Annotated in this window: 1 protein-coding gene; it reads left to right on the forward strand. The window is 67.8% G+C overall.

The features are described from left to right. On the forward strand, window positions 1–41,610 hold a 41,610-nt coding region (locus NF4_RS35355; protein ID WP_063131747.1), incomplete at both ends, for a non-ribosomal peptide synthetase.

Here is a 41,610-nt window from a genome sequence, read left to right on the forward strand (position 1 = left end):
GGTGCCTGCTCCGGGTGCGCAGATTGTCTCGAGTGTGCTGCTGGACTCGCTGCGTGATGTGCTGCCGGTGTACATGATTCCGGCTGTGGTCATGGAACTCGACGCGTTCCCGTTGAACACCTCGGGCAAGCTGGATCGCAAGGCCCTGCCGGCCCCGGTGTTCGAGACGCGGGAGTTCCGGGCTGCCTCGACTCCGATCGAGGAGATCGTGGCGGGTGTGTTCGCCGACGTGCTCGGTGTCGAGCGGATCGGTGCCGATGATGATTTCTTCGCTTTGGGTGGTAACTCGCTGATCGCGACCCAGGTCGCGGCGCGCCTCGGGGCGGCGCTGGATACCACCGTGCCGGTCCGGATGCTGTTCGAGACACCGACTGTGGCGGCGTTGGCTGTGCGGGTGGAACAGGCCGGTGCGAGTGGGCGCGTGGCGTTGACGCCGCGGGAGCGCCCGATCCAGATCCTGCCCACAGGTGAGGTCGTGGAGCAGGTGCCGTTGTCGCTGGCGCAGCAGCGGATGTGGTTCCTCAACCGGTACGACACCGAATCGGCGGTCAACAATATTCCGATCGCGATCCGGATGTCCGGCTATCTCGACATCGCAGCCCTGCAGGTGGCTTTCATCGATGTGATCGACCGGCACGAATCGCTGCGGACCGTGTTCCCGCAGAAGGGCCGGGCACCGGTCCAGGTGATCCTGGACGCGGCTCAGGTGGTACCGGATCTCACTCCGTACCTGATCCGCGAGGACAGGCTCATCGATCATCTGATCGATCTGGTGACGATGGCCTTCGACGTCACCGTCGAGGTACCGCTGCATGCTCGGCTCTTCGAGATCAGCGAGAACGAATACGTACTCGGCATGGTGGTGCACCACATCTCCGCCGACGGTTGGTCGATGGGCCCGCTGGCGCGAGATGTGATGGCCGCCTACGCGGCACGCGTCAGCTGGGAGCCTCCGGCATGGGCGAGCCTTCCGGTGCAGTACGCGGATTACGCGCTGTGGCAGCGTGAGGTGCTGGGTTCGGAGGACGATCCGAATTCGCTCATCTCCGAACAGGTGCGGTACTGGAAGGAGAAACTGGCCGGCCTGCCGGATGAGCTGGTACTTCCGGCCGACCGACCTCGCGCAGCCGTTTCGTCCTTCTCCGGTGGCGTCCATTCATTCGAGATCAGCCCGGAGACCCGCCGCCGGATCGTGGATCTGGGCTGGCGGCACAATGCTTCACCGTTCATGGTCGTGCACAGTGCGCTGGCCGTATTCCTGGCGCGGATCACCGGAGAATCCGATATCGGTGTCGGTACTCCGGTAGCCGGCCGTGGTGATGCGGCACTGGAGAACCTGGTCGGCATGTTCGTCAACACATTGGTGTTGCGAACCCCGGTTCGCGGCGATATGTCCTTCACCGAATTGCTGGCAGAGGTCCGGAATACCGATCTGCAAGCCTTCGCTCATGCGGATGTACCGTTCGAGCGTTTGGTGGAGGTGCTGAATCCGGCACGTTCACAGGCGCGGCACCCGATTTTCCAGGTTGCTCTGTCATTCGAGAATCTGCCGGACCGGCATTTCGAACTGCCCGATTTGCGGGTCGCTCCGGTCGATTTCGAGACCAGTCTGGAAAAGTTCGATCTCTCGTTCAATTTCCGTGGTACGAGCGACACTGCGGACGCCGGTATGATGGGCGCCCTCTCGTATTCCCGCGACCTGTTCGATCACTCCACGATCGAGGTCTTCGCCGATCGGTTCGTGCGGTTGCTGGAAGAGGTCCTGGTCGCGCCGGAGACCGCGGTCGGTGATCTGGAGATCCTGGCGCCGGTCGAGCGTGACCAGGTGCTGGCGGAGTGGAATGCCACCGAGCATGCACTTCCGGAAGGGCTGCTGCTGGACGGGTTCAATGCCGCGGCTGGCGCGCATCCGGAGCGAGTAGCGATTTCGTTCGAGGGGACGAGTCTGTCCTATGGCGAGTTCGCCGGTCGGGTGAACCGGCTGGCGCGGCATCTGATCGCGCAGGGTGTCGGTCCGGAAACTCTGGTGGGTCTGCTTGTTTCGCGGTCGATCGATCTGGTCGTCGGGATGTATGCGGTGGTGGCGGCGGGTGGTGCGTATGTGCCGTTGGATCCGGCGCATCCGGCGGAGCGGATCGGCTACATCCTGGATACCGCGTCGCCGTTGTGTGTGCTGACGACCACCGGTGATGCGGGGGCGGTGCCCGAGGGTGCGGATGTGCCGGTTCTGGCTGTGGACGCCTTGGATGTGTCCGGGTATGCCGATAGCGAAGTGACCGATGCCGATCGGTTGGCGGCGGTTCGGTCGTCGAATACGGCGTATGTGATCTTCACGTCGGGTTCGACGGGGCGTCCGAAGGGTGTGGCGGTTCCGCATTCGGCGATCGGTAATCAGGTCGCGTGGATGCTGTCGCAGTACCCGCTGGATGCCGATGATGTCTACCTGCAGAAGACCGCGACGACGTTCGACGTGTCGCTGTGGGGTTACTTCCTGCCGTTGGCGGCGGGCGCCCACCTCGTTGTCGCAACCCCCGACGGTCATCGCGATCCCGAGTATCTGGCGCGCACGATCGCGGAGCAGCGGGTGACGGTGACCGATTTCGTGCCGTCGATGTTGGGTGTGTTCGCTGCGCATACTCCTGCGGGTTCGATCCCGAGCCTCGAGCATGTGTTCGTGATCGGTGAGGCGCTGCCGCCGGAGACGGTGTCGGCGATGCATGCGATTTCTGATGCGGCTGTGCACAATTTGTATGGTCCGACCGAGGCCGCGGTGTCGATCACGTATTGGCAGGCGACCGGTGCGGAGTCGGGCAGTGTGCCGATTGGTGTGCCGCAGTGGAACAGCCGTGTGTATGTGTTGGATTCGCGGTTGCGGCCGGTCCCGGCCGGGGTCACGGGTGAGCTGTATCTTGCCGGTGATCAGTTGGCTCGTGGTTATGTGACGCGTCCGGATTTGTCGTCGGATCGTTTTGTGGCGAGTCCGTTCGATGCCGGTCAGCGGATGTACCGCACGGGTGACCTGGTGCGGTGGACTCACGTGATCGGTGATTCGCCGACCGAGGGCTGGACCGAGTCGCTGCCGGTGCTGGAGTATCTGGGTCGTACCGATTTCCAGGTGAAGTTCCGTGGTCAGCGGATCGAGCTGGGTGAGATCGAGTCGGCTCTGCTGGCGCAGCCGGTGGTGAGCCAGGCCGTGGTGACGGTCGCGGCCTCGGATCTGGGTGAGCAGTTGGTCGCCTATGTGGTGCCCGCACCCGGGGAGCAGATCGTTTCCGGTGTGTTGCTGGATTCGCTGCGTGATGTGCTGCCGGTGTACATGATTCCGGCTGTTGTCATGGAGCTGGATGCGTTCCCGTTGAACACCTCGGGCAAGCTGGATCGTAAAGCGTTGCCGGCTCCGGTGTTCGAGACGCGGGAGTTCCGTGCTGCCTCGACTCCGATCGAGGAGATCGTCGCGGGCGTGTTCGCCGATGTGCTCGGTGTCGAGCGAATCGGTGCGGACGATGATTTCTTCGCCCTGGGTGGTAACTCGCTGATCGCGACCCAGGTCGCGGCCCGGCTGAGTGCGGCGCTGGATGCGCAGGTGCCGGTGCGGATGCTGTTCGAGGCCTCCACGGTGGCCGCGCTGGCTGCCGCCGCGGAATCCGCCACCGGGCGTGGGGATCTGCCGGTGCTGGCGGCGCGGGAGCGGCCGGAGCGGGTGCCGTTGTCGCTGGCGCAGCAGCGGATGTGGTTCCTGAACCGGTTCGACGATCGGTCCGCGGCCTACAACATCCCGCTGGCGGTGCGGTTGACCGGTGATCTGGACGTGGACGCGTTGCGCGCGGCCGTCTCGGATCTGGTGGCGCGGCACGAAGTGCTGCGGACCGTGTATCCGGAAGTGGACGGTATCGGCTACCAGCAGGTGCTGCCGGCCGGTGCGGTGGATATCGAGCTCGATCCCGAGCCGGTCACCGAGGCGGAACTGCCCGCCCGCATCCTCGAGTTGGCCGGGGTGCTCTTCGACGTCGTCACCGAACTCCCGTTCCGGGTGTCGCTGTTGCGCCTGGACGAGCACAACTACGTGCTCCTCTTGGTCGCACACCACATCAGCGCAGACGGCTTCTCGCCGCGTCCGCTGCTCCGGGATCTCGTCGTCGCCTACAACGACCGCAGCCGCGGTGTGGACCCCGCCTGGGAACCGCTGGCGGTGCAGTACGCCGATTACACGTTGTGGCAGCGCGAGGTGCTGGGCTCGGAGGACGATCCCGAATCGGTGGCCGCCGAACAGATCGCCTACTGGCGCGAGCAGTTGCGGGATATGCCCGACCGACTGGACCTGCCGGCCGACCGGCCGCGGCCGGAGGTCTCTTCCGATTCCGGCGCTGCCCACGATTTCGTGGTCGACGTCGAATTGCGTACCGCTCTGGAGAGCTTGGCCCGGTCGCACGGCACCACACTGTTTATGGTGGTGCATGCCGCGCTCGCCACCTGGGCGAGCCGGTTGTCCAGCAGTTCCGATATCAGTATCGGAACCCCGATCGCCGGCCGCGGTGAGCAGGCGCTCGACGATCTGGTCGGTATGTTCGTCAACACCCTGGTCCTGCGGACCGAGGTGGCCCCGGGTACGCCGTTCACCGAACTACTGGCCGAGGTGCGCCGTACCGACCTCGCCGCCTTCGCGAACGCCGATATCCCGTTCGAGCGGCTCGTCGATATCCTCAATCCGCGCCGTTCGCGGGCGCATCACCCGTTGTTCCAGGTCGTTCTGGCCTTCGAGGCCGCATCGGTGGCGGATACGGCAGCGGTCTCGCTGCCCGGGCTCGACCTCGGTGTCGTCGACTTCCAGACCGGTCAGTCGAAGTTCGATCTCCAGCTGACGGTGGGCACCGAGGGTGCCGCCGACGGCGGCCTGCGGATGCAGTGGGCATACGCCACCGATCTGTTCGATCCGGAGACCGTGGCCGGTTTCTCCGATCGTTTCCTGCGCATACTGCGCGCGATCGTCCGGGAGCCGGCCACGGCGGTCGGCGATATCGATCTGCTCGCCGATACCGAGCGCTTCGATGTGACCCAGCGCTGGGCGCAATCCCGTGCAGATGCCCGTCCCGGTGTGTTCAGCGTCGACGGCGTGGCGCTCGACGACCCCGAGACGGCCACCCTGGCCGGGCTGTTCGAGGCGGCCGCCGGAGAGTATTCGCACCGGACCGCCGCGAAGTACGAGGGTGATCAGCTCACCTACGCCGAGTTGGAGCGCCGGGCGAATGTGCTGGCGCGCCGGTTGATCGACGAGGGCGCCGGACCGGAGGCCCGGGTCGCGGTGTTGCTGCCGCGGTCGCTGGATCTGGTGGTCGCGCTGCTCGCGGTGATCAAGTCCGGTGCCGCGTACGTGCCGGTGGATCCGGATTCCCCCGCCGATCGGATCGCCTACATACTCCAGGACGCGCGTCCCGCGACCGTGGTGCTGGATTCCTCGGTGCGGGTGGACCTGCCCGGCGGTATCTCTCGTGTCGTGGTGGACGGGTACGCCGTGGAGGCCGGCGATATCGAAGACGCCGACGACGGTCCGGTCACCGATGCCGATCGTCTGGCGCCGTTGCGTCCGGACAACACCGCCTACGTCATCTACACCTCCGGGTCCACCGGCCGCCCCAAGGGTGTCGCGGTGGCGCACCGCAGCGTGGTGCGGCTGTTCGCCAATACCGAGCGCGAGTTCGGGTTCGGCCCCGAGGACGTGTGGACCCTCTTCCACTCCTACGCGTTCGACTTCTCGGTCTGGGAGCTGTGGGGCCCGCTGCTCTTCGGCGGCACCCTGGTGGTCGTCGACTACTACACCTCGCGCTCGCCGCAGCAGTTCCTGGAACTGCTGCGCACGGAGCGGGTCACCGTGCTGAACCAGACGCCGTCGGCGTTCTATCAGCTGGCCGAGGCGGACCGCACCGCGGAAGCGGAACGTCCGCTCGCACTGCGGTATGTCGTATTCGGTGGTGAGGCACTGGAACTGCGCCGGCTCTCCGACTGGATCGCCCGGCACGGCGACGGTTCGACCGGACGCACCATCCAGATCGGCGACCGGGAAACCGCCTCGCCGGTGCTGGTGAACATGTACGGCATCACCGAGACCACCGTGCACGTGGCCCACCGCGCGCTGGACGCGGAGACCATCGCCGAGGCCACCGGTAGCGTGATCGGCCGGGCGATCGCCGGGCTGAAGATCTACGTACTGGACAGCCGGCTGCAGCCGGTGCCGGTCGGGGTGACGGGCGAGTTGTACATCGGGGGCGGACAGCTCGCCCACGGTTACCTGGATCGCCCGGATCTGACGGCGGCCCGTTTCGTGGCCAACCCGCTGGCCGAGCCCGGTGCACCTGGGACGCGGCTCTACCGCTCCGGTGACCTGGCGCGCTGGAACCGTTCCGGCGAACTCGAATACCTGGGCCGGGCCGACGACCAGGTCAAGGTGCGCGGCTTCCGGATCGAGCTCGGTGAGATCGAGGCGGCGGTGCTCGCGCAGCCGGATATCGCGCAGGCCGCGGTCATCGTCCGCGAGGACAATCCGGGCGATCACCGGATCGTCGCGTATGTGGTGTCGGAGACCGAGGGCGGGCCCGATACAGAAGCGATCCGCGAAGGTGTCGGTCAGCGGGTGCCCTCCTACATGGTGCCGTCCGCGGTGGTCGTGCTGGACCGGATCCCGTTGACCATCAACGGAAAGCTGGATCGCCGGGCCCTGCCCGCGCCGGTGTTCGAATCGGGTGGTTCCCGCGCGGCGTCGACCCCGATCGAGGAGATCGTGGCCGGGGTCTTCGCGGAGGTCCTCGGTACCGAACGGGTCGGCGCCGACGACGATTTCTTCGCCCTCGGTGGCAACTCGCTGATCGCGACCCAGGTCGCGGCCCGGATCGGGGCCGCACTCGATACCCAGGTCCCGGTGCGGATGCTGTTCGAGGATTCGACAGTGGCCGCACTCGCGGCCCGGGTGGAACAGCAGGCCGGTGCCGGTGGGCGTCCGGTTCTCGCCGCACGTCCCCGGCCCGAACGCCCGCCGCTGTCCCAGGCACAGCAGCGGATATGGTTCCTCAACCGCTTCGAGCCGGAGTCCGCGGTCGACAATATTCCGGTCGTGCTGCGGCTCACCGGCACGATCGATATGGCGGTGCTGCTGCAGGCGGTAGCCGATGTGATCGCCCGGCACGAATCCCTGCGGACCGTGTACCCGGCCCACGAGGGCATCGGCTACCAGCAGGTGCTGCCGCCCGACCGCGCGGTTCCGGAGGTGGAGATCCTCGAAACGCACCGGGCCGCGGTGCCGGGTGCCGAACTCGGTGCCGACCTCCTCGCGTCGATCGCCGAATTCGGTTTCCGCGGCTTCGATCTGACCACCGAACTGCCGGTTCGGCTGCGGGTCTATCGCCTCACCGAGGACGACCACGTGCTGGCCGGTGTGGTGCATCATATCGCCGCCGACGGTTTCTCCATGCGGCCGCTGAGCCGTGACCTGATGATCGCGTACTCGGCGCGTTCGGCCGGCGCGGCCCCGGACTGGGAGCCGATGGCCGTGCAGTACATCGACTACGCGATGTGGCAGCGCGAGGTACTCGGGTCCGATGACGATCCGGCGTCGCTGGTCTCCCAGCAGCTGGACTTCTGGCGGGCCGAACTGGACGAGCTGCCCGACGAACTCCGGTTGTCCAGCCGGCCCCGGCCGGCGGTCGCCAGCGAACGGGCGGCGACACACCGGTTCGTCGTGCCCGGTGCGGTGATCGACGAGTTGAACCGGGTCGCCCAGGCGCAGGGCGTCACCTTGTTCATGCTCGTGCACAGCACGTTCGCCACCTTGCTCGCCCGCCTCAGCGGTACCGACGATATCGCCATCGGTATCCCGGTCGCCGGCCGCGGCGATCGGGTGCTCGACGAGTTGATCGGCATGTTCGTCAATACGCTGGTGTTGCGGACCCGGGTCGATATCGGCGCGCCGTTCACCGAGCTGCTCGCGCATGTGCGCGATCGCGATCTGGCCGCCTTCGCACACGCCGACGTGCCGTTCGAGCGGCTGGTCGAGGCCCTCAATCCGGTCCGTTCCCAATCCCGTCAGCCGCTGTTCCAGGTGATGCTCGCCTTCCAGAACCTGGGCGATACCCGCCTGGAACTGCCGGGTCTGACGATGACCGGGCTGGGTGTCGACATACCGAACACCAAATACGACCTGTCGCTCACCATGAGCGACGCGGTCGCCGGCGGGTCGGGCATGGACGCCGAGATCCTCTACGCCACCGACCTCTTCGACGACGACTTCGTCTCCGAGTTCGGCCGGCGATTCGTGCGGGTGCTGCGCGCGGTGATCGCGGACGCGACGGTGCCGGTCGGGGATATCGAGCTCATGGCTCCGGCCGAACGCGCCCTGGTGCTCGATCGCTGGAACGCGACGGGCTTCCCGGTGGAGACCGCGCTCACCGAGACCCCAGGCAATGCCACCGCCACCCTGGTCTCCCTGTTCGAGGCGCAGGTCGCCCGGACACCGGACGAGGTCGCACTGACCTTCGAGGGGACGAATCTGTCCTATGCCGAGTTCGCGGGCCGGGTGCATCGGCTGGCCCGCCGGCTCGTCGATATGGGTGTCGGGCCCGAAGTGTATGTGGCGCTGGGTATGCAGCGATCCTTCGATCTCGTCGTCGGTATGTACGCCGTCGTCGTGGCCGGTGGCGCCTACATACCGCTGGATCCGGAACAGCCGGTGGAACGGCTCGGGCATATCCTCGACAACGCGCGTCCGGTATGTGTGCTCACCGCCGGTGCGGACCTGGACCCGGTGATCGAGCGGCAGTTGCGCATCGATCGGCTGGACCTGTCCGAGTACTCCGATGCTCCGCTCACCGATGCGGATCGGCTGCGGCCACTGCGCTCGGCCAACACCGCGTACGTGATCTTCACGTCCGGTTCCACCGGCCGCCCCAAGGGCGTCGCGGTGGCGCACAAGGCGATCGTGAACTACCTGGTGGCCGCGCACGCGCGGTACGGGATGAGCGCGTCCGATGTCATGCTGCAGCGCGGCACGGTCACCTTCGACGCGTCGGTCCCCGAATTCTTCCTGCCGTTGCAGGTGGGCGCCCGGCTCGTCATCGCCCGCCCGGACGGACACCGTGACCCCGCCTATCTCGCCGGGATCATCGCCTCCGAACGGGTGACGACGGTGCAGTTCGTACCGTCGATGCTGTCGGTGATCATGGCCGACACCGGCCCCGACGCCTGGTCGAGTGTGCGCCATATCGTCGTCGGCGGCGAGGCGCTGCCCGTCGATCTTCCGCGACGGTTGCGGAAGCTGACCAATGCCCGGCTGGACAACCTGTACGGGCCCACCGAGGCCACGGTCGACGTCATCTATCACGAGGTGACCGAGGCCGATACCGAGTCGGTACCGATCGGCGTCCCGGCTTTCAACACCCAGGCCTACGTGCTGGACGGCCGGTTGCGCCTGGTCCCGCCGGGGGTTCCGGGTGAGCTGTATCTGGCCGGCGCGCAGCTGGCGCGGGGGTACGTGGACCGCCCCGATCTGACCTTCGACCGCTTCGTGGCGAACCCGTTCGGCGCCGGCGTACGGATGTACCGGACGGGCGATCTGGCGCGCTGGAATTCCGACGGTGAATTGGAATACCTGGGCCGCACCGACTTCCAGGTGAAGCTGCGCGGTCTGCGCATCGAGCTCGGTGAGATCGAGTCGGCGCTGCTCGGTGTGGACGAGATCGCCCAGGCAGTGGTGGTCATGCGCGCCGACGAGCACACCGGTGACCAGCTGGTCGCCTATCTGGTACCGGAAACCGGCCGGGCGATCGATCCGGAGGCGGTGCGGTCCGCACTGCGTGCCGAACTTCCGGCCTATATGGTGCCCGCCGCCTTTGTGGTGCTCGACGCGTTCCCGATGAACGCTGCCGGCAAGCTGGACCGCAAATCGCTGCCGGCGCCGGTGTTCGAGGCGCGAGTGTTCCGGGCGCCGGCGACCCCGATCGAGGAGGTCGTGGCGTCGACGTTCGCCGAGGTGCTCGGTCTGGAGCGGGTCGGCGCGGACGACGATTTCTTCGAGCTGGGCGGTAACTCGCTGGTCGCGACCCAGGTCGCCGCCCGGATCGGGGCCGCGCTCGATACCCAGGTCACGGTGCGCGCGCTGTTCGAGGCGCCGACGGTGGCCGCGTTGGCCGTGCGGGTCGAGCAGGCCGGTGAGAAAGCGCGTCCGGCACTGGTGGCCGGGCCGCGACCCGAGCTGGTGCCGTTGTCGTACGCGCAGCAGCGGATGTGGTTCCTGAATCAGTACGACACCTCGTCGGTGGCCTACAACCTGCCGATGGCGATCCGGCTCTCCGGTGAGCTGGACGTGGCAGCGCTGCGCGCGGCCCTGGCCGATGTGCTGCGGCGGCACGAATCGCTGCGCACCTACTTCCCGGAGCGTTCCGGAGTGCCGGTGCAGCTGGTCGTGCCCGCGGACCGGGTCGACCTTCGATTGGAGACGGTCGCGGTCACCCCGGACGAGCTGCCCACCGCGGTGACGGAGTTCGTGGGCGTCGGTTTCGACGTGTCCGTGGCCCCGCCGTTGCGGGCTCGGTTGCTCGAGGTGACGCCGCGGGAATTCGTGCTGGTGGTGGTCGTGCACCACATCTCCGGCGACGGTTTCTCGATGGCTCCGCTGGCCCGGGACGTGATGACCGCGTACGCGGCGCGGGCTCGGGATCTCGAGCCGGGCTGGGATCAGCTCCCGGTCCAGTACGCCGACTACACGCTGTGGCAGCGGCAGGTGCTGGGCGCCGAGGACGATGTGAATTCGCCGCTGGCGCGCCAGATCGCGTTCTGGCAGCGCACCCTCGACGGTGTTCCCGACGAGTTGGCGCTGCCGCTGGACCGGCCGCGTCCGGCGGTCGCGTCGATGCGCGGCGCGACGGTGAGCGGTGAGTTGTCCGCCGAGTTGATACAGGGCCTGGACGGAGTGGCGCGCGGTCGTGGCGCGTCGATGTTCATGGTGCTGCACGCGGCGTTGGCGGCGTTGCTGGCACGGTTGTCGGGTTCGGACGATATTGCGGTGGGTACGCCGATCGCGGGTCGTGGTGAGCGGGCCCTGGACGATCTGGTCGGCATGTTCGTCAACACGCTGGTGTTGCGGACGAGTGTCGGTTCCGGTGAATCGTTCGCCGAGCTGGTGGACCGCGCTCGGCAGGTCGATCTGGACGCGTTCGGCAATGCCGATGTGCCGTTCGAGCGGCTGGTGGATCTGCTGGCCCCGGAACGTTCGCAGGCGCGTAATCCGCTGTTCCAGGTGGCGCTGTCGCTGCAGAACAATGAGCAGCCGGTGCTGGATCTGGCAGGTCTGGAGGTCTCCGGGCTGGAGCTCGTGGAGGACGTGGCCCGGTTCGATCTGCAGTTCACGCTGGCCGAGAACGGCTCCGGCGGGATGACCCTGTTCCTGAACTACGCCACCGAACTGTTCGACGAGGCGACCATCCGGACCGTGATCACCCGGTTCCGGCAGTTGCTGACCGCGGTGGCCGCGGACCCGGATATCGCGCTGGGGTCGATCGAGATCCTCGACGCGGCCGAGCGCGCCGAGATCCTGTCCCGCACGGGTGGTGTGGCGGTGCCGGCGTCGACGTTGCCGGAGTTGCTGGCGGCGGCGGTGGCGGTGGATCCGTCGGCGCCGGCGGTGGTGTTCCGGGATCAGCGTCTTTCCTATGGCGAGATGGACGAGCGGTCGAACCGGTTGGCGCAGGTGCTGATCGAGCGTTGCTTGGGTGCCGAGGATCTGGTGGCGGTGGCGGTGCCGCGGTCGGCGGATTCGGTGCTGGCGGAGTGGGCGGTGACCAAGTCGGGTGCGGCGTTCCTGCCGATCGATCCGACCTATCCGGCCGATCGCATCGCGCATATGTTGACCGATTCCGGTGCGCCCGTGGGTATCACGGTGTCGAGTGTGCGGGCGGATCTGCCGGATTCGGTGGATTGGCTGGTGCTCGACGAGTTGGCGTTGGATACGTATCCGGCCGATCCGATCACCGATGCCGATCGGGTGTGGCCGTTGACTCCGGCGAACACCGCCTATGTCATCTACACCTCGGGTTCGACGGGTCTGCCCAAGGGTGTGGTGGTCAGTCATGCCGGTTTGGCGAACTTCAGTGCCGAACAGGTGGAGCGTTACCGGTTGACCCCGGGTTCGCGGGCGTTGGCTTTCGCGTCGCCGAGCTTCGACGCCTCGATCCTCGAACTGCTGCTGGCGGTGGGTTCGGCCGGTGCCCTCGTGGTGGTGCCGACCGGTACCTACGGTGGTGCCGAACTCGGTGAGCTGATCGCCCGTGAAGGTGTGACGGTCGGGCTGATCACGCCGTCGGTACTTGCTTCGCTGGATCCGGCGGATCTTGCGGGTATGGAAGTGATCATCGCCGGTGGTGAGGCCATTTCGGCGGATCTGGTGGCGAAGTGGTCGACCACGCCCGAGGGTGGGGTGGCGCGTCGCTTCCACAATGCTTATGGTCCGACCGAGGCGACGGTGGCCACGAATATCAGTGGTGTGCTGCACGCCGGTGATCGGGTGACCATCGGTGGTCCGGTGCGGGGTATGCGGACTCTGGTGCTCGACGATCGCCTGAACCCGGTGCCCGAGGGTGTGGCCGGTGAGCTGTATGTCGGTGGTATCCAGCTGGCCCGCGGCTACCACGCGCGGCCCGGTTTGACCGCCGAGCGGTTCGTCGCCGATCCGTACGGTGAGCCGGGTTCGCGGCTTTATCGCACGGGTGACGTGGTGCGGTGGCGTCGTGACGCCGCGGGTGACCCGGTGGTGGAGTATGTGGGTCGTAACGACTTCCAGGTCAAGGTTCGTGGTTTCCGTATCGAGCTGGGTGAGATCGACGCGGCGCTGACCGCCCACGAGACCGTCGACTTCGCCGTCACGACCGGACACAAGAGCACCGCGGGCGTGGTCTCCCTCGTCTCGTACGTGGTGGCCGTACCCGGGCGTTCGATCGACGTGGCCGAGGTGCGCGAGTTCGTCGGGCAGCGGTTGCCGTCGTACATGGTGCCGGCGTCGGTCATGGTGCTCGACGAGGTCCCGCTGACCCCCGCCGGAAAGCTGGATCGCCGGGCATTGCCGGAGCCCGCGTTCGAGGCACGGGAGTTCCGGGCGCCGTCGACGCCGGTCGAGCGGGTCGTGGCGGGTGTGCTCGCCGATGTTCTCGGTATCGAGCGAGTCGGCGCGGATGACGATTTCTTCGCGCTCGGCGGGAACTCGCTGCTCGCTACGCAGGTCGTGGCGCGTCTGGGTGCGGCGCTGAATACGCAGGTGCCCGTCCGGGTGCTGTTCGAGGCATCCGTCGTCGGCACGCTGGCCGCCCGGCTCGAGGAGCAGGTGGGTTCCGGCGGACGTCCGGCGCTGGTACCGCAGCCGCGGCCGACCCGGGTGCTGCCGTCGGGCGAGGTCGTGGACCGGATCCCGCTGTCCCTGGCGCAGCAGCGCATGTGGTTCCTGAACTGGTTCGACGGTGGTGCGGCGGCCTACAACATTCCGCTGGTGATCCGGTTGACCGGGCACCTGGATGTGGACGCCCTTCGACTGGCGGTCACGGATCTGGTGGCGCGGCACGAGGTGCTGCGGACGGTGTACCCGGAGACCGAATCCGGTCCGGCGCAGGTGGTGCTGCCGGTCACGGGGGCGGTACCGGTCCTCGAGATCCGCACGGTCGCCGCGAATGCGGTCGAGACCGTGGTGACCGAGCTGGCGTCGGTGTCGTTCGATGTCGCCCAGCAGGTGCCGGTGCAGGTGACGTTGTTGCGGATCGACGACGCGGCAGACGAATATGTGCTCGCCGCGGTGGTGCACCACATCTCCGGCGACGGTTCCTCGACGGTGCCGTTGATGCGGGATCTGATGACCGCGTATACGGCACGAGCGGCCGGCCGGGCGCCGGACTGGGCGCCGTTGGCGGTCCAGTACGCCGATTTCGCGATCTGGCAACGGAACCTGATGGGCGACGGCGCCGATCCCACGTCGCTGGCCCACGAACAGCTCGAATTCTGGCGGTCGGCGCTGGCGGATCTGCCCGAGCAGCTGGATCTGCCGATGGATCGGCCGCGGCCGGCGACACAGTCGTATGCCGGTGGCCGAGTCGAAGTGCATATCGATGCGCGCCTGCATCAGGCGCTGCAGGACTTCGCGCGGCAGCAGGGCGTGACCCTGTTCATGGTGACGCATACCGCGTTCGCGCTGCTGCTGGCCCGTTTGGCGGGGACCGACGATGTGGCGATCGGTACCCCGGTGGCCGGTCGGGGCGAGGCCGCCCTCGACGATGTGATCGGCATGTTCGTGAACACACTGGTGTTCCGGACCCGGGTCGCGGGCGGGGAATCGTTCACCGATCTGCTGGCGCGCCAGCGGGAGATCGATATCGCGGCGCTCGCGCATGCCGATGTGCCGTTCGAACAGCTGGTGGAGGCGCTGAACCCGGTGCGGTCCACGGCGCGGCACCCGCTGTTCCAGGTGGGCTTCGCGTTCCAGAACCTGGGCCAGGCGAGTCTGGAAATCCCCGGTCTCTCGGTGTCCGGAGTGGACGCCGGTACCGAGGTCTCCCTGTACGACCTGAGCATGATTCTCAGCGACACCTACGACGCGTCGGGTGCCGCGCAGGGCGTGACGGGGTACCTGACCTACGCCACCGCCCTGTTCGACCAGGCGACGGTGGCGGGATTCGTGCAGCGGTACCTGCGGGTGCTGGCCGGGGTCGTCGCCGATCCCGCGGCCCCGGTCGGTGAGCTGGAGCTGCTCGACGCGGCCGAACGCGAGCTGGTACTGCACCGGTGGAACGCCACCGACGGCATGATCGAACCGGGCCTGTTGCTGGACGGGTTCGACCGGGTGGTGTCGGAGTCTCCGGATCGAGTGGCGCTGACCTACGAGGGCACCGCTGTGTCCTACGGCGAGTTCGCCGGCCGCGTGCGCCGGTTGGCGCGGTGGCTGCGCGATGCCGGTGTCGGTACCGAAACCTATGTCGCTCTGGGCATGCGCCGGTCGATCGACCTGATCACCGGTGCGTACGCGGTGGTCGCGGCCGGCGGCGCGTATGTGCCGCTGGATCCGGACCAGCCCGTGGACCGGCTCGAGTACATCGTCGATACGGCGCGCCCGATCTGTGTGCTGACGTCCGGGGAAGATCTCGATCCCGCGATCCCCGGTCAGGTGCGTATCGATCGGCTGGATCTGTCCGGTGTCGCCGGCACCGCGCTCACCGACGCCGAACGACTCCGGCCGCTGCGGCCGGACAACACCGCGTACGCGATCTTCACCTCGGGCTCCACGGGCCGGCCGAAGGGTGTCCCGGTCTCGCACCGGGCGGTGCTCAACTACCTGGCGACCACCCGCGAACGGCACGGTCTCGGTGCCGGCGATGTGCTGCTGAACCGCACCCTGGCGACCTTCGACCCGTCCGTGGTGGAGTTCTTCATGCCGTTGCAGCTCGGCGCCCGCCTGGTCATCGCGCATTCGGAGGGGCATCGCGACGCGGCGTACCTCACCGGATTGATCGCCGACGAAGGCGTCACCATGGCACAGTTCGTGCCGTCGCTGCTGTCGGTGTTCCTGTCCGAATCCGAGCCCGCGGCCTGGGCCGGGTTGCGCAGTATCGTCGTCGGCGGTGAGGCGCTGTCCGGCGACCTCGCGCGGCGGTTGCGGGAACGCACCGGCGCCCGCCTGTTCAACCAGTACGGGCCCACCGAGACCACGGTCGATGTCACCGCCCACGAGGTGACCGGCGTCGAAACCGGAGCCGTGCCGATCGGTGTCCCGGGTCTCAACACCCGGACCTACGTACTCGACGACCGGTTGCGGCCGGTGCCCGCCGGTGTCCAGGGTGAGCTCTACATCAGTGGTGTGCAGCTGGCCCCCGGCTATCTGGCCCGCCCCGATCTGACCACCACGCGTTTCGTCGCGGACCCCTTCCACGCCGGCGAGCGGATGTACCGCACCGGTGACCTGGTGCGGTGGACCGCCGCGGGTGAGTTGGAGTACCTGGGCCGAAGCGACTTCCAGGTGAAACTGCACGGTCAGCGGATCGAGCCCGGCGAGATCGAGGCCGCGCTCACCGAGATGGACGCCGTCGCGAGGGCACTGGTCATCCTGCGGCATACGGGCACCGGTGACCACCTGGTCGCGTATGTGGTGCCGGTGGCCGGGGCGACGATCACCACCGACGAGCTGCGTGCACATCTGCACGGTCGGCTGCCGTCGTACATGGTGCCGTCTGCCTTCGTGGCACTCGAGACGTTCCCGATGAACGCCTCGGGCAAACTGGACCGTAGCGCGTTGCCGGAACCGGTGTTCGAGACCCGGGAATTCCGGGCGGCCTCGACGCCGATCGAGGAGATCCTGGCGGATATCTTCGCCGAGGTCCTCGGCGTCGAGCGGGTCGGCGCGGACGACGATTTCTTCGCCCTCGGCGGCGACAGCATCGTCTCCATCCAGCTGGTGTCACGGGCCAAATCGCGCGGTGTGGTGTTCACCCCGCGGCAGGTGTTCGAGAAGCGCACGGTGGCGGGCCTGGCGTCGGTCGCCGAGTTCGCGGAATCCGTCGACGGCGCGGTGCGGACCCTGGCCGAGTTGCCGGGGGGCGGGGTCGGCCGTATGCCGCTCACCCCGGTGGTGCGGATGATGGTCGAACGCTTCGGCTCGTTCGGGCGTTTCCATCAGCTGACGCCGCTGAGCCTGCCGATCGGCGTCACCCGCGAGACCATCGCCGCGGTGGTGGGCCCGGTGCTCGACCGGCACGATATGTTGCGGTCCCGCCTGTTCGTCGTGGACGGCGAATGGGTCGTGGAGACGGTCGAGCCCGGTTCGGTCGACGTGGACGCGCTCATCGATCACACCGTGTTCGATGCCGCCGCCACCGATGAGCAGGTGCTCGAAACGGCCACCGCCGCGGTCGACGCGGCCCTGGACCGCATGGATCCCGGCCACGGCGTGGTGGTGCGGTTCGTCTGGCTGGAACCGGATACCGCCGACCGGCCGGGATATCTGGTCGTCGTGGCGCATCACCTGGTGGTCGACGGCGTGTCCTGGCGCATTCTGGTCCCGGACTTCGTGCTGTCCGCCGGTGCGCACAGCGCCGGGCTCCTGCCGGAACTGCCGGAGCCGACCACCTCGATGCGGACCTGGGCGCATGCGCTCGAGGCGCACGCGCGCAGTGCCGAGCGGGAGGCCGAACTGGACTACTGGCGGACCGTCGTCGATACCGCCGATCCGCTGCTGACCGATCGCGCGCTGGACCCGGCGGTCGATACCGCCGCGACGGTCGACACGTATTCGGTGCGGGTATCGCCCGAGGTCACCCAGGCGCTGCTCACCACGGTGCCGGCGTTGTTCCACGGTGGGGTGAACGACGGTCTGCTCACCGCGCTCGTACTCGCCACCGCCACGTGGCGGGCGCGGCGGGTGCCCGCGGCGGCGATCGATGATCCGCTGCTGATCCGGCTCGAGGGCCACGGTCGTGAGGAAGAGGTCGTGCCCGGTGCCGATCTGTCCCATACCGTCGGCTGGTTCACCTCCGTCTTCCCGGTGCGGTTCGCGCCGGCCGGTATCGATTTCGAGGACGCGCTCGCCGGCGGCCCGGCGTTGGGAGCGGCGCTCAAGGCGGTGAAGGAACAGCTGCTCGCGGTGCCGGACAAGGGCATCGGCTACGGGTTGCTGCGCCAGCTGAACCCGCGGACCGCAGGCGAACTGCCGGTCGAGCTGCCGGGTCAGGTGAGCTTCAACTACCTGGGCCGGTCCGCCGGTTCGAGCGAGTTGTCCCCGGAAATGCGCGAGTTCGGCTGGCTGCCCGCCGATCTGGTGGTGGACGCGGCATTCGACGCGGATATGCCGGCGCTGGCGCTGCTGGATATCAACGCCGTCGTCGCCGGCGACGAGTTCATCGCGCGGATCGGGTACCCGACCACCCTGCTCGGGGCCGAGGAGGTCCGCGAGTTCGGTGAGTTGTGGACGCGGGCGCTGGAAGCGGTCGCGCGCCACGCGAATTCCGCGGGCGCCGGCGGGCACACCCCGTCCGATTTCGGCATGGTCGCGCTGTCGCAGTCCGATGTCGACGGAATCGAGCGGCGCTTCCCGGTCGCCGATGTGTGGCCGCTGTCCGCACTGCAGGCCGGCATGCTGTTCCACGCCCAGATCGCCGAGACCTCGGTGGATGTGTACACCGGCCAGGTGGTGCTCACGCTGACCGGCCGGGTGGACGCCGCCCGCTTGCGTGCGGCGGCGCAGGCCCTGGTCGATCGGTACGAGAACCTGCGCACCGCCTTCGTCACCGACCACGAGGGCCACCCGGTCCAGGTGGTCCTGAAGGATATGCCGGTCGACTGGACCGAGCACGACCGCAGCAGCGCCGGGACGGCCGCCGACCTCATCGAGGCGGACCGATTGCGGCGCTTCGATCTCGCCGAGCCGCCGCTGCTCCGGTTCACGCTGATCAGGACCGGAGCCGATACCTGGCAGTTCGTGGTGTCGAACCATCACATCCTGCTCGACGGCTGGTCCATGCCGCTGCTCATGCGGGATCTGCTGACGCTGTACGCGGTCCGTGGCGATGCCGCGGCGCTGCCTGCGGTCCACTCGTACCGGACCTTCCTGGCATGGGTCGGCCGCCAGGATCGCGGGATCTCGCTGGAGGCCTGGCGGGCGGCGCTGGCGGGGGTCGAGGAACCGACCCTGCTCGTCCGCCCCGAAGCGGGCGGCTCCGAGATCACCGCGCTGTCGGGTGAGTACGTGTTCGAGCTGGACACCGCGGCCACGGCCCGGATGACCGCGCTGGCCACCGAGGTCGGCGTGACGGCGAACACGGTGCTGCAGCTGGCCTGGGCGGTACTGCTGGGCCGGCTGACCGGTCGCGACGATGTGCTGTTCGGCGCCACCGTCTCCGGTCGCCCGCCGGAACTGCCCGGCGTGGAGACCATGGTCGGGTTGTTCATCAACACGATCCCGGTGCGGGTGCGGTTCGATCAGAACGAGTCCGTACGGACAGCGCTCGCCCGGGTCCAGGCCGAACAGGCCGACCTGCTGGACCACCACTATGTGGGTCTGGCGGATATCCAGGGCGCGGCCGGGATGGCGGCGCTGTTCGACACCCTGCTGGTGTTCGAGTCGTATCCGGTGGATGCCGAGGGTATCCAGGCGCAGGCCACCGATATCGACGGAATGACGGTGGCCGGCCTGGCCGGAATCGACGCCACGCACTATCCGCTGACCCTGGTCGCCGCGCTCGGCAATACGCTGCGGATCCGGGCCGGGTACCGGCAGGACATGTTCGGCGAGGCCGATGTGCGCCGGATCGCGGACCGGTTGGTCCGGATGCTGGACGGGATCGTCGCCGATCCGTCCGTCGCCGTGGGTGATATCGATCTGCTCGACGCGGCCGAACGCGAATTGGTGCTGCACCGCTGGAACGCGACCGAACGCACGGTCGAGTCCCGGTTGCTCCTGGACGAGTTCGCCGGAGCGGTCGCTGCGTATCCGGATCGGATCGCGGTGTCGTTCGAGGGTGCCGAACTGACCTACGCGGAGTTCGCCGGACGGGTCAACCGTCTGGCGCGGCATCTGATCTCCGAGGGCGTGGGGCCGGAATCGCTGGTCGGTCTGGCGCTGCGGCGTTCGGTGGATCTGGTGGTGGCCATGTACGCGGTCGTCACCGCCGGCGGCGCGTATGTACCGGTGGATCCCGAGCATCCGGCGGAGCGGACCGCGTATGTGCTCGAGACCGCGCGACCGGTCTGTGTGCTGACCTCGACGTCCGATGCCGGTGCTGTTCCCGAGGGGACAGGTGTGCCGGTACTGGCCGTGGACATGCTGGACCTGTCGGGCTACGCCGACGCCCCCGTCACGGATGCCGATCGGGTGGCAGCGTTGCGTCCGTCGAATACGGCGTATGTGATTTTCACGTCGGGTTCGACGGGTCGTCCGAAGGGTGTGGCGGTGTCGCATGCGGCGATCGTGAATCGCTTGGTGTGGATGCAGTCGGAGTACGGTCTGCAGTCTTCGGATGTGGTGTTGCAGAAGACGCCGTCGACGTTCGATGTGTCGGTGTGGGAGTTCTTCTGGCCGTTGCAGGTGGGTGCGCGGTTGGTGGTCGCGAAGCCGGATGGTCATCGGGATCCGGAGTATTTGGCGGAGGTCATCGATGCCGAGCGGGTTTCGGTGGCGCATTTCGTGCCGTCGATGCTGACGGTGTTCGTGGCGGCGTTGCCGGGTGTGTCCGCGGAGTCGGGTGCGGCGCGGTGTGGTTCGTTGCGGTTGGTGTTCTCCTCGGGTGAGGCGTTGGCGCCGAAGCCGGCGCATCGGTTGCGGGAGTTGACCGGGACCGCTGTGCACAACCTGTACGGCCCGACCGAGGCCGCGGTCGATGTCACCTTCCATGAGGTGACGGATGCGGATACCACTGCGGTGCCGATCGGTGCTCCGGTGTTCAACACTCGCGTGTATGTGCTGGATGGCCGGTTGCGGCCGGTTCCGGTGGGTGTCGCGGGTGAGTTGTATCTGGCGGGTGTGCAGTTGGCGCGTGGGTATGTGGCGCGGCCGGATCTGTCGGCGGATCGGTTCGTGGCGAATCCGTTCGATGTTGCTGAACGCATGTATCGCACGGGTGACCTGGTGCGGTGGACCGCCGCCGGTGAGTTGGAGTATCTGGGTCGTACCGACTTCCAGGTGAAGCTGCGGGGCCTGCGCATCGAACTCGGCGAAATCGAATCCGCCCTGCTGGCACAACCGCAGGTGGGTCAGGCCGTGGTGACGGTCGCGACATCGCCGCTGGGCGAGCAGCTGGTCGCCTATGTGGTGCCGGCGACGGGCGCACGGATCGAATCCGTGGAATTGCTCGAGGCGGTCCGTGCGGTGCTGCCGGCCTACATGGTGCCGGCGACCGTGCTGGAGCTGGACCAGTTCCCGTTGAACCCGTCCGGCAAGCTGGATCGCAAGGCCTTGCCGCAGCCGCAATTCCAGGCGCGGGAGTTCCGGGCGCCGTCGACCCCGATCGAGGAGATCGTGGCCGGTGTCTACGCCGATGTTCTCGGTGCGGACCGGATCGGCGCCGACGACGACTTCTTCGCCCTGGGCGGCAACTCGCTGATCGCCACCCAGGTCGCGGCCCGCCTCGGGCGGGCCCTGGATGTCGACGTCCCGGTGCGCGCGCTGTTCGAAGCGCCCACCGTGGCCGCCCTGGCCGCGCGCGCGGAACTGCGGTCCGAGGCCGGCGGGCGGGCGGCGCTGGTGCCGCAGTCGCGTCCGACCCAGGTCCTGGAGACGGGCGAGGTCGTGGAGCGGGTGCCGCTGTCGCTGGCGCAGCAGCGGATGTGGTTCCTGAACCGTTTCGATCCGGATTCGTTCGTGGACAACATCCCGGTCGCGGTCCGGCTGTCCGGTGATCTCGACACGGCCGCCCTGGCAGCCGCCGTCGGCGATGTGCTGGTGCGGCACGAATCGCTGCGGACCTTCTATCCGGAGGTCGGCGGGACTCCGTTCCAGCAGGTGCTGCCGGCGGCCGAGGTGCTGCCGGAGCTGACGCCGGTCGAGGTCACGGCGGACGACCTGCCCGCACGGCTCGCGGAGCTGGTGATGGCAGGCTTCGATGTGACCTCGAGCGTGCCGTTCCGGGCCCGGCTCTTCCGGCTCGGCGCGTCCGAACATGTGCTCGGCTTCGTCGTCCACCACATCTCCGGTGACGGTTTCTCGATGGCACCACTGCTCCGTGACGTGGTGACCGCGTATGTGGCGCGTACCGTCGGCGACGAGCCCGGCTGGGCGCCGCTGGAGGTGCAGTACGCCGATTTCGCGCTGTGGCAGCGGCAGGTGCTGGGTTCGGAGGACGACCCCGAATCGGTGATCACCCAGCAGATCTCGTACTGGTCGCGGGAGCTGGCCGGGCTGCCGGACCAGCTGAATCTTCCGGCGGACCGGGCGCGGCCCGCGATCTCCTCGGGCCGGGGCGCCACCCATTCGTTCGAGATCGACGCCGAGACCCATGCCGGGCTGGCCGAACTGGCGCGGGCCGAAGGCGCGACCCTGTTCATGGCGGTGCACGCCGCGTTCGCGGTACTGCTGTCGCGGTTGTCCGGGGAGACCGATATCGCGATCGGCACGCCGATCGCGGGCCGCGGTGAACGTGCCCTCGACGATCTGGTCGGTATGTTCGTCAACACCCTGGTGCTGCGGACGCCGGTCGATTCCGGGGCCGGGTTCACCGAGCTGCTGGGTTCGGTGCGCGGTACCGATATCGCCGCGTTCGGGCACGCCGATCTGCCGTTCGAACGTTTGGTGGAGATCCTCAACCCGGTGCGATCGCAGGCCCGGCATCCGCTCTTCCAGGTGATGCTGGCGATGCAGAACACGCCGGCGGTGCATACGGAGCTGTCCGGGCTGGCGATCGGCGCGGTCGAGATGCCCCTGGAGACCGCGAAATTCGATCTCCAGCTGGATCTCGGCGAGCGGACCGGGACGGCCGGGATCGACGCGGTCTTCACCTACGCGACCGATCTGTTCGACCGCGCGACGGTCGCGCAGTTCGCCCAGCGTTTCGTCCGGTTGCTCAAGGCCGTGGTCAAGACGCCGGAGCGGCCGGTGGGTGATCTCCCGCTCCTGGACGCGCTGGAAGCATCGGCGGTACTGCGCGGCGGGTACGGCCCGGAGCGCGCCGTCGATCCGGACGCGACCCTGGCCGGTCTGTTCGCCGACCGGGTGGTGCGCACTCCGGAAGCGCCCGCGGTGACGTTCGAGGGGACAGGTCTGTCCTACGCCGAGTTCGCCGGCCGGGTGAACCGCCTGGCGCGGCATCTGATCTCGCTGGGTGTCGGGCCGGATGTGCCGGTGGCGCTGGGTATGCGGCGCTCGCTGGATCTGGTCGTGGCGATGTACGCGGTGGTCACCGCCGGTGGTGCGTATGTGCCGCTGGATCCGGAGCAGCCTGCCGAGCGCACGGACTACATCCTGGCCACCGCGGACCCGGTCTGTGTATTGACGAGTTCGGCGGACGGATTCACCACGGCGGACCGTCCGGTGGTGGTCGTGGACGAGATCGACCTTTCGGGGTATGCCGATGTTCTGGTGACCGATGCCGACCGTCGTGCGCCGTTGCGTCCGTCGAATACCGCGTACGTGATCTTCACGTCCGGTTCGACGGGTCGTCCGAAGGGTGTGGCGGTGTCGCATGCGGCGATCGTGAATCGCTTGGTGTGGATGCAGTCGGAGTACGGTTTGACCGCGTCGGATGTGGTGTTGCAGAAGACGCCGTCGACGTTCGATGTGTCGGTGTGGGAGTTCTTCTGGCCGTTGCAGATCGGCGCACGCCTGGTGGTCGCGAAGCCGGATGGGCATCGTGATCCGGAGTATCTGGCGGATCTCATCGATGCCGAGCGGGTTTCGGTGGCGCATTTCGTGCCGTCCATGCTGACCGTGTTCGTGGCGGCGCTGCCTGCTGATGCGGCGCGGTGTGGTTCGTTGCGGTTGGTGTTCTCCTCGGGTGAGGCGTTGGCGCCGAAGCCGGCGCATCGATTGCGTGAACTGACCGGGACCGCTGTGCACAACCTGTACGGCCCGACCGAGGCCGCGGTCGACGTCACCTTCCATGAGGTGACCGACGCGGATACCGCGGTGGTGCCGATCGGCGCTCCGGTGTTCAACACGCGGGTGTACGTGCTCGATGCCAGGCTGCGGCCGGTTCCCGTCGGTGTCGCGGGTGAGCTGTATCTGGCGGGTGCGCAGTTGGCGCGTGGGTATGTGGCGCGGCCGGATCTGTCGGCGGATCGGTTCGTGGCCGATCCGTTCGATGTTGCTGAACGCATGTATCGCACGGGTGACCTGGTGCGGTGGACCGCCGCCGGTGAGCTCGAATACCTGGGTCGTACCGACTTCCAGGTGAAGCTGCGGGGCCTGCGCATCGAACTCGGTGAGATCGAATCCGCGCTGACCGAGATCGACGCGGTCGCGCAGGCCGTGGTGGTGCTCCGTGGTGACGCGCGCACCGGAGACCAGCTCGTCGGCTATGTGGTGCCGGCCGCCGGCGCCGCGATCGAGAGCGACGCGCTGCGCGCCGCCCTGGCGGGCCGGTTGCCGTCGTACATGGTGCCCGCCGCGTTCGTTGTGCTCGACGCCTTCCCGCTGAACGCCAGCGGCAAGCTCGATCGCCGGGCGCTGCCCGAACCGGTCTTCGCGGCACGGGCGTTCCGGGCGCCGTCCACCCCGATCGAGGAGATCGTGGCGGCGACTTTCGCCGACGTGCTGGGTGTGGAGCGGGTCGGCGCGGACGACGACTTCTTCGAGCTGGGTGGTAACTCCCTGATCGGTATGCAGGTCGCGGCCCGGATCGGCGCGGCACTCGGTACCCAGGTGGCGGTCCGCGCGCTGTTCGAGGCGCCGACCGTGGCCGCGCTCGCCCTCCGGGTGGAGGAGTCCGGCGCCCGGTCCCGGCCGGAGCTGACGGCCGGGCCGCGGCCGGAACTGGTGCCGCTGTCCTACGCGCAGCAGCGGATGTGGTTCCTGAACCAGTACGACACCTCCTCGGCGGCCTACAACCTGCCGATGGCGATCCGCCTCACCGGTGATCTCGAGGTGGCGGCCTTGCGCGCGGCGCTCGGTGATGTGGTGGCCCGGCACGAACCGCTGCGGACCCGGTACCCGGAGCAGGGTGGCCGGCCGGTCCAGCAGATCCTGCCGGCCGACCGGGCCGTACCGGCCCTGGAACCGGAGCAGGTGTCCGCGGACGAGGTGGTGGCCGAGGTCGTCGAGTTCGCGGCGACCGGTTTCGATGTGGCCGCCGCCGTGCCGGTGCGGGTCCGTCTCTTCGCCGTCTCGCCCCGGGAATTCGTCCTGGTCGTGGTTCTTCACCACATTGCCGGTGACGGTTTCTCGCTGGCGCCGCTGGCCCGGGACGTGATGACCGCGTACGCGGCGCGTGTCCAGGGCGAGTTGCCGGGCTGGGCGCCGCTGCCGGTCCAGTACGCCGACTACACGCTGTGGCAGCGGCAGGTGCTGGGCGCCGAGGACGACCCGGACGCCCCGATGGCCCGCCAGATCGCGTTCTGGCAGGACACTCTCGCGGATCTGCCCGACGAACTGGTGCTGCCCACCGACCGCCCGCGTCCCGCGGTGGCGTCGCTGCGCGGCGCGCGGGTGCACGGCGAGCTGGACGCCGAGCTGGTGCGGAATCTGAACGCCCTGGCCCGTGCTCGCGGCGCGTCGATGTTCATGGTGCTGCACGCCGGATTGGCGGCGTTGCTGGCGCGGTTGTCCGGTAGCGACGACATCGCGATCGGTACGCCGATCGCGGGTCGTGGTGAGCAGGCGCTCGACGATCTGGTCGGCATGTTCGTCAACACGCTGGTGCTGCGGACCGCGGTCGGATCGGGCGAAACCTTCGCCGACCTGGTGGACCGGGCCCGCCGGACGGACCTCGACGCGTTCGGCAATGCCGATGTGCCGTTCGAGCGGCTGGTGGATCTGCTGGCCCCGGAGCGTTCGCAGGCGCGCAACCCGTTGTTCCAGGTGGCGCTGTCTTTCCAGAACCAGGAGGCACCGGCGCTGGACCTGGCCGGGCTGACCGTCGCCGGGCTGGAGATCGCCGACGATGTGGCGCGCTTCGACCTCCAGTTCTCACTGGGCGAAAACGGCTCGGGCGGTCTGGACCTGGTGGTGAACTACGCCACCGAACTGTTCGACGAAGCCACCGCGTCCACGATGATCTCCCGGTTCCAGCGGTTGCTGACCGCGGTGGCCGCCGACCCGGACGCGGTTCTGGGCGATCTCGAACTGCTCGATCCGAGCGAACGTCGCGAGGTCCTGTCCCGCACGGGTGGTGTGGCGGTGCCGGCGTCGACGTTGCCGGAGTTGCTGGCGGCGGCGGTGGCGGTGGATCCGTCTGCGCCGGCGGTGGTGTTCGATGGTGTGCGGTATTCCTATGGTGAGTTCGATCAGCGGTCGAACCGGTTGGCGCAGGTGCTGATCGAGCGGTGCTTGGGTGCCGAGGATCTGGTGGCGGTTGCGGTGCCGCGGTCGGCGGATTCGGTGCTGGCGGAGTGGGCTGTCACCAAGTCAGGTGCGGCGTTCCTGCCGATCGATCCGACCTATCCGGCCGATCGCATCGCGCATATGTTGACCGATTCCGGTGCGCCCGTGGGTATCACGGTGTCGTCGGTGCGGGCGGATCTGCCGGATTCGGTGGACTGGCTCGTCCTCGACGAATTGGCGCTGGACACCTATCCTTCCGATCCGATCACCGATGCCGACCGGGTGTGGCCGTTGACTCCGGCGAACACCGCCTACGTCATCTACACCTCCGGTTCCACGGGTCTGCCCAAGGGCGTTGTCGTCTCGCATGCCGGCTTGGCGAACTTCAGCGCCGAGCAGGTCGAGCGCTACCGGTTGACCTCGGATTCGCGGGCGCTGGCTTTCGCCTCCCCGTCGTTCGACGCCTCGATCCTCGAACTGCTGCTGGCGGTCGGTTCGGCGGGCGTGCTGGTGGTGGTGCCGACGGGTACCTACGGTGGTGCCGAACTGGGTGAGTTGATCGCCCGCGAGGGTGTGACCGTCGGCCTGATCACGCCGTCGGTGCTCGGCTCACTGGATCCGACGGACCTCGCCGGGATGGAAGTGATCATCGCCGGTGGTGAGGCCATTTCGGCGGATCTGGTGGCGAAGTGGTCGACCACGCCCGAGGGCGGGGTCCAGCGTCGCTTCCACAACGCCTACGGTCCCACCGAAGCAACTATCGCCACGAATATCAGTGATGTGCTGCACGCCGGTGATCGGGTCACCATCGGTGGCCCGGTGCGGGGTATGCGGACTCTGGTGCTCGACGATCGCCTGAACCCGGTGCCCGAGGGTGTGGCCGGTGAGCTGTATGTCGGTGGTATCCAGCTGGCCCGCGGCTACCACGCGCGGCCCGGTTTGACCGCCGAGCGGTTCGTCGCCGATCCGTACGGTGAGCCGGGTTCGCGGCTTTATCGCACGGGTGACGTGGTGCGCTGGCGTCGTGACGCCGCGGGTGATCCCGTGGTGGAGTATGTGGGTCGTAACGACTTCCAGGTCAAGGTTCGTGGTTTCCGTATCGAGCTGGGTGAGATCGACGCGGCGCTGACCGCCCACGAGACCGTCGACTTCGCCGTCACGACCGGACACAAGAACGCCGCCGGTGCGGTATCGCTCGTGTCCTACGTGGTGGCGGCCCCCGGTGCCGCGGTGGATGTCACGGCGCTGACCGGGTACGTCGCCGAGCGGCTGCCCGACTACATGGTGCCGGCGGCCGTCATGGTCATCGACCGGATCCCGCTGACCCCCGCCGGGAAGCTGGACCGCAAGGCGCTGCCCGAACCGGTGTTCCAGGCGCGTACCGCCTTCCGCGGACCGCGTACACCGGTCGAGCAGATCATCGCGGAGGTCTTCGCCGAGGTCCTGGGCGTGGACCGGGTGGGTGTGGACGATTCGTTCTTCGCCCTCGGCGGCGACAGCATCGTGTCCATTCAGCTGGTGTCCCGCGCGAAGGCCCGCGGCGTGGTGTTCAGCCCGCGGCATGTCTTCGAACAGCGGACGGTGGCCGGGCTGGCCGCTGTCGCCGAATCCGCGGACGCCGACAGTGTGACGCGCACACTCGTCGAACTGCCGGGCGGCGGTGTCGGCACCATGCCGCTGACGCCGATCGTGCGGTTCATGGCCGAACGGCCCGGTTCCTTCGGGCGTTTCCACCAGCTCATCACCCTGGACCTCCCGATCGGCATCGACCGGGAAACCATTGCCGCCGTGCTGGGTCCGGTGGTCGACCGGCACGATATGTTGCGGTCGCGGCTGTACACCGCCGACGGCGACTGGATCGTGGAAACGGGCGCACCGGGTAGCGTCGATGTGGACGTGCTGATCGACCACACCGTGTTCGACGGCGCCCTCACCGGTGCCGAAGTGTCCGAGATCGCCACGGCCGCAGTCGATGCCGCACTGGATCGGCTCGACCCCGAGCGCGGTGTGGTGGTCCGGTTCGTCTGGCTGGAACCCGACACCGGCGAGCGGGCCGGCCACCTGGTGGTTATCGTGCACCACCTCGCGGTCGACGGCGTGTCGTGGCGTGTCCTGGTGCCCGATCTCGTGTTGTCCGCGGTCGCGCGCAGCGTCGGCCAGCTCCCCGAACTGCCCGCGCCGGTCACTTCCATGCGGACCTGGGCGCATGCGCTCGAGCAGAACGCGCACAGCGCGGAGCGGCTCGCGGAACTGGAGTACTGGCGGACCGTCGCCGGCACCGCCGACCCGCTGCTCACCGAGCGCCGGATGGATCCCACGGTGGATACCGCCGGAGTCGTCGCGGTACACGCGGTGCAGGTTTCGCCGGAGGTCACCCAGACCCTGCTCACCACTGTTCCGGCGCTGTTCCACGGCGGTGTGAACGACGGTCTGCTCACCGCACTCGTCCTGGCGACCGCCGCCTGGCGGGCGCGGCGCGCGCCCGGCGTCGCGCTGGACGATCCGCTGCTGATCCGGCTCGAGGGTCACGGCCGTGAGGAAGAGATCGTGCCCGGGGCCGATCTGTCCCGCACGGTCGGCTGGTTCACCGCGCTCTTCCCGGTCCGGTTCGAGCCGGCCGGTATCGATATCGAAGCCGCCCTCGCCGGCGAGCCGGAACTGGGCGCCGCGCTCAAGCGCGTCAAGGAGCAATTGCTCGCGGTCCCGGACAAGGGCGTCGGTTACGGCCTGCTGCGGTACATGAACTCCGACACTGCCGCCGAATTCCCGCGGGAGATGCCGGGCCAGGTGAACTTCAACTACCTGGGTCGCGTCGGCGCCGGCGAGATCCCCGAAGAGATGCACGGCTTCGGCTGGCTCCCGGCGGCCGATCTGGCCGTGGACGTCGGTTACGACGCGGATATGCCGGCCATGGCGCTGCTGGACATCAACGCCGTCGTGGTCGGCGATACGCTGACCGCGCGCATCGGCTATCCGTCCACACTGCTGTCGCCGGACGAGGCCCGTGAATTCGGGGACCTGTGGGTGCGGGCACTGGAAGCGGTGGCCCGCCATGCCGAGTCCACGGACGCGGGCGGCCATACACCGTCGGACTTCCCGTTGGTCACGGTGTCGCAGCCGGCTGTCGAGGAGATCGAACAGCGGTTCCCGAGGCAGGTCGCCGATCTGTGGCCGCTGTCCTCGTTGCAGGCCGGGATGCTGTTCCACGCGCAGCTCGCCGCCACCTCGGTGGATGTGTACACCGCGCAGGCGGTGCTCACCCTGACCGGCCGGGTGGACGCCGAACGGCTGCGCGCAGCCGCCCAAGCCCTGGTGGATCGCTATGAGAACCTGCGCACGGTGTTCGTCACCGACCGGGCGGGCAACTCGGTGCAGGTCGTGCTCGACGAGGTGCCGGTCGACTGGACCGAGCACGATCGCAGCGCTACCGGCACGGCCGCCGATCTCGTCGACGCCGACCGGCTGCGGCGCTTCGATCTCGCCGAACCGCGGCTGATCAGGTTCACCCTGATCAAGACCGGAGCCGACAGCTGGCAGTTCGTGGTGTCCAACCACCACATCGTGCTCGACGGCTGGTCCATGCCGCTGCTCATGCAGGATCTGCTGACGCTGTACGCGGTACGCGCCGACAGCACCGTGCTGCCCGCGGCCCGCTCCTACCGGCACTTCCTGGACTGGGTCGGCCGGCAGGATCACCCGGCGTCGCTGGCGGTATGGGCCGAGGCGCTGGCCGGGGTGAGCGAGCCGACCCTGCTCAGCCGCCCGGAAACCGGCGGCGGCGATGCCGCGCACGAGATCGAGGCCCTGTCCGGCGAATACGCCTTCGAGCTGGACGCCGCGGCGACGGCGCGGATCACCGCGCTGGCCGCCGAACTCGGTATCACCGCCAACACGGTGCTGCAGGTGGCGTGGGCGGTACTGCTCGGCCGGATCACCGGTCGAGACGATGTGCTGTTCGGCGCCACCGTCTCCGGTCGCCCCCCGCAGCTGGCCGGGGTGGAGACCATGGTCGGGTTGTTCATCAACACCGTCCCGGTGCGGGTGCGGTTCGATCAGGACGAACCCGCGCGCGAACTGCTCACCCGGACCCAGGGTGAACAGGCCGATCTGCTGGACCACCACTATGTGGGTCTGGCGGATATCCAGGGCGCGGCCGGCCTGGCGACCCTGTTCGACACCCTGCTGGTGTTCGAGTCGTATCCGGTGGACGCCGAGGGTATCCAGGCGCAGGCCACCGATATCGACGGGATGGCGGTGACCGGATTGAGCGCGGTCGACGCCACCCACTATCCGCTGAGCCTGATCGCCGCACTGGGCAGCACACTGCGGATTCGGGCCGGCTATCAGCAGGACATGTTCGACGAAGCCGATGTGCGCCGGATCGCCGACCGGCTGGTGCGGGTGCTCACCGCCATCACCGAGGCCCCCGACCGGCGGATCGGTGAAATCGAACTGCTGGACGGTGGGGAACGCGACCAGGTGCTGCGCGGGTGGAACGACACCGCGCACACCGTCGATACCACCGCCACGCTGGCCTCGATGTTCTACGCGCAAAGCGTTCGTACCCCGGACGCGCCCGCGCTGACCAACGAGTCGGAGACCCTGTCCTACGCCGAATTCACGGCACGGGTGAATCTGCTCGCCCGGTGGCTGATCGCCCGCGGTGTGGGTCCGGAATCGTATGTGGCCCTGGGGATGCGGCGTTCGATCGATCTGGTGATCGGTATGTACGCGGTCACCGTCGCCGGTGGCGCGTACGTACCGCTGGATCCGGATCATCCGGCCGAGCGCATCGAGTACATCCTGGCCACCGCCGACCCGATCTGCGTGCTCACCTCCGGCGACGATCTGCCGACCGATACCGCTCAGGTACGGATCGACAGGCTGGACCTGGGCGCGTACGCGGATACGCCGGTCACCGACGCGGATCGTCGCGCGCCGTTGCGTCCGTCGAATACGGCGTATGTGATTTTCACGTCGGGTTCGACGGGTCGTCCGAAGGGTGTGGCGGTGTCGCATGCGGCGATCGTGAATCGCTTGGTGTGGATGCAGTCGGAGTACGGTCTGCACTCTTCGGATGTGGTGTTGCAGAAGACGCCGTCGACGTTCGATGTGTCGGTGTGGGAGTTCTTCTGGCCGTTGCAGGTGGGTGCGCGGTTGGTGGTCGCGAAGCCGGATGGTCATCGGGATCCGGAGTATTTGGCCGATCTCATCGATGCCGAGCGGGTTTCGGTGGCGCATTTCGTGCCGTCGATGCTGACGGTGTTCGTGGCGGCGTTGCCGGGTGTGTCCGCGGAGTCGGGTGCGGCGCGGTGTGGTTCGTTGCGGTTGGTGTTCTCCTCGGGTGAGGCGTTGGCGCCGAAGCCGGCGCATCGGTTGCGGGAGTTGACCGGGACCGCTGTGCACAACCTGTACGGCCCGACCGAGGCCGCGGTGGACGTCACTTATCACGAGGTCATCGACGCGGATACCACTGCGGTGCCGATCGGTGCTCCGGTGTTCAACACTCGCGTGTATGTGCTGGATGCCCGGTTGCGGCCGGTTCCGGTGGGTGTCGCGGGTGAGCTGTATCTGGCGGGTGTGCAGTTGGCGCGCGGCTACGTGGCGCGTCCGGATCTGTCGGCGGATCGGTTCGTGGCGAATCCGTTCGATGTTGCTGAACGCATGTATCGCACGGGTGACCTGGTGCGGTGGACCGCCGCCGGTGAGTTGGAGTATCTGGGTCGTACCGATTTCCAGGTGAAGCTGCGTGGTCTGCGGATCGAACTGGGTGAGATCGAGTCGGCGCTGGCCGGTGTGGACGAGGTCGGGCAGGCCGTGGTGGTCATGCGTGGTGACGCGCGCACCGGCGACCAGCTCGTCGCCTACCTGGTGCCCGCCCCGGGCGCACTGCTGGATATCGAGGATCTGCGTGAGGACCTGACGGAGTTGCTCCCGTCGTACATGGTGCCCGCCGCGTTCGTGGTACTGGACGAGTTCCCGCTGAACGCCTCCGGGAAGCTGGATCGCAAGGCGTTGCCGGCGCCGGTGTTCCAGGCGCGGGTGTTCCGGGCGCCCTCGACGCCGGTCGAGGAGATCGTGGCCGCGACCTTCGCCGAGGTACTGGGTGCCGAGCGGGTCGGTGCGGACGACGACTTCTTCGAGCTGGGCGGTAACTCGCTCAGCGCCACCCGGGTGGCGGCGCGGTTGTCGGTGGCACTGGACACCGAACTTCCGGTCCGGGAACTGTTCGAGGCCTCCACCGTGGCGGCGCTGGCCGCCCGCGCGGAGACCCATGCCGGTGCGGGTGGCCGGGTGGCGCTGGTGCCGCAACCGCGTCCGACCCAGGTCCTGGAGACGGGCGAGGTCGTGGAGCGGGTGCCGCTGTCGCTGGCGCAGCAGCGGATGTGGTTCCTGAACCGGTTCGATCCGGCCTCGGCCGCGGACAATATGCCGATCGCGGTGCGGTTGTCGGGTCTGCTCGACCGCCAGGCCATGCAGATCGCGATCGCCGACGTGCTGGCGCGGCACGAGGCGCTGCGAACCTTCTACCCGGATGTGGACGGCACGCCGTTCCAGCAGGTGCTGCCGACCTCGGCGGTGATCCCGGATCTCACCCCGGTGGAAGTCGCGGAGTCCGATCTGTTCGCCCGGGTGGCCGAGTTCGTCTCGGCCGGTTTCGACGTGACCACCGGGGTGCCCTTCCGGGTCCGGTTGTTCGAGACGAATCCGACCGAGCACGTCCTGGTTCTCGTCGTGCACCATATTTCGTCGGACGGCTTCTCCCTGGGACCGCTGGCCCGCGATGTGCTCACGGCCTACAGCGCCCGGATCGAGGGCGGCGAGCCGGGCTGGCTGCCGCTCGAGGTGCAGTACGCCGATTACACGCTGTGGCAGCGCCAGGTCCTGGGTTCGGAGGACGATCCGCAGTCGGTGATCGCCTCGCAGGTCAGGTACTGGTCCGAGGCTCTGGCCGGTATTCCGGAGCAGTTGGACCTGCCGGCCGACCGGCCGCGGCCCGCGGTGGCCTCCGGGCACGGGGCCAGTCACACCTTCGCTATCGACGACACCGTGCACGCCGAATTGGTGGAGCTCGCCCGCGCCCATGGGGTCACCTTCTTCATGGTCGTGCACGCGGCCTTCGCCGTGATGCTGTCCCGGTTGTCGGGTGAGACCGATATCGTCGTCGGCACCCCGGTGGCCGGGCGTGGTGAACGTGCTCTGGACGATCTGATCGGCATGTTCGTCAACACGCTCGCACTGCGGACGCCGATCGACCACGGTGCCGGTTTCGCCGAACTGCTGGAAACGGTCCGCAGCAGTGACGTAGCCGCCTTCGGGCACGCGGACCTGCCGTTCGAGCGCCTGGTGGAGGTCCTCAACCCGGCCCGCTCGCAGGCCCGGCATCCGCTGTTCCAGGTGATGCTGTCGCTGCAGAACAACAACCCGCAGGTCGCCGGGGAACTGCCCGGCCTGACCATCAGCGGACTCGAGTCACCGATCGAGACAGCGAAGTTCGATCTGGTGCTGGAGCTCGGCGAGCTGATGGGTCCGGTCGGCGCCGGTACGGCCGGTGCACACGGTGTCTCGGCGAAGTTCATCTATGCCACGGACCTGTTCGACCGTGCCACGGTGGAAGGCTTCGCGGAGCGGTTCGTGGGTCTGCTGCGGGAGATCGTGGCGGCGCCGGAGACGGCGGTCGGTGATCTGGAGATTCTGGCGCCGGTCGAGCGTGACCAGGTGCTGGCGGAGTGGAATGCCACCGAGCATGCACTTCCGGCGGGTCTGCTGCTGGATGGATTCAATGCCGCGGCTGGCGCGCATCCGGAGCGAGTAGCGGTTTCGTTCGAGGGGACGAGTCTGTCCTACGGCGAGTTCGCCGGTCGGGTGAACCGGTTGGCGCGGCATCTGATCGCGCAGGGTGTCGGTCCGGAAACTCTGGTGGGTCTGCTCGTTTCCCGGTCGCTGGACCTCGTGGTCGGGATGTATGCGGTGGTCGCGGCGGGTGGTGCGTATGTGCCGTTGGATCCGGCGCATCCGGCGGAGCGGATCGGCTACATCCTGGATACCGCGTCGCCGTTGTGTGTGCTGACGACCACCGGCGATGCCGGTGCGGTGCCCGAAGGCGCGGACGTGCCGGTTCTGGCTGTGGACACCGTGGATGTGTCCGGGTATGCCGATACCGAGGTGACCGATGCTGATCGGTTGGCGGCGGTGCGGTCGTCGAATACGGCGTATGTGATCTTCACGTCGGGTTCGACGGGGCGTCCGAAGGGTGTGGCCGTCTCGCATTCGGCGATCGGTAATCAGGTCGCGTGGATGCTGGCGGAGTATCCGCTCGATGCGTCGGATGTCTACCTGCAGAAGACCGCGACCACGTTCGACGTGTCGTTGTGGGGCTATTTCCTGCCGTTGGCGGCGGGTGCGCATCTGGTGGTGGCGACTCCGGATGGTCATCGCGATCCCGAGTATCTGGCGCGGACGATCGCGGAGCAGCGGGTGACGGTGACGGATTTCGTGCCGTCGATGTTGGGTGTGTTCGCTGCGCATACTTCTGCGGGTTCGATCCCGAGCCTCGAGCATGTGTTCGTGATCGGTGAGGCGTTGCCGCCGGAGACGGTGACCGCGATGCACGCGATTTCGGGTGCTGCTGTGCACAATTTGTATGGTCCGACCGAGGCCGCGGTGTCGATCACGTATTGGCAGGCGACCGGTGAAGAGTCGGGCAGTGTGCCGATCGGTGTGCCGCAGTGGAACAGCCGTGTGTACGTGTTGGATTCGCGGTTGCGGCCGGTCCCGGCCGGGGTCACGGGTGAGCTGTATCTTGCCGGTGATCAGTTGGCGCGTGGTTATGTGACGCGTCCGGATTTGTCGTCGGATCGTTTTGTGGCGAGTCCGTTCGATGCCGGTCAGCGGATGTACCGCACGGGCGACTTGGTGCGGTGGAGTCGGGTCGAGACCGAGGTCGAGGGCCGGATCGAATCTTTGCCGGTGTTGGAGTATCTGGGTCGTACCGATTTCCAGGTGAAGTTCCGTGGCCAGCGGATCGAGCTGGGTGAGATCGAGTCGGCTCTGCTGGCGCAGCCGGTGGTGAGCCAGGCCGTGGTGACGGTCGCGGCCTCGGAGCTGGGTGAGCAGCTCGTCGGCTATGTAGTGCCCGCACCCGGTGCGCAGATCGTGTCTGCGGTGTTGCTCGACGAGCTGCGTGATGTGCTGCCGGTGTACATGATCCCGGCAGTGGTCATGGAGCTGGATGCGTTCCCGTTGAACACGTCCGGGAAGCTGGACCGTAAGGCGCTGCCGGCCCCGGTGTTCGAGACGCGGGAGTTCCGGGCTGCCTCGACCCCGATCGAGGAGATCGTGGCGGGTGTGTTCGCCGACGTGCTGGGTGTGCAGCGGGTCGGTGCCGATGATGATTTCTTCGCTTTGGGTGGTAACTCGCTGATCGCGACCCAGGTCGCGGCCCGGTTGGGTGCGGCGTTGGATACCACCGTGCCGGTGCGGTTGTTGTTCGAAGCCGCCACTGTTTCGGTGTTGGCTGCTCGGATCCAGGAGCAGGCCGGTTCGGGCGGTCGTGTGGCGTTGGTGCCGCAGCAGCGTCCGACCCGGACGCTGCCCTCGGGAGAGGTTGTCGGTGCTGCGCCGCTGTCGCTGGCGCAGCAGCGGATGTGGTTCTTGAACCGGTTCGATCAGGATTCGGCCGCTTACAACTTGCCGATGGCGATCCGTTTGTCGGGTGCTCTCGACGTCGAGGCGCTGCGTGCGGCCGTCACGGATCTGGTGGCGCGACACGAGGTGTTGCGGACGATGTATCCGGAGACCGAGGCGGGTCCGGTGCAGTTGGTGTTGCCGGTCGGTGACGCCGTACCTCGCCTCGAGGTGCGTTCCGTCGCGGCCGGAGACGTTGTTCCGGCGGTGGCGGGGTTGGCGTCGGCCGGTTTCGATGTGACGGCCGAGGTGCCGCTGCGGGTCGCCTTGTTCCGGGTGCACGACGCCGTCGACGCGACTACCGGCGAAGCTGTGGTGGATGTCGAGCCCGCGGCCGGTGAGTTCGTGCTGGCGATGGTGGTGCACCATATCGCCGGTGACGGCTTGTCGGTGGGGCCGCTGACGCGGGATCTGATGATCGCCTACGCGGCGCGTACTGCCGGCGAGGCGCCGGGCTGGGCGCCGCTGCCGGTGCAGTACGCCGACTACAGCATCTGGCAGCGTGAGTTGCTGGGCGACGAGGCCGATCCGGAGTCGATTGCGGCCGCGCAGCTCACCTATTGGCAATCGGCGCTGGCCGGGGTGCCGGATCAGCTGGATCTGCCGACCGATCGGCCACGTCCGGCCGTCCAGTCCTTCGCCGGCGGGCGGGTCGAGGTCGCGATCGATGCGGAAACCCATGCCGGATTGGTACGGGTGGCACAGCAGCAGGGCGCGACGCTGTTCATGGTGGTGCATTCCGCGTTGGCGGTGTTGCTGTCGCGGCTGTCGGGCAGCGACGACATCACCATCGGCACGCCGGTGGCGGGTCGTGGTGAACAGGCGCTGGACGATCTGATCGGTATGTTCGTGAACACCCTGGTGTTCCGGACACAGTTGGATCGTGGTGAATCCTTCACCGGTCTGCTGGGTCGCCAGCGGGAAGCCGATATCGCGGCGTTCGCGCATGCGGATGTGCCGTTCGAGCGCTTGGTGGAGGTACTCAATCCGGCGCGGTCGACCGCGCGGCATCCGCTGTTCCAGGTGGGCCTGACCTTCCAGAACTTGGCCGCCTCCGTGCTGGAACTGCCGGACCTGACGGTTTCCGGGGTGGATTTCGATGCCGAGATCTCCCAGTTCGACCTGAACCTGCTGCTCGGCGACTCCTACGACACCGCCGGGGTCCCGAACGGCGTGGCCGGGTACCTGACCTATGCCACCGCCCTGTTCGACCGTGCCACGGTGGAGGGCTTCGCGGAGCGGTTCGTGGGTCTGCTGCGGGAGATCGTGGCGGCGCCGGAGACGGCGGTCGGTGATCTGGAGATTCTGGCGCCGGTTGAGCGTGAACGGGTGCTGGCGGAGTGGAATGCGACCGAGCATGCACTTCCGGCGGGTCTGTTGCTGGACGGGTTTACTCGGGTGGCTGCTGCTCACCCGGATCGGGTGGCGGTTTCGTTCGAGGGGACGAGTCTGTCCTATGGCGAGTTCGCCGGTCGGGTCAACCGGCTCGCGCGGCACCTGATCGCACAGGGTGTCGGTCCGGAAACGCTGGTGGGTCTGCTCGTTTCCCGGTCGATCGATCTGGTCGTCGGCATGTATGCGGTGGTCGCGGCGGGTGGCGCCTACGTGCCGTTGGATCCGGCGCATCCGGCGGAGCGGATCGGCTACATCCTGGATACCGCGTCGCCGTTGTGTGTGCTGACGACCACCGGTGATGCCGGTGCGGTGCCCGAAGGCGCGGATGTGCCGGTTCTGGCTGTGGACACCGTGGATGTGTCGGGCTACGCCGATAGCGAAGTAACCGATGCTGATCGGTTGGCGGCGGTTCGGTCGTCGAATACCGCGTATGTGATCTTCACGTCGGGTTCGACGGGGCGTCCGAAGGGTGTGGCCGTCTCGCATTCGGCGATCGGTAATCAGGTCGCGTGGATGCTGTCGCAGTACCCGCTCGATGCGTCGGATGTCTACCTGCAGAAGACCGCGACCACGTTCGACGTGTCACTGTGGGGTTACTTCCTGCCGTTGGCGGCGGGTGCGCATCTGGTGGTGGCGACTCCGGATGGTCATCGGGATCCCGAGTATCTGGCGCGCACGATCGCGGAGCAGCGGGTGACGGTGACGGATTTCGTGCCGTCGATGTTGGGTGTGTTCGCTGCGCATACTCCTGCGGGTTCGATCCCGAGTCTCGAGCATGTGTTCGTGATCGGTGAGGCGTTGCCGCCGGAGACGGTGACCGCGATGCGCGCGATTTCTGATGCTGCGGTGCACAACTTGTATGGTCCGACCGAGGCCGCGGTGTCGATCACCTATTGGCAGGCGACCGGTGCGGAGTCCGGGAGTGTGCCGATCGGTGTGCCGCAGTGGAATTCGCGCGTGTATGTGTTGGATTCGCGGTTGCGGCCGGTTCCCGAGGGTGTCACGGGTGAGCTGTATCTTGCCGGTGACCAGCTCGCGCGGGGCTATGTGACCCGTCCGGATCTGAGTTCGGATCGGTTCGTGGCGAGTCCGTTCGATGCGGGTCGGCGGATGTACCGCACGGGCGACTTGGTGCGGTGGCGGCGCATCGAGGGAGAGTCGGGTGCGCAGCCGGTTCTCGAGTATCTGGGTCGTACCGATTTCCAGGTGAAGTTCCGTGGTCAGCGGATCGAGTTGGGTGAGATCGAATCGGCTCTGTTGGCGCAGTCGGTGGTGAGCCAGGCTGTGGTGACGGTCGCGGCGTCGGAGCTGGGTGAGCAGTTGGTTGCCTACGTGGTGCCTGCTCCGGGTGCGCAGATCGTGTCGGCGGTGCTGTTGGACTCGCTGCGTGATGTGCTGCCGGTGTACATGATTCCGGCTGTTGTCATGGAGCTGGATGCGTTCCCGTTGAACACCTCGGGCAAGCTGGACCGTAAAGCGTTGCCGGCTCCGGTGTTCGAGACCAAGCAGTTCCGTGCTCCTTCGACTCCGATCGAGGAGATCGTGGCCGGGGTGTTCGCCGATGTGCTGGGTGTGCAGCGGGTCGGTGCCGATGATGATTTCTTCGCTTTGGGTGGTAACTCGCTGATCGCGACCCAGGTCGCGGCCCGGTTGGGTGCGGCGCTGGATACCCAGGTGCCGGTGCGGTTGTTGTTCGAAGCCGCCACGGTGACTGCTCTGGCGGCCGCGGCGGAGAGCGCTGCCGGTCGCGGTAATCTTCCGGTTCTCGCGCCGCGGGAGCGGCCGGAGCAGGTGCCGTTGTCGCTGGCGCAGCAGCGGATGTGGTTCCTCAACCGGTTCGATCGGGATTCGGTCGCCTACAACATCCCGATGGCGATCCGGTTGTCGGGCGACCTCGATGTGGACGCGTTGCGTGCGGCGGTAGCCGATGTGGTGGGCCGGCACGAGGTCTTGCGGACGATCTACCCGGAGACCGATTCCGGTCCGGTGCAGCTGGTGCTGCCGCCCGGGGAGGCCGCGCCGCGACTGCAGGTACGCGCGGTGGCCGCCGACGACGTGGTGGCCGCGGTATCGGAATTGGTGTCGACCGGGTTCGACGTCACCGCCGAGGTGCCGTTGCGGGTCGCGCTGTTCGAGGTCAGCGACCCGGCCGGCGAGGGCGCGAGCGGTGAGTTCGTGCTGGCGATGGTGGTCCACCACATCTCCAGTGACGGTTTGTCGGTGGCCCCGCTGACCCGAGATCTGATCACCGCGTACGCGGCTCGGGTCGTGGGTGAGGCGCCGGGTTGGGCGGCGTTGCCGGTGCAGTACGCCGACTACAGCATCTGGCAGCGTGAGTTGCTGGGCGATGAGGCCGATCCGGAATCGCTGGCCGCGCGGCAGGTCGACTACTGGCAGTCCGCGCTGGCGGGTGTGCCCGACCAGTTGGACCTGCCGGCGGACCGGCCGCGGCCGGCGGTGCAGTCGTTCACCGGTGGCCGGGTCCAGGTCGCGATCGACGCCGAGATCCACGCCGGGCTGCAGCGGGTCGCCCGAGAGCAGAATGCGACGCTGTTCATGGTCGTGCATTCCGCTTTGGCGGTGTTGCTGTCGCGGCTGTCGGGGACCGATGACATCACCATCGGTACGCCGGTGGCGGGTCGTGGTGAGCAGGCGCTCGATGATCTGATCGGTATGTTCGTGAATACGCTGGTGTTCCGGACCGAGCTCGATCGCGGGGAGTCGTTCGCCGACTTGCTGTCCCGCCAGCGGGAAATCGATATCGCGGCGTTCGCGCACGCGGATGTGCCGTTCGAGCGGTTGGTGGAGGTACTCAACCCGGCGCGGTCGACCGCGCGGCATCCGTTGTTCCAGGTCGGTCTCTCGTTCCAGAACCTGGCGCAGTCCAGCCTGGAGTTGCCGGGGCTGACGGTCTCGGGTCTCGATGTCGATACCGAGGTCTCGCAGTTCGACCTGCACCTGATCGTTGCCGACGGCTACGACGACAACGGCGCTCCCCTCGGCGTGCACGGTCATCTGACCTACGCCACCGACCTGTTCGACCGCGCTACCGCGCAGGCGATGGTCGATCGGTTCGTGCGGTTGCTCGGCGAGATCGTGGCGAATCCGCAGGTGCCGGTGGGCGATGTGGAGATCTTGGCGCCGGCCGAGCGGAAGACGCTGCAGGCTCGTAACGCTACGGGCCGGGAGTTGGATTCGGCGGCGACGTTGGTGTCGTTGCTGGATGCGTCGGTGGCAGCCACGCCGGACGCGGTGGCGTTGGTGGCTGCGGACGGTTCGCGTATCACTTATGCGGAGTTGGGTGCGCGGGTCTATCCGCTGGCGCGGTTCCTGATCGCGGAGGGTGTGGGTCCGCAGGATCGTGTGGTGCTGGCGTTGCGGCGGTCGGTGGATCTGGTGGTCGCGATGTACGCGGTCGCCGCTGCCGGTGGTGTGTATGTGCCGGTGGATCCGGATCAGCCGGCGGAGCGTACGGGTTACATCCTGGATACCGCGGCACCGGTCTGCGTACTGACCACCAGTGCCGACGCCGCTGACGGCGTGGTGAGCGACTATGTGCCGTCGCTGGCCCTGGACACTCTCGATCTCGCGGGCTTCGACGCTTCGCCGGTGACCGATGCCGAGCGTGTGGTGCCGTTGCGGGCGTCGAATACGGCGTATGTGATCTTCACGTCCGGGTCGACCGGCCGCCCGAAGGGTGTGGCGGTGCCGCATGCGGCGATCGTGAACCAGTTGCGGTACATCACGGCCGAGTTCGGGCTGGATGCCACGGATTCGATCCTGCTCAAGACGGCGGCGACGTTCGACCTGTCGGTGTGGGAGTTCTGGCTGGCTGCGGTGTCCGGCGGCCGGATTGTCATCGCCGAGCCCGACGGGCATCGGGACCCGTCGTACCTGAACGAGCTGATGGCCCGCGAACAGGTCACCACCTTGACGGTGGTCCCGTCGATGCTGGACGCCTTGCTGGACACCGGAACCGGGTTGCCGGACTCGTTGCGGCGGGTGCTCGCTATCGGTGAAGCCCTGCCGGCGGCGACGGCGCAGAAGATGCTGGGCGAGTTCCCGGGTGTCGGGTTGTTCAACCTGTACGGCCCGACCGAGGCCGCTGTCTCGATCACCACCCATCGGGTGACCGAGGCCGATCTGGTGTCGGTGCCGATCGGTGTGCCGCAGTGGAACAGCCGGGTGTATGTGCTGGATTCGCGGTTGCAGCCGGTGCCCGACGGTGTCGCGGGTGAGTTGTATCTGGCGGGTGCGCAGTTGGCGGCCGGGTATTTCGGTCGCCCGGACCTGTCCGCGGATCGGTTCGTGGCCGATCCGTTCGTGGTGGGGCAGCGGATGTATCGCACCGGTGACCTGGTGGCCTTCGACGGTAATGGTGAGCTGGAGTACCGGGGTCGTACCGATTTCCAGGTGAAGATTCGTGGTTTCCGGATCGAGCTGGGGGAGATCGAGGCGGCGTTGCTGGCGTTGCCGGAGGTCTCCCAGACGGCGGTACTGGCGAAGTCGGATCCGCGGACCGGTGACCGGCTGGTGGGGTATGTGGTGTCCAGTGGTGT

It is taken from the genome of Nocardia fusca NBRC 14340 (assembly GCF_001618425.1).
Taxonomy (GTDB): Bacteria; Actinomycetota; Actinomycetes; order Mycobacteriales; family Mycobacteriaceae; genus Nocardia; species Nocardia fusca.